54 protein-coding genes and 1 pseudogene (1 of these 55 running past the window's edge) are annotated in these 57,671 nt (G+C 70.7%); 44 read left to right on the top strand and 11 right to left on the bottom strand.

What is annotated here, in order from left to right:
- From J5X86_RS51145 to J5X86_RS34140, 13 genes and pseudogenes are all read left to right on the top strand, one after another.
- Nucleotides 1-127 (top strand): annotated as a pseudogene (locus J5X86_RS51145) (IS630 family transposase); the annotation flags it as partial.
- Between the two features lie 218 nt (nt 128-345).
- Nucleotides 346-903: a hypothetical protein gene (locus J5X86_RS34085; protein WP_208520564.1), complete on the top strand. Its 558-nt coding sequence runs from the start codon at nt 346-348 to the stop codon at nt 901-903.
- 262 nt (nt 904-1,165) lie between these two features.
- Nucleotides 1,166-2,086 (top strand): pyridoxal 5'-phosphate synthase lyase subunit PdxS, encoded by a 921-nt coding sequence (gene pdxS, locus J5X86_RS34090; RefSeq protein ID WP_208520565.1) that lies wholly within the window; start codon nt 1,166-1,168, stop codon nt 2,084-2,086.
- A 90-nt stretch (nt 2,087-2,176) separates the two neighbouring features.
- Nucleotides 2,177-2,809 (top strand): pyridoxal 5'-phosphate synthase glutaminase subunit PdxT, encoded by a 633-nt coding sequence (gene pdxT / locus J5X86_RS34095; RefSeq protein ID WP_308124806.1) that lies wholly within the window; start codon nt 2,177-2,179, stop codon nt 2,807-2,809.
- Between the two features lie 62 nt (nt 2,810-2,871).
- Nucleotides 2,872-3,624: a YebC/PmpR family DNA-binding transcriptional regulator gene (locus J5X86_RS34100; protein ID WP_208520566.1), complete on the top strand. Its 753-nt coding sequence runs from the start codon at nt 2,872-2,874 to the stop codon at nt 3,622-3,624.
- 159 nt (nt 3,625-3,783) lie between these two features.
- Nucleotides 3,784-4,380, top strand: coding sequence for a crossover junction endodeoxyribonuclease RuvC (ruvC, locus tag J5X86_RS34105; protein WP_208520567.1), 597 nt, complete (start codon nt 3,784-3,786; stop codon nt 4,378-4,380).
- Entirely contained in the window at nt 4,377-4,997 is a 621-nt protein-coding gene (ruvA, locus tag J5X86_RS34110) for a Holliday junction branch migration protein RuvA (protein WP_208520568.1), read from the top strand. The genes ruvC and ruvA overlap by 4 nt, the downstream gene beginning before the upstream one ends.
- Before the next feature lie 64 nt (nt 4,998-5,061).
- Entirely contained in the window at nt 5,062-6,150 is a 1,089-nt protein-coding gene (gene ruvB, locus J5X86_RS34115; protein WP_208520569.1) for a Holliday junction branch migration DNA helicase RuvB, read from the top strand.
- A gap of 223 nt (nt 6,151-6,373) precedes the next feature.
- Complete coding sequence (gene yajC / locus J5X86_RS34120; RefSeq protein WP_208520570.1) at nt 6,374-6,898, top strand: preprotein translocase subunit YajC; 525 nt, start codon at nt 6,374-6,376, stop codon at nt 6,896-6,898.
- A gap of 152 nt (nt 6,899-7,050) precedes the next feature.
- A complete protein-coding gene (gene secD, locus J5X86_RS34125; protein WP_208520571.1) occupies nt 7,051-8,832 on the top strand; it encodes a protein translocase subunit SecD in 1,782 nt (593 codons plus the stop codon).
- Nucleotide 8,833: 1 nt separating this feature from the next.
- Complete coding sequence (gene secF, locus J5X86_RS34130; protein ID WP_208520572.1) at nt 8,834-9,955, top strand: protein translocase subunit SecF; 1,122 nt, start codon at nt 8,834-8,836, stop codon at nt 9,953-9,955.
- Nucleotides 9,956-9,971: 16 nt separating this feature from the next.
- A complete protein-coding gene (locus tag J5X86_RS34135) occupies nt 9,972-10,580 on the top strand; it encodes an adenine phosphoribosyltransferase (RefSeq protein ID WP_243982173.1) in 609 nt (202 codons plus the stop codon).
- A 196-nt stretch (nt 10,581-10,776) separates the two neighbouring features.
- Complete coding sequence (locus J5X86_RS34140; protein WP_078639873.1) at nt 10,777-13,308, top strand: bifunctional (p)ppGpp synthetase/guanosine-3',5'-bis(diphosphate) 3'-pyrophosphohydrolase; 2,532 nt, start codon at nt 10,777-10,779, stop codon at nt 13,306-13,308.
- Nucleotides 13,309-13,420: 112 nt separating this feature from the next.
- On the opposite strand, the gene J5X86_RS34145 is transcribed toward J5X86_RS34140, so the two are convergent.
- Complete coding sequence (locus tag J5X86_RS34145; RefSeq protein WP_078639872.1) at nt 13,421-14,650, bottom strand: DUF349 domain-containing protein; 1,230 nt, start codon at nt 14,648-14,650, stop codon at nt 13,421-13,423.
- Between the two features lie 208 nt (nt 14,651-14,858).
- Nucleotides 14,859-15,725 (bottom strand): peptidylprolyl isomerase, encoded by an 867-nt coding sequence (locus J5X86_RS34150; protein ID WP_208520573.1) that lies wholly within the window; start codon nt 15,723-15,725, stop codon nt 14,859-14,861.
- A 152-nt stretch (nt 15,726-15,877) separates the two neighbouring features.
- Between J5X86_RS34150 and J5X86_RS34155 the strand changes: the two genes are divergently transcribed.
- Nucleotides 15,878-16,594 (top strand): MBL fold metallo-hydrolase, encoded by a 717-nt coding sequence (locus J5X86_RS34155; RefSeq protein WP_208520574.1) that lies wholly within the window; start codon nt 15,878-15,880, stop codon nt 16,592-16,594.
- 13 nt (nt 16,595-16,607) lie between these two features.
- Nucleotides 16,608-17,870, top strand: coding sequence for a histidine--tRNA ligase (hisS, locus tag J5X86_RS34160; RefSeq protein ID WP_208520575.1), 1,263 nt, complete (start codon nt 16,608-16,610; stop codon nt 17,868-17,870).
- A gap of 50 nt (nt 17,871-17,920) precedes the next feature.
- Here hisS and J5X86_RS34165 read toward each other — a convergent pair whose 3' ends face one another.
- From J5X86_RS34165 to J5X86_RS34180, 4 genes are read right to left on the bottom strand one after another with little or no spacing between them, the layout of a single operon-like run.
- Nucleotides 17,921-18,541 carry a response regulator transcription factor gene (locus J5X86_RS34165; RefSeq protein ID WP_208520705.1) on the bottom strand — a complete coding sequence of 207 codons (621 nt, stop codon included), beginning with the start codon at nt 18,539-18,541 and terminating at the stop codon, nt 17,921-17,923.
- A 29-nt stretch (nt 18,542-18,570) separates the two neighbouring features.
- A complete protein-coding gene (locus J5X86_RS34170; RefSeq protein WP_208520576.1) occupies nt 18,571-19,848 on the bottom strand; it encodes a sensor histidine kinase in 1,278 nt (425 codons plus the stop codon).
- The gene (locus J5X86_RS34175; RefSeq protein ID WP_208520577.1) at nt 19,806-20,666 is read right to left on the bottom strand and encodes an ABC transporter permease; all 861 of its coding nucleotides are present in this window, start codon (nt 20,664-20,666) and stop codon (nt 19,806-19,808) included. The genes J5X86_RS34170 and J5X86_RS34175 overlap by 43 nt, the downstream gene beginning before the upstream one ends.
- Nucleotides 20,663-21,541: an ABC transporter ATP-binding protein gene (locus tag J5X86_RS34180; protein ID WP_243982175.1), complete on the bottom strand. Its 879-nt coding sequence runs from the start codon at nt 21,539-21,541 to the stop codon at nt 20,663-20,665. The genes J5X86_RS34175 and J5X86_RS34180 overlap by 4 nt, the downstream gene beginning before the upstream one ends.
- 179 nt (nt 21,542-21,720) lie before the next feature.
- Here J5X86_RS34180 and J5X86_RS34185 point away from each other — a divergent pair, with 179 nt between their 5' ends.
- A complete protein-coding gene (locus J5X86_RS34185) occupies nt 21,721-22,377 on the top strand; it encodes a vitamin K epoxide reductase family protein (protein ID WP_208520578.1) in 657 nt (218 codons plus the stop codon).
- 96 nt (nt 22,378-22,473) lie between these two features.
- Nucleotides 22,474-23,862, top strand: a complete 1,389-nt coding sequence (locus tag J5X86_RS34190; RefSeq protein ID WP_208520579.1) for a replication-associated recombination protein A — start codon at nt 22,474-22,476, stop codon at nt 23,860-23,862.
- A gap of 50 nt (nt 23,863-23,912) precedes the next feature.
- On the opposite strand, the gene J5X86_RS34195 is transcribed toward J5X86_RS34190, so the two are convergent.
- Nucleotides 23,913-24,677 carry a DUF2470 domain-containing protein gene (locus J5X86_RS34195; protein ID WP_208520580.1) on the bottom strand — a complete coding sequence of 255 codons (765 nt, stop codon included), beginning with the start codon at nt 24,675-24,677 and terminating at the stop codon, nt 23,913-23,915.
- 193 nt (nt 24,678-24,870) lie between these two features.
- Here J5X86_RS34195 and rpsD point away from each other — a divergent pair, with 193 nt between their 5' ends.
- The 14 genes from rpsD (at nt 24,871) to nusB (ending at nt 38,959) form a co-directional block, all read left to right on the top strand.
- Complete coding sequence (gene rpsD / locus J5X86_RS34200; protein WP_014056245.1) at nt 24,871-25,482, top strand: 30S ribosomal protein S4; 612 nt, start codon at nt 24,871-24,873, stop codon at nt 25,480-25,482.
- A 279-nt stretch (nt 25,483-25,761) separates the two neighbouring features.
- Complete coding sequence (locus J5X86_RS34205; protein WP_078639863.1) at nt 25,762-26,208, top strand: DUF948 domain-containing protein; 447 nt, start codon at nt 25,762-25,764, stop codon at nt 26,206-26,208.
- Nucleotides 26,209-26,216: 8 nt separating this feature from the next.
- Entirely contained in the window at nt 26,217-26,546 is a 330-nt protein-coding gene (locus J5X86_RS34210; protein ID WP_093466156.1) for a DUF6167 family protein, read from the top strand.
- Complete coding sequence (gene alaS / locus J5X86_RS34215; protein WP_208520581.1) at nt 26,546-29,218, top strand: alanine--tRNA ligase; 2,673 nt, start codon at nt 26,546-26,548, stop codon at nt 29,216-29,218. Before J5X86_RS34210 ends, alaS begins: the two co-directional genes overlap by 1 nt.
- 2 nt (nt 29,219-29,220) lie before the next feature.
- Nucleotides 29,221-29,685 (top strand): Holliday junction resolvase RuvX, encoded by a 465-nt coding sequence (gene ruvX / locus J5X86_RS34220; protein WP_014056249.1) that lies wholly within the window; start codon nt 29,221-29,223, stop codon nt 29,683-29,685.
- 91 nt (nt 29,686-29,776) lie between these two features.
- Complete coding sequence (gene mltG, locus J5X86_RS34225) at nt 29,777-31,582, top strand: endolytic transglycosylase MltG (protein ID WP_208520582.1); 1,806 nt, start codon at nt 29,777-29,779, stop codon at nt 31,580-31,582.
- A gap of 6 nt (nt 31,583-31,588) precedes the next feature.
- A complete protein-coding gene (locus J5X86_RS34230; RefSeq protein ID WP_208520583.1) occupies nt 31,589-32,416 on the top strand; it encodes a shikimate dehydrogenase in 828 nt (275 codons plus the stop codon).
- Nucleotides 32,417-32,619: 203 nt separating this feature from the next.
- A complete protein-coding gene (aroC, locus tag J5X86_RS34235) occupies nt 32,620-33,804 on the top strand; it encodes a chorismate synthase (RefSeq protein ID WP_208520584.1) in 1,185 nt (394 codons plus the stop codon).
- Nucleotides 33,801-34,421 carry a shikimate kinase gene (locus J5X86_RS34240; RefSeq protein WP_208520585.1) on the top strand — a complete coding sequence of 207 codons (621 nt, stop codon included), beginning with the start codon at nt 33,801-33,803 and terminating at the stop codon, nt 34,419-34,421. The genes aroC and J5X86_RS34240 overlap by 4 nt, the downstream gene beginning before the upstream one ends.
- A complete protein-coding gene (gene aroB, locus J5X86_RS34245; RefSeq protein WP_208520586.1) occupies nt 34,418-35,518 on the top strand; it encodes a 3-dehydroquinate synthase in 1,101 nt (366 codons plus the stop codon). The genes J5X86_RS34240 and aroB overlap by 4 nt, the downstream gene beginning before the upstream one ends.
- Nucleotides 35,519-35,808: 290 nt before the next feature.
- Nucleotides 35,809-36,687 carry a Pro-rich N-terminal domain-containing protein gene (locus tag J5X86_RS34250; RefSeq protein ID WP_208520587.1) on the top strand — a complete coding sequence of 293 codons (879 nt, stop codon included), beginning with the start codon at nt 35,809-35,811 and terminating at the stop codon, nt 36,685-36,687.
- A 62-nt stretch (nt 36,688-36,749) separates the two neighbouring features.
- Entirely contained in the window at nt 36,750-37,874 is a 1,125-nt protein-coding gene (locus tag J5X86_RS34255) for an aminopeptidase P family protein (RefSeq protein ID WP_208520588.1), read from the top strand.
- A 63-nt stretch (nt 37,875-37,937) separates the two neighbouring features.
- Entirely contained in the window at nt 37,938-38,504 is a 567-nt protein-coding gene (gene efp / locus J5X86_RS34260) for an elongation factor P (protein WP_059146782.1), read from the top strand.
- Between the two features lie 2 nt (nt 38,505-38,506).
- Nucleotides 38,507-38,959: a transcription antitermination factor NusB gene (gene nusB, locus J5X86_RS34265; RefSeq protein ID WP_137968331.1), complete on the top strand. Its 453-nt coding sequence runs from the start codon at nt 38,507-38,509 to the stop codon at nt 38,957-38,959.
- Between the two features lie 179 nt (nt 38,960-39,138).
- Here the strand turns inward: nusB and bldD are convergent, their stop codons facing one another.
- Nucleotides 39,139-39,639: a transcriptional regulator BldD gene (gene bldD / locus J5X86_RS34270; protein ID WP_014056259.1), complete on the bottom strand. Its 501-nt coding sequence runs from the start codon at nt 39,637-39,639 to the stop codon at nt 39,139-39,141.
- Nucleotides 39,640-39,861: 222 nt separating this feature from the next.
- Between bldD and pyrR the strand changes: the two genes are divergently transcribed.
- The 13 genes from pyrR to metK all read left to right on the top strand — a co-directional run bounded on the left by pyrR (nt 39,862) and on the right by metK (nt 54,458).
- Nucleotides 39,862-40,443, top strand: a complete 582-nt coding sequence (gene pyrR, locus J5X86_RS34275) for a bifunctional pyr operon transcriptional regulator/uracil phosphoribosyltransferase PyrR (protein ID WP_037951650.1) — start codon at nt 39,862-39,864, stop codon at nt 40,441-40,443.
- 138 nt (nt 40,444-40,581) lie between these two features.
- Nucleotides 40,582-41,559 (top strand): aspartate carbamoyltransferase catalytic subunit, encoded by a 978-nt coding sequence (locus J5X86_RS34280; protein WP_208520589.1) that lies wholly within the window; start codon nt 40,582-40,584, stop codon nt 41,557-41,559.
- 2 nt (nt 41,560-41,561) lie between these two features.
- Entirely contained in the window at nt 41,562-42,857 is a 1,296-nt protein-coding gene (locus J5X86_RS34285) for a dihydroorotase (RefSeq protein WP_208520590.1), read from the top strand.
- Nucleotides 42,854-43,480: a hypothetical protein gene (locus J5X86_RS34290; RefSeq protein ID WP_208520591.1), complete on the top strand. Its 627-nt coding sequence runs from the start codon at nt 42,854-42,856 to the stop codon at nt 43,478-43,480. The genes J5X86_RS34285 and J5X86_RS34290 overlap by 4 nt, the downstream gene beginning before the upstream one ends.
- The gene (gene carA, locus J5X86_RS34295) at nt 43,477-44,616 is read left to right on the top strand and encodes a glutamine-hydrolyzing carbamoyl-phosphate synthase small subunit (protein WP_208520592.1); all 1,140 of its coding nucleotides are present in this window, start codon (nt 43,477-43,479) and stop codon (nt 44,614-44,616) included. The genes J5X86_RS34290 and carA overlap by 4 nt, the downstream gene beginning before the upstream one ends.
- On the top strand, nt 44,609-47,920 hold the full coding sequence (gene carB / locus J5X86_RS34300; protein ID WP_208520593.1) for a carbamoyl-phosphate synthase large subunit: 3,312 nt from the start codon (nt 44,609-44,611) through the stop codon (nt 47,918-47,920). The genes carA and carB overlap by 8 nt, the downstream gene beginning before the upstream one ends.
- A 76-nt stretch (nt 47,921-47,996) precedes the next feature.
- Entirely contained in the window at nt 47,997-49,100 is a 1,104-nt protein-coding gene (locus tag J5X86_RS34305; protein WP_208520594.1) for a quinone-dependent dihydroorotate dehydrogenase, read from the top strand.
- Between the two features lie 188 nt (nt 49,101-49,288).
- Nucleotides 49,289-50,152 (top strand): orotidine-5'-phosphate decarboxylase, encoded by an 864-nt coding sequence (gene pyrF, locus J5X86_RS34310; RefSeq protein WP_208520595.1) that lies wholly within the window; start codon nt 49,289-49,291, stop codon nt 50,150-50,152.
- 204 nt (nt 50,153-50,356) lie between these two features.
- Nucleotides 50,357-50,680, top strand: coding sequence for an integration host factor (locus J5X86_RS34315; RefSeq protein ID WP_009713618.1), 324 nt, complete (start codon nt 50,357-50,359; stop codon nt 50,678-50,680).
- Between the two features lie 48 nt (nt 50,681-50,728).
- A complete protein-coding gene (gene gmk, locus J5X86_RS34320) occupies nt 50,729-51,295 on the top strand; it encodes a guanylate kinase (protein WP_078639846.1) in 567 nt (188 codons plus the stop codon).
- 58 nt (nt 51,296-51,353) lie between these two features.
- Nucleotides 51,354-51,614: a DNA-directed RNA polymerase subunit omega gene (gene rpoZ, locus J5X86_RS34325; protein ID WP_020867048.1), complete on the top strand. Its 261-nt coding sequence runs from the start codon at nt 51,354-51,356 to the stop codon at nt 51,612-51,614.
- A gap of 128 nt (nt 51,615-51,742) precedes the next feature.
- Entirely contained in the window at nt 51,743-52,951 is a 1,209-nt protein-coding gene (coaBC, locus tag J5X86_RS34330) for a bifunctional phosphopantothenoylcysteine decarboxylase/phosphopantothenate--cysteine ligase CoaBC (protein WP_208520596.1), read from the top strand.
- Nucleotides 52,952-53,249: 298 nt separating this feature from the next.
- Nucleotides 53,250-54,458: a methionine adenosyltransferase gene (metK, locus tag J5X86_RS34335; RefSeq protein WP_014056270.1), complete on the top strand. Its 1,209-nt coding sequence runs from the start codon at nt 53,250-53,252 to the stop codon at nt 54,456-54,458.
- Between the two features lie 67 nt (nt 54,459-54,525).
- On the opposite strand, the gene J5X86_RS34340 is transcribed toward metK, so the two are convergent.
- The 3 genes in view from J5X86_RS34340 to J5X86_RS34350 are tightly spaced (each overlapping or abutting the next) and all read right to left on the bottom strand, a layout consistent with a single transcriptional unit that may run on beyond the window.
- Nucleotides 54,526-55,644 (bottom strand): hypothetical protein, encoded by a 1,119-nt coding sequence (locus J5X86_RS34340; RefSeq protein ID WP_208520597.1) that lies wholly within the window; start codon nt 55,642-55,644, stop codon nt 54,526-54,528.
- The gene (locus J5X86_RS34345; RefSeq protein ID WP_208520598.1) at nt 55,641-57,572 is read right to left on the bottom strand and encodes an ABC transporter substrate-binding protein; all 1,932 of its coding nucleotides are present in this window, start codon (nt 57,570-57,572) and stop codon (nt 55,641-55,643) included. The genes J5X86_RS34340 and J5X86_RS34345 overlap by 4 nt, the downstream gene beginning before the upstream one ends.
- Nucleotides 57,572-57,671, bottom strand: partial view of a toll/interleukin-1 receptor domain-containing protein gene (locus J5X86_RS34350; RefSeq protein ID WP_208520599.1) — the 3' portion only. 635 nt of this gene lie beyond the right edge of the window; the window shows 100 of its 735 coding nt (coding positions 636-735); the start codon falls outside the window, past its right edge; it ends in the stop codon at nt 57,572-57,574. Before J5X86_RS34350 ends, J5X86_RS34345 begins: the two co-directional genes overlap by 1 nt.

Consider the following 57,671-nt stretch of genomic DNA (forward strand, 5'->3'; position numbering starts at 1 on the left):
CGACATCCGCGCCTGGCTCACAGACTGGAACGAGCAACCCCGCCCGTTCGTGTGGACCAAGACCGCCGACGACATCCTCGACAAAGTCGCCGCATACTGCCAGAGAATCTCTGACTCAGGTCACTAGGGCCCTTCTGGCGGATCTCCGCGGCGTCGCGACGCCCGGCACGCCCTCTCGCCGCACCGGACACCGCTCCTTCGCCCACGGAGATCCGCCAGAGGGCCCAGCGACTCCGGGGTCGGCCCGGGAGGGGCGTACGGCGCCGTACACGGCCGATCCGAGCGGCCCCGGCGTGCGCGCTCCACCCCGGACTCCCGGGGCGGCAGGCGGTAGCGTGGCGGGCCGTGAGCACCTTGATCTGGATCGCCGTCGTGCTGGTCGTCATCGCCGTCTATCTGAGCTGGACCGCGGGACGCCTCGACCGGCTGCACAGCCGTCTGGACGCGGCGCGGGCCGCACTGGACGCGCAACTGCTGCGGCGAGCCTCCGTCGCGCAGGAGCTGGCCACCGCCGGAGTGCTCGACCCGGCCGCGTCGATCGTGCTGTACCAGGCCGCGCACGCCGCCCGGCAGTCCGAGGAGGAGCACCGGGAGGTCGCCGAGAGCGAGCTGAGCCAGGCGCTGCGGGCCGTCTTCCAGGACAGCGCGCAGGCCGAGGCGGTACGGCAGGCGCCGGGTGGCGAGGACGCGCTGGGGGAGCTCACGGAGACGGTAAGGCGGGTGCCGATGGCCCGGCGGTTCCACAACGACGCGGTGCGCGCGGCGCGGGCGCTGCGCCGCCATCGCACGGTGCGCTGGTTCCGGCTGGCGGGTCACGCCCCGTTTCCGCTCGCCTTCGAGATGGACGACGAGCCCCCGGCGGCCCTCGGGCGGGTGCCGGGCGCCGAGGAGGCCGAGCGCTGAAGAAAGCCCCGCGCTGAAGGAAGCCCTACGACGCGACGGCAGAAGAGCCCGCCCCCTGCCACCCTCCGCGCACTGAGGATTCACCGGCTGTTTCGAGCCACCGGCCTTCGATTGGCCCTTGCCGTGCCCCGCCCCGAGCCGCTTTTGTCATTCGTGTAGCACACACGCTCGTGACCTGGACCAGATGGCCGGGTCATGTTCCGGCATCGAACGGCCCTACGATGGGGTCATCGCACTTTTCATTATCGAGTGAGGTCAAACCGTGTCCATCACGCCCGCCAGCACGCCCAACTCCGACGCCCCCGCGACCGGCACCGCCCGCGTCAAGCGCGGTATGGCCGAGCAGCTCAAGGGTGGCGTGATCATGGACGTCGTCACCCCCGAGCAGGCCAAGGTCGCCGAGGACGCCGGTGCCGTCGCGGTCATGGCACTCGAGCGGGTGCCGGCCGACATCCGTAAGGACGGCGGCGTGGCCCGGATGTCCGACCCGGACATGATCGAGGGCATCATCAGCGCCGTCTCCATCCCGGTCATGGCCAAGTCGCGGATCGGCCACTTCGTCGAGGCGCAGGTGCTGCAGTCGCTCGGCGTCGACTACATCGACGAGTCCGAGGTCCTCACCCCGGCCGACGAGGTCAACCACAGCGACAAGTGGTCCTTCACCACCCCCTTCGTCTGCGGAGCCACCAACCTGGGCGAGGCGCTGCGCCGGATCGCCGAGGGTGCGGCCATGATCCGTTCCAAGGGCGAGGCCGGCACCGGCAACGTCGTCGAGGCGGTCCGCCACCTGCGCCAGATCAAGGGCGAGATCGCCCGCCTGCGCGGCCTGGACAACCACGAGCTCTACGCGGCCGCCAAGGAGATCCGCGCCCCGTACGAGCTGGTCGCCGAGATCGCGCAGACCGGCAAGCTGCCGGTCGTGCTGTTCTCCGCCGGCGGCGTCGCCACCCCGGCCGACGCCGCGCTGATGCGCCAGCTCGGCGCCGAGGGCGTCTTCGTGGGCTCCGGCATCTTCAAGTCGGGCGACCCGGCCAAGCGCGCCGCCGCGATCGTGAAGGCCACCACCTTCTACGACGACCCCAAGGTCATCGCGGACGCGTCCCGGGACCTCGGCGAGGCCATGGTCGGCATCAACTGCGACACCCTCCCCGAGTCCGAGCGCTACGCCAGCCGCGGCTGGTAAGCGCCGCCCGCACGGCACCACATGGCACCACGCGCCCGGCGTCCCGGCCCGGCGCGTGGTGCTCCTGACGTTCGAGAGGTCTTCGCTTCCGTGACTACGTCGTCCACTGCTTCCCTGCCGACCGCGTCCACGCCCGACGCGCCTGTGATCGGTGTGCTCGCCCTCCAGGGCGATGTCCGCGAGCATTTCGCCGCGCTCACCGCGGCCGGGGCCACGGCCCGGCAGATCCGTCGTCCCGAGGAGCTCGCCGAGGTCGCGGCCCTGGTGATCCCGGGGGGCGAGTCGACCACCATGTCCAAGCTGGCGGTCATCTTCGGGCTGCTGGAGCCGCTGCGCGAGCGGGTCCGGGCCGGAATGCCGGTGTACGGTACCTGCGCGGGCATGATCATGCTCGCGGACAAGATCCTCGACGGCCGGGACGACCAGGAGACCATCGGCGGCATCGACATGATCGTGCGCCGCAACGCCTTCGGCCGTCAGAACGAGTCCTTCGAGGCCCGGGTCGACATCGAGGGCATCGAGGGCGGCCCGGTTGAGGGGGTCTTCATCCGCGCGCCGTGGGTCGAGTCCGTGGGCGGCGGTGCCGAGGTGCTCGCGACGTTCGACGGGCACACCGTCGCCGTCCGGCAGGGCAATGTCCTGGCGACCTCGTTCCACCCCGAACTGACGGGTGACCACCGGGTGCACAAGCTTTTCGTCGATCTGGTCCGCGCCGCGGGCTGAGCCGATCCCGGTAGGATCTCAGGCGTTCGTACAGCAATGGGTTACGCGAAGGAGACAGGCGGATGTCCGGCCACTCTAAATGGGCTACGACGAAGCACAAGAAGGCCGTGATCGATGCCAAGCGCGGCAAGCTCTTCGCGAAGCTGATCAAGAACATCGAGGTCGCGGCCCGGATGGGCGGTTCCGACCCGGAGGGCAACCCGACGCTCTTCGACGCCATCCAGAAGGCGAAGAAGTCGTCGGTTCCGAACAAGAACATCGACAGCGCGGTCAAGCGTGGTGCCGGTCTCGAGGCCGGTGGCGCCGAGTACGAGACGATCATGTACGAGGGCTACGGCCCCAACGGCGTGGCCGTGCTCATCGAGTGCCTGACCGACAACCGCAACCGCGCGGCCTCCGATGTCCGCGTCGCGATGACGCGCAACGGCGGCTCGATGGCCGACCCGGGCTCCGTGTCGTATCTGTTCAACCGTAAGGGCGTCGTCATCGTCCCCAAGGGCGAGCTCGCCGAGGACGACGTGCTGGGCGCGGTCCTGGACGCGGGCGCCGAGGAGGTCAACGACCTCGGTGAGTCCTTCGAGGTGATCAGCGAGGCCACCGACCTGGTCGCGGTCCGTACCGCCCTGCAGGGGGCGGGTATCGACTACGACTCGGCCGACGCCAACTTCGTGCCCACGATGCAGGTCGAGCTCGAGGAAGACGCCGCGCGCAAGATCTTCAAGCTGATCGACGCTCTCGAGGACAGCGACGACGTGCAGAACGTCTTCGCCAACTTCGATGTCTCCGACGAGGTCATGGCCAAGGTGGACGCCTGACGGCGGATCGGCACGGCGGTCAACGCCTTCGGTCAACGCCGACGGGCCGGCGGGGCATCACCCCACCGGCCCGTCGGCGTTGTCCGCGCCGGTGTTGTCGGCGGCAGCCGCTAGCCTGCTGGAACAGGTGACCGAAGCAGCGGTGAGGGGAGGGGCGCGGTGCGGGTGCTGGGCGTGGACCCGGGGCTGACCCGGTGCGGCGTCGGCGTGGTCGAGGGGGTCGCGGGCCGCCCGCTGCGGATGCTCGGCGTGGGCGTCATCCGGACCGGGGCGGATCTCGCGATCGGCGACCGGCTCGTCCTCATCGAGCGAGGCATAGAGGAGTGGCTGGACGCCCACCGGCCCGAATTCGTCGCCGTGGAGCGGGTGTTCAGCCAGCACAATGTGCGCACCGTCATGGGCACCGCCCAGGCCAGCGCCGTCGCGATGCTGTGCGCGGCGCGCCGCGGGCTCCCGGTCGCGCTGCACACCCCCAGCGAGGTCAAGGCGGCCGTGACCGGATCCGGGCGCGCCGACAAGGCACAGGTCGGCTCGATGGTGACCCGGCTGCTGCGGCTGGACGCACCGCCCAAACCGGCCGACGCGGCGGACGCCCTGGCGCTCGCCATCTGCCATATCTGGCGGGCCCCCGCGACCAACCGCCTCCAGCAGGCCGTCGCCGCCCACCGCACCACGAATAGCGCCCGTACCACGAGCACCGCCGGCACCACGAGTACCGCCCGCCCCACGAGCACCACGAAAGGCCGTATCTCATGATCGCGTTCGTCTCCGGTCCGGTGGCGGCCGTCGCCCCGGACACCGCCGTGATCGAGGTCGGCGGGATCGGGATGGCGCTCCAGTGCGCCCCCGCTACCCTGGCCGGGCTGCGCGTCGGCCAGCAGGCCCGGCTGGCCACCTCCCTCGTCGTCCGTGAGGACTCGCTGACCCTCTACGGCTTCGCCGACGACGACGAACGCCAGGTCTTCGAGCTGCTCCAGACCGCCAGCGGGGTCGGCCCCCGGCTGGCCCAGGCCATGCTGGCGGTGCACTCCCCGGACGCGCTGCGGCTCGCGGTGTCCACCGGGGACGAGAAGGCGCTCACCGCCGTCCCCGGCATCGGCAAGAAGGGGGCGCAGCGGCTGCTGCTGGAGCTCAAGGATCGGCTCGGCGAGCCGCTCGGCTCCGCCGTCCCCAGCGCCCGCTCCGCGGCGGCCCCCGGCTGGAGCGACCAGCTGCACACCGCACTGGTCGGCCTCGGCTACGCCACCCGGGAGGCCGACGAGGCGGTGGCCGCCGTCACCCCGCAGGCCGAGGAGGCGGTGGCCGCGGGCGGCAAGCCCCAGGTGGCTCAGCTGCTGCGGGCCGCCCTGCAGACCCTGAACCGCACACGGTGAGCCACCGCGGCCGCGGGCCGCGACCGGCGGCACCACTCCAGACGACATCGCGAGGCGAAACGCAGTGAACTGGGACGAGACCCCATCGGCCACCGCCGACGACGCCCCGCTCGGCCCGGGCGGCAGGCTGGTGGGCGCCGACGCCGACGGCGACGACCAGGCGGTGGAGGCCGCGCTGCGCCCGAAGGACCTCGGCGAGTTCGTCGGGCAGGAGCGGGTGCGCGAGCAGCTGGACCTGGTGCTCAAGGCGGCCCGGCAGCGCGGCGGCACCGCCGATCACGTGCTGCTCTCCGGCGCGCCCGGGCTGGGCAAGACCACCCTCTCCATGATCATCGCCGCCGAGATGGCCGCCCCGATCCGGATCACCTCCGGCCCCGCCATCCAGCACGCCGGCGATCTGGCCGCGATCCTCTCCTCCCTCGCCGAGGGCGAGGTGCTCTTCCTGGACGAGATCCACCGGATGTCCCGGCCCGCCGAGGAAATGCTCTATATGGCGATGGAGGACTTCCGCGTCGACGTCATTGTCGGCAAGGGGCCCGGGGCCACCGCCATCCCGCTGGAGCTGCCGCCGTTCACGCTGGTCGGCGCCACCACCCGGGCCGGGCTGCTGCCACCCCCGCTGCGCGACCGCTTCGGCTTCACCGGCCATATGGAGTTCTACGCCCCGGCCGAGCTGGAGCGGGTCATCCACCGCTCCGCCGGGCTGCTCGACGTGACCATCGGGGCCGAGGGCGCCTCCGAGATCGCGGGCCGCTCCCGCGGCACCCCCCGGATCGCCAACCGTCTGCTGCGCCGGGTGCGCGACTACGCCCAGGTCAAGGCCGACGGCGTGATCACGCGCGAGATCGCCGCCAGCGCCCTCGCCGTGTACGACGTGGACGAGCGCGGTCTGGACCGGCTGGACCGGGCGGTGCTCAGCGCCCTGCTCAAGCTGTTCGGCGGCGGCCCGGTGGGTCTGTCGACCCTGGCGGTCGCCGTGGGGGAGGAGCGTGAGACGGTCGAGGAGGTCGCCGAGCCCTTCCTGGTCCGGGAGGGGCTGCTGGCCCGTACGCCCCGGGGGCGGATCGGCACCCCGGCTGCCTGGGCCCATCTGGGGCTGACCCCGCCGCCGCAGACCGCCGGCGGCGGCCAGGCGGGGCTCTTCGACGGATGAGGGGCCACGCCGAGGCATAAGCGCTCGCTTACCCGGCATCATGGCGTAGAGGACCAATAATGGCGGGGTCAGGAACCCCGGTACCGCGCCGGGCGTTGTTCCATTGGCGTGGGCTCGCTTAGACTCCGCCGATGCCGTCCGTATGCCGTCCGCTCACCGTGCGGTATACCCACCCCCGTAGACCAGGCCGCTCCCCGCGGTCGTGTGAAGGAATTTCCGTCCCGTGAATATCGTGACTCTCCTGCCGTTCATCGTGCTCATCGGGGCCATGTTCCTGATGACGCGTTCGGCCAAGAACAAGCAGCGCCAGGCCCAGCAGATGCGTAGTGACATGCACCCGGGCACGGGCGTGCGGACCATTGGCGGCATGTACGCGACGGTCAAGGAGGTCCACGACGACACGGTCCTCCTCGAGGTGGCCCCCGGCGTGCACGCGATCTACGCGAAGAACGCGGTGGGAGCCGTCCTGGCGGACGCCGAGTACAACCGCATCGTGCACGGCATCGACCCCGACGAGGACGCCGACGCCGCCGACACCCCTGTCGTTCCCGACGACGCCTCCTCGCTGACCGAGGCCGCCGACGCCGGTGATGGCGACTCCTCCGCCGACAAGGCCGACGCGGCCGACGAGACGGACGAGAAGGCCGGGAAGACGGACGTCAAGAAGATCGATCTCGGCAAGGACGACGCCGCGGCGGCGAGCACTTCCGAGGACGAGAAGCGGGACGGCGGCACCGACGCGAAGTAAGTCCGTCACCCGGGAAACCGCGGCGCGCCCCCGCTTGGTGCGCCGCGGTTCCCTGAACGGTCTAGGCTCCGGCGGGGGCTCGTCCCCACAAGACTTCGTGGCCGCTCCGCGCACACCCGATGCGGGGCGGTTGGACAGGGAGATACGAGAAGGTGGCAGCACCGAAGAAGGGCCGCAGGTCCTCCGGGTCACAGGGCAGGCCCGGGCGCGCCTTGGCCGTCATCCTGATCGCCATCGTGGCGCTGACCGGAGGCATGTTCGTCTCCGGTCACACCACGCCGCGACTGGGTATCGATCTCGCGGGCGGTACCAGCTTCACGCTGGAGGCCAAGAACCAACCGGGCAGGCCCAACGCGATCAACACGGACAATATGAACACCGCCGTGGGCATCATCGAGCGGCGGGTCAACGGTCTGGGTGTGTCCGAGGCCGAAGTCCAGACGCAGGGCGAGAAGCACATCATCGTGAACATCCCCAAGGGGACGAACGCGAAGCAGGCCCGGCAGCAGGTCGGCACCACCGCCCAGCTCTACTTCCGGCCGGTGACCACGACCACCAGCGGCCAGAAGACGCCCGACCCCAGCTCCACCCCCAGCCCGTCCGCCAGCGCCAGCGGCAAGGGCGATGACAAGGGCGACGACAAGGGCGGCAAGCCGTCCGGCACGCCGTCGGCTTCCTCGTCTTCCTCGGCCAGCCCCAGCACCCAGGGGCGGGCCCTCTCCGAGGGACTGAAGGCCGACAAGAAGCCCAGCGAGACCCCCTCGCCGTCGAACACCCCGAAGCCCGACCCGTCCAAGAGCCCGTCCGGTTCCGCCAGCCAGCAGGAGCTGGCCAAGCAGTTCGCGAACCTGGACTGCACCAAGCCGGCCGCACGCGCCGCGGCGGCCGAGAAGGCGGCCAACGCCAAGCCGAGCGAACCGGTGCTGGCCTGCAGCGAGAAGGGCGACGCCAAGTTCGTCCTCGGCCCCTCCGAGGTCGAGGGCACCGACGTGGACGACGCCTCAGCGGTCTTCGAGAGCCAGAACGGAGCGGGCTGGATCGTCCAGCTCGACTTCAACAGCAAGGGCTCCAAGAAGTTCGCCAAGACCACCGGCGAACTCACCACCAAGCAGTCCCCGCAGAACCGCTTCGCGATCGTCCTGGACGGCGAGGTCGTCTCCGACCCCGAGGTCACCCAGGGCGCCATCACCGGCGGCCGGGCCACCATCTCCGGCGGCTTCACCCAGCAGAGCTCCGAGGACCTGGCCAACGTGCTGTCCTACGGTGCGCTCCCGCTGTCCTTCGACATCGCCGACGAGACCACCGTCTCCGCCGCGCTCGGTGGTGAGCAGCTGAACGCCGGTCTGGTCGCCGGTGCCATCGGCCTCGCGCTCGTCGTGATCTACCTGGTCGTCTACTACCGAGGTCTCGCCCTCGTGGCCATGGCCAGCCTCGGCGTCTCCGCGATCCTGACGTACACGATCATGGTGCTGCTCGGCCCGGGCATCGGCTTCGCGCTGAACCTGCCGGCGGTCTGCGGTGCGATCGTGGCCATCGGTATCACCGCCGACTCGTTCATCGTCTACTTCGAACGGATCCGCGACGAGATCCGGGAGGGCCGCTCGCTGCGCCCCGCCGTCGAGCGCGGCTGGCCGCGGGCCCGGCGCACCATCCTGGTGTCGGACTTCGTGTCGTTCCTGGCCGCCGCGGTGCTCTACATCGTCACCGTCGGCAAGGTGCAGGGCTTCGCCTTCACCCTGGGGCTCACCACGCTGCTCGACGTCGCCGTGGTGTTCCTCTTCACCAAGCCGCTGATGACGATCCTCGCCCGCCGCCCGTTCTTCGGGAACGGCCATTCGTGGTCCGGACTGGACCCCAAGCGCCTCGGGGTCACGCCGCCGCTGCGCCGTCGCCGTCCCGCCGCCCCCGGCCCCGCCGACACGAAGGAGGCGTGAGATGTCGCGACTCGGCACTCTCGGCGCCAGGCTCTACCGAGGCGAGGTCGGCTACGACTTCGTCGGCAAGCGGAAGCTCTGGTACGGCATCTCGATACTGATCACCATCACGGCCATCGTGGGCCTGGCGGTGCGCGGCCTGAACATGGGCATCGAGTTCTCCGGCGGCGCGGTCTTCACCACCCCGAACACCAAGGTCTCGGCCTCCGACCTGCGTCAGACGGCGGAGGACGCGTCCGGCGGCCACACCGTCGTCGTCCAGGAGCTCGGCCGGGGCGGCCTGCGGATCCAGATCAGCGAGCTGGGCACCAAGGAGGCCCTGCCGGTCCAGGAGAACCTCGCCAAGGAGCTGGGCGTCCAGACCAGCAAGATCGACACTCAGCTGGTCGGCCCGAGCTGGGGCGAGCAGATCGCCAGCAAGGCCTGGCAGGGTCTGGCGATCTTCATGGTGCTGGTGGTGATCTATCTCGCCATCGCCTTCGAATGGCGGATGGCGCTGGCCGCCCTGATCGCCCTGATCCACGACCTCACCATCACCGTCGGTGTCTACGCACTGGTCGGCTTCGAGGTCACCCCGGGCACCGTGATCGGTCTGCTGACGATCCTCGGTTATTCGCTCTACGACACCGTCGTGGTCTTCGACGGTCTCAAGGAAGCGTCGAAGGACCTCACCAAGCAGACCCGCTTCACCTACAGCGAAATCGCCAACCGCAGCCTCAACTCGACCCTGGTGCGGTCCATCAACACCACGATCGTCGCGCTGCTGCCGGTCGGCGCGCTGCTGTTCATCGGTGGCGGTCTGCTCGGCGCGGGCATGCTCAACGACATCTCCCTGGCGCTCTTCGTCGGCCTCGCCGCCGGTGCGTACTCCTCGATCTTCATCGCGACCCCGCTGGTCGCCGATCTGAAGGAGCGCGACCCGAGGATGAAGGCGCTCGCCAAGCGGGTCAAGGCCAAGCGTGCCGCGTCCGCCAAGGCCGAGGCCGCCGACTCGTCGTCCGACGAGGAGGACGCCCCCGACCTGGAGGATGCCGCCGCGGCCCCCGCCGGGGTCGTCGGCCAGCGCCGCCAGCCCGCCGCCCGTAACCGGGGGCGCGGCCGGCCGTCGGGCAAGCGGCGATGAGCGGGGGAGCCCGACGATGACCGAGACGACGAAGACGACGGCTGATAGTCCCGACGGCAGGCCCGACGGATCCGGCGCGGCCGCCGCCGAGGAGCTGCGCACACTGCTCCTCAGCCGGATCCAGGACGTGCCGGACTACCCCAAGCCGGGCGTGATGTTCAAGGACATCACCCCGCTGCTCGCCGACGCCACCGCCTTCGGCGCGCTCACCGAAGCGCTCGCCGAGCTGTGCGTCCGGCACCGGGCGGACAAGGTGGTGGGCCTGGAGGCGCGCGGCTTCATCCTCGCCGCCCCGGCCGCCGTCCGCGCCGGAATCGGCTTCGTACCGGTCCGCAAGGCCGGCAAGCTCCCCGGGGCGACGCTCGGCCAGGCCTACGAGCTGGAGTACGGCACCGCCGAGATCGAGATCCACGCCGACGCGCTGGAGCCCGGCGACCGGGTCCTGGTGATCGACGACGTACTGGCCACCGGCGGCACCGCCGAGGCGTCCCTGCGGCTCATCCGGCGGGCCGGCGCCCAGATCGCCGGGGTCGCCGTGCTGCTGGAGCTCGGCTTCCTCGACGGCCGCGGCCGTCTGCTGGCCGCGCTGGACAGCGCCCCGCTGGAGGCCCTGATCACGGTCTGAGCCGGATCACGGGCCCGCACACCGGGCCGAGAAGACCGCCGGAGGGCGGGGACCGCGCACCGCCGGTCCCCGCCCTCCGCCATGCCGTCACATGCCCCCGTCATGCCCGGCTTGGCGGTCGGCAGGCAAGCGGAGTGGCGGGATCGATACCATGGCAGCCTGACCTTTCGAGGTCCGGACCGCTTGAGGAGTGCTCTTGCCAGACGAGGCCCAGCCGCTCTCGCCCAACGTCCGTCCGGGCGGAACCCCCTCCGCACAGCCGGACGCGCCCACCGCCGCCGAGCCGACGGCGGCCTCCGGCGTGCCCAAGAACAGCGGCGACAGCCCGGTCCGGCGCGGCCCAGAGCAGACGAGCCCGAAGCCCGCCACGGGCCGCTCCAGCAACCTGCCCGCCACCACGCCCCCCGCGCGCCCCGTACAGAGCCCCGCGCCCCGCTCCGGCTCCTCCAACCGCGTCCGGGCCCGCCTGGCGCGCCTCGGGGTCCAGCGCTCCAGCCCGTACAACCCGGTGCTGGAGCCGCTGCTGCGGATCGTGCGCGCCAACGACCCCAAGGCGGAAGCCTCGACGCTGCGCCAGATCGAGCGCGCGTACCAGGTGGCCGAGCGCTGGCACCGCGGCCAGAAGCGCAAGAGCGGCGATCCGTACATCACCCACCCCCTCGCGGTGACCACGATCCTGGCCGAGCTGGGTATGGATCCGGCCACTTTGATGGCCGGGCTGCTGCATGACACCGTCGAGGACACCGAGTACGGCCTGGACACCCTGCGCCGGGACTTCGGCGACCAGGTCGCCCTGCTCGTCGACGGCGTCACCAAGCTGGACAAGGTCAAGTTCGGCGAGGCGGCCCAGGCCGAGACCGTGCGCAAGATGGTCGTCGCCATGGCCCGGGACCCCCGGGTACTGGTCATCAAGCTGGCCGACCGGCTGCACAACATGCGCACCATGCGCTACCTCAAGCGGGAGAAGCAGGAGAAGAAGGCCCGCGAGACCCTCGAGATCTACGCCCCGCTCGCCCACCGCCTGGGCATGAACACCATCAAATGGGAGCTGGAGGACCTCGCCTTCGCGATCCTCTACCCCAAGATGTACGACGAGATCGTGCGGCTGGTCGCCGAGCGGGCCCCCAAGCGCGACGAGTACCTGGCCGTCGTCACCGACCAGGTCCAGGGCGATCTGCGGGCGGCGCGGATCAAGGCGACCGTCACCGGCCGACCGAAGCACTACTACTCCGTCTACCAGAAGATGATCGTGCGCGGCCGCGACTTCGCCGAGATCTACGACCTGGTGGGCATCCGGGTGCTCGTCGACACCGTCCGCGACTGCTACGCGGCGCTCGGGACCATCCACGCGCGGTGGAACCCGGTGCCCGGGCGGTTCAAGGACTACATCGCGATGCCCAAGTTCAACATGTACCAGTCGCTGCACACGACGGTCATCGGGCCCAGCGGCAAGCCGGTCGAGCTGCAGATCCGCACCTTCGACATGCACCGCCGCGCCGAGTACGGCATCGCCGCGCACTGGAAGTACAAGCAGGAGGCGGTGGCCGGTGCCTCCAAGGTGCGCACCGATGTGCCCCGTAAGGCGGGCAAGGACGACGCCGTCAACGACATGGCGTGGCTGCGGCAGCTCCTGGACTGGCAGAAGGAGACCGAGGACCCGGGCGAGTTCCTGGAGTCCCTGCGCTTCGACCTGTCCCGCAACGAGGTCTTCGTCTTCACGCCCAAGGGCGATGTCATAGCGCTTCCGGCCGGGGCCACCCCGGTCGACTTCGCGTACGCCGTGCACACCGAGGTCGGCCACCGCACCATCGGGGCGCGGGTCAACGGGCGGCTGGTGCCGCTGGAGTCGACCCTCGACAACGGCGATCTGGTGGAGGTCTTCACCTCCAAGGCGGCGGGCGCCGGGCCGTCCCGCGACTGGCTGGGCTTCGTCAAGTCGCCCCGCGCCCGTAACAAGATCCGCGCCTGGTTCTCCAAGGAGCGCCGCGACGAGGCCATCGAACAGGGCAAGGACGCGATCGTCCGGGCGATGCGCAAGCAGAACCTGCCCATCCAGCGGATCCTGACCGGGGACTCGCTGGTCACCCTCGCCCATGAGATGCGCTACCCCGACATCTCCGCGCTCTACGCCGCCATCGGCGAGGGCCATGTCTCCGCGCAGAGCGTGGTGCAAAAGCTCGTCCAGGCGCTCGGCGGCGAGGAGGCGGCCAACGAGGACATCGCCGAGACCGCCCCGCCCATCCGCCGCACCAAGCGCCGCTCCAGCGCCGATCCGGGCGTCGTGGTCAAGGGCGTCGAGGATGTGTGGGTCAAGCTGGCCCGCTGCTGTACGCCGGTCCCCGGCGACCCCATCATCGGCTTCGTCACCCGCGGCAGCGGCGTCTCCGTGCACCGCGCCGACTGTGTCAACGTGGACTCGCTCTCCCAGCAGCCCGAGCGCATCCTCGACGTCGAATGGGCACCCACCCAGTCGTCGGTCTTCCTGGTCGCCATCCAGGTCGAGGCGCTGGACCGGTCCCGGCTGCTGTCGGACGTCACCCGTGTGCTGTCCGACCAGCACGTCAACATCCTCTCGGCGGCCGTGCAGACCTCCCGCGACCGGGTGGCCACCTCGCGCTTCACCTTCGAGATGGGCGACCCCAAGCATCTGGGCCACGTCCTGAAGGCCGTACGGGGCGTCGAGGGCGTCTACGACGTCTACCGGGTCACCTCGGCCCGCGCCCGCTGAGAAAACGCGCCCGCTGAGCACACGCGCCCGCTGAGCACACGACGGCGGCGGCCCCCGGCGCTTTCGCACCGGGGGCCGCCGTCGTCGTATCGGCCGGATCAGCGGACCGACATCAGCCGCCGAACTCCTGCAGACCCTTCAGCGCCTGGTCCAGCAGCGCCTGCCGGCCCTCGAGCTCCTTGGAGAGCTTGTCGGCCTTCGCGTTGTTCCCCGCCGCGCGGGCCGCGTCGATCTGCCTGCGCAGCTTGTCGACGGCGTCCTGCAACTGGCCGGTGAGTCCCTGGGCGCGCGCCCGCGCCTCGGGGTTGGTCCGCCGCCACTCCGCCTCCTCGGCTTCCTGGATGGCGCGCTCCACCGCGTGGATCCGGCCCTCGATCCGGGCCCGGGCGTCCCTCGGCACATGGCCGACGGCCTCCCACCGCTCGTTGACCGACCGGAAGGCCGCGCGGGCCGCCTTCAGATCCGAGATCGGCAGCAGCTTCTCGGCCTCGACGACGAGCTCCTCCTTACGGGTGAGATTCTCCCGCTGCTCGGCGTCGCGCTCCGCGAAGACCTCACTGCGCCCCTGGAAGAAGATGTCCTGCGCACCGCGGAAGCGGTTCCACAGGTCCTCCTCGGCCTCGCGCTGCGCACGGCCCGCGGCCTTCCAGTCCGCCATCAGCTCCCGGTACCGGGCCGCGGTCGGACCCCAGTCGGTGGAGCCGGAGAGCGCCTCGGCCTCGGCGACCAGCTTCTCCTTGGTCTGACGGGCCTCCTCGCGCTGTGCGTCCAGGGCCGCGAAATGCGCCTTGCGGCGCTTGGAGAACGCCGAGCGGGCATGCGAGAAGCGATGCCACAGCTCGTCGTCCGTCTTGCGGTCCAGGCGCGGCAGGCCCTTCCAGGTGTCCACCAGGGCGCGCAGCCGCTCCCCGGCCGCCCGCCACTGCTCGCTGGCGGCCAGCTGCTCGGCCTCGGCGACCAGGTCCTCCTTGGCCCTGCGGGCCTCGTCGGCCTGGACCGCCTTGGCCGCCTTGCGCTGCTCGCGGCGGGCCTCGACGTCCCCGGCGAGCTTGTCGAGCCGCTTCCTCAGCGCGTCCAGATCGCCGACCACGTGATGCTCGTCGAGCTGGTGCCGGATGTGGTCGATGGCCGCCGTCGCGTCCTTGGCCGACAGATCGGTGGTCTTGACCCGGCGCTCGAGGAGACCGATCTCGACGACCAGACCGTCGTACTTGCGCTCGAAGTAGGCGAGGGCCTCTTCCGGCGATCCCGCCTGCCACGATCCGACGACCTGCTCACCGTCGGCCGTACGCACGTATACGGTCCCCGCCTCGTCGACGCGGCCCCAAGGCTCGCTGCTCACAGCGCCTCCTCCACATGATGCCGGGGCGGGCGCGCGGCCCGCCGGCATCGTCCACAGTTTCTTCCGGCCGGGATGCGCCCTGGCCGGTCTCACGGCAGGGTGGCGGCCTCCGGGGCAGGCACCCTACACAACGCCAACATAGGCGACCGGTGCCCCGGCTGTCCGTATCCTGCGCGACCGAAATTTCGCAGTACGCGCGTCGGCGACCTCAGGACTTGCCGACCGTCGCCTTGTTGATCACGACGCTGGCGTTGGGGGCGGTGTTCATCGTCTGGTCCGGGGCTCCCGCCCCGGCGTCGGCGATCTTCTTCAGGACCTTCATCCCGGCCTTGTCCACGGTGCCGAAGGGCGTGTAGTAGGGCGGGAGCTCGCTCTCCTTGTAGACCAGGAAGAACTGGCTGCCGCCGGTGTTCTTGCCCTGCTTGGTCTGCGGGTTGTACTGGTTGGCCATGGCGACGGTCCCGGCCGGGTACTTGCCGCTCTTGATCGAGGGGTCCTTCAGGTTCTCGTCCGGGAGGGTGTAGCCCGGGCCGCCCGCGCCGGTGCCCTGCGGATCACCGCACTGCAGCACGTAGATCCCCGAGTTCACCAGTCGGTGGCACTTGGTGTGGTCGAAGTAGCCCTCGCCCGCCAGGAAGCTGAAGGAGTTGACCGTGTGCGGCGCCTTGCCGGCGTCCATGGCCACGGAGATGTCCCCGCAGGTCGTCTCCAGCTTCATCGTGTAGGAGGCCGACTTGTCGACCGTGAGCGCCGGCTCCTTCTTCCACGACAGCTTCTTCGGCTTCTTGCCCGCGACCGCCTTCGCCTCCTTGGCACAGGGGTCCGGCGCCTTGCTGGTGGGGGCGGCCGAGGGGGTGCCGGACGCGGCGGCGTCGTCCTTCGTCTTGTCCTTGTCGCTTCCGGACAGCGCGCCCGTGGCCGCGATGGCACCGCCACCGGCCAGGACCACGGCCAGTACGGCGGCGATCACGACATTGCGCTGGCGCGTCTTGTGCCGGGCGGATTCGCGCCGCTGCTGCTGGCGAAGGTACTTCTCCCGGGCGAGTTGCCGCCGCCGCTGCTCGTTACTGACCACCGGGTCGTCTCCTCAAGGCGTGTGCCGTCAGTGTCCTGCTGTTGTGCGTGAGGGCTCGGCCGTACCGTATACGGGTTCGCTGTGGTGGGGGCGCCGCCGGTAGGCTCTGAAGCCGCCGACAATCTTCCACCGGACGACTTTTAAGGACGATCGTGCTCATTGCCGGGTTCCCCGCCGGGGCCTGGGGGACCAATTGCTATCTGGTCGCCCCCGCCGCCGGTGAGGAGTGCGTGATCATCGACCCGGGCCATCAGGCGGCCCAAGGCGTCGCGGAGGCGGTCGCCAAGCACCGGCTCAAGCCCGTCGCCGTCGTCCTCACCCACGGCCATATCGACCATGTCGCCTCGGTCGTCCCGGTCTGCGGCGCGCATGACGTACCGGCCTGGATCCACCCGTCCGACCGCTACATGATGAGCGACCCCGAGAAGGCCCTCGGGCGCTCCATCGGCATGCCGCTGATGGGCGAACTCACCGTGGGCGAGCCGGACGACGTCAAGGAGCTGGCCGACGGCGCCGAGCTGAAGCTGGCCGGTCTCGAGCTCACCGTCGCGCACACCCCGGGCCATACCAAGGGGTCGGTGACCTTCCGGATGCCCGAGCAGGCGGACGTCCCGTCCGTCTTCTTCGCGGGCGATCTGCTTTTCGCCGGCTCCATCGGACGCACCGATCTGCCCGGCGGCGATCACGCCGAGATACTCGAGTCGCTGGCCCGTGTGGTCCTGCCGCTCGACGACTCGACCGTGGTGCTGTCCGGCCATGGCCCCCAGACCAGCATCGGCCGTGAGCGCGCCACCAACCCGTATCTGCGCGAGGTGGCCGCCGGCCTGGGAGACGGCGCGCAGCGCCCGGCTCCGCGACGAGGAATGTGACGAGAGACTTCCGTTGAGCACCTTCAAAGCCCCCCGGGGCACGTATGACCTGATCCCGCCGGCCTCCGCGGCGTACCTGGCCGTGCGCGAGGCGATCGCCGCACCGCTCAAGCGCTCCGGCTACGGCTATATCGAGACCCCCGGTTTCGAGAACGTGGAGCTCTTCGCGCGCGGCGTCGGCGAGTCCACCGACATCGTGACCAAGGAGATGTACACCCTCACCACCAAGGGCGGCGACGAGCTCGCGCTGCGCCCCGAGGGCACCGCCTCGGTGCTGCGCGCCGCCCTGGAGGCCAATCTGCACAAGGCCGGATCGCTGCCGGTCAAGCTCTGGTACTCGGGCTCGTACTACCGCTACGAGCGGCCGCAGAAGGGCCGCTACCGCCACTTCTCGCAGGTCGGCGCGGAGGCGATCGGCGCCGAGGACCCGGCCCTGGACGCCGAGCTGATCATCCTGGCCCACGACGCGTACCGCTCGCTGGGGCTGCGCGACTTCCGCATCCTGCTGAACTCGCTGGGCGACGCCACCTGCCGCCCCGTCTACCGGGCCGCCCTCCAGGACTTCCTGCGCGGCCTCGACCTGGACGAGGACACCCGGGCGCGCGTCGAGATCAACCCGCTGCGGGTGCTGGACGACAAGCGTGAGGCGGTGCGCGAGCAACTGACCGGCGCCCCGCTGCTGCGCGACTACCTGTGCGAGGCGTGCAAGGCGTACCACGCGGAGGTCCGCGAGCTGATCACCGCGCGGGGCGTGGCCTTCGAGGACGACGCGAAGCTGGTGCGCGGCCTCGACTACTACACCCGCACGACCTTCGAGTTCGTCCACGACGGGCTGGGCTCGCAGTCCGCGGTCGGCGGCGGCGGCCGCTACGACGGGCTGTCCGAGATGATCGGCGGCCCGGCGCTGCCCTCGGTGGGCTGGGCGCTCGGCGTCGACCGTACGGTGCTGGCGCTGGAGGCCGAAGGCATCGAGCTGAACCTCCCCGATGCCGTCAGCGTCTTCGCGGTGCCGCTGGGGGAGGAGGCCAGGAAGGTCCTCTTCGGCGTGGTCGGCGAACTCCGCACGGCGGGTGTCGCCACGGACTTCGCCTACGGCGGCAAGGGCCTGAAGGCCGCGATGAAGGCGGCCAACCGCAGCGGTGCGCGCTACGCGATCGTGGCGGGCGAGCGCGACCTCGCCGAGGACGTGGTCCAGCTGAAGGACATGGAGTCCGGCGAGCAGGCGCCGGTGCCCCTGGCCGAGGTGGTCGAGGCGATCCACTCGCGCCTCGCCTGAGCGACGCTCGAAGGGGGCCCGGGGATTCCCCGGGCCCCCTTCGCTGCCCCCTACAGCAGGCCCAGCCGCATCGCGCTGGTGACCGCCGCGGTGCGGTCGTCCACGCCCAACTTGCCGAAGGCCCGGAGCAGATGGGTCTTCACCGTCGATTCGCCGATGAACAGACGTCGTCCGATCTCCGCGTTGGTGCACCCCTCTGCGACCAGCCGCAGCACGGCCGTCTCCCGCTCGGAGAGGCGGGGGCGCTGGGGCCGGTCGCGCAACTGGTCCATGAGGCGGGCGGCGACGGACGGGGCCAGGACCGTCTCGCCGCGAGCGGCGGAGCGTACGGCCTCGGCCAGTTCGGCGCGGGCCATGTCCTTGAGCAGATAGCCCGCCGCGCCCGCCTCCACCGCGCGCAGGATGTCCCCGTCCGTCTCGTACGTGGTCAGCACGATCACGCGGGACGGCAGCCCGGCGGCGGTCATCCGCGCGATCGACTCCACCCCGCCACCGTCCGGCATCCGCAGGTCCATCAGCACCACATCGGGCCGCAGCGAGGCGCACAGCGCCTCCGCCCGCGGCCCGCTGTCCGCCTCGCCGACGACCGTCAGATCGGGTTCGGCGCCGAGCATGCCGCGCAGCCCCTCCCGCACCACCGGGTGGTCGTCCGCGATCAGGATCCGGATCACCGTGCGCTCCTCGTTCATGCCGTCGGCGTTCATGGCGTCGGCCGGGTGGGATGGGGGGACGGGGCGGTCGGCTGGACGGGCAGTTCGAACGCGACCGTCGTGCCCTCGCCCGGGGCGGCGGCCACCTCCGCCGTGCCGCCCACCTCGCCTGCCCGTGCGCGCAGCCCGGCCAGGCCGTAGCCCTCGCGCGGGGAGCGCGGGTCGAAGCCACGGCCGGTGTCCCGGACCCGAAGCCGCAGCGCGTCCTCGCCGTAGCCGAGCGCGATGGTGACGGCGGCGCCCGGCCCCGCGTGCCGACGGGCGTTGGACAGCGCCTCCTGGCAGCCGCGCAGCGCCACCACCTCCACGGCGGCGGGCAGCGGCCGGACCGCCCCCGAGACCTCGACGCGGGCGGAGGAGCCGGTCTGCTCCCCGTGCCGCACGGCCAGCCGCCGCAGCGCGTCCGGAAGTGAACTGCCGTCCAGGTCGGCCGGGCCCGCCCCGGCGACCAGGGCGCGGGCCTCCGCGAGGTTCTCCCGGGCCGTACGGGCCATGAGGCCCAAGTGGCGGCGGGCCAGCGGCATATCGTGGTCCAGCTCCGACTCCACGGCCTGAACGAGCATCAGCAGACTGGCGAAGCCCTGGGCGAGGGTGTCGTGGATCTCCCGGGTCAGCCGCTCCCGCTCCGCGAGGGCGCCGTGCGCGGCCGACAGCCGGGCCACCTCCTCGCGGCTGGCGTCCAGTTCGGCGATCAGCCGGGCGCGCTCGGCGCTCTGCTGGAGCACCATGATGATCCAGCTTCCGATGATCAGCGAGAAGGCCCATGAGACGGCCGCGGAGAGGGAGTTGAAGAACAGATTCCCGGAACCCGGCCGCTCCACAAGCGCCCAGACCACCACCGGGACGACGTTGATCACGGTGACGGCGATCAGCGCCCTGCGCATCCGCAGCAGCATGAAGCACTGGGGCGTCAGCGCGAAGATGGCGATCCGGGTCTCCCCGACCAGCGCCGCGGGCACCACGAACAGCAGGAACAGCCCCACCAGATAGACCAGCGCGCGGGACTGGTCCTCGCCTTCCGTCAGCAGCACCGGCCGGCCCACCAGCACGTACCACGGCGCGGTCGCGGCGAAGAAGGCCGCCGCGACCGCGCGCGGTCCGGTCCCGGGGTCCGATCCGCTCAGAACGAACAGGAAGGTGGCCGCGAACACGATCGCGAAATAGACGTCCCAGCGGCGGTAGGTGTGGTTGTACACGTCCGGATCGCGAGGGCCGGCCGGTTCGCTCAGCCGTCCCGGTGGCTCTTCCAACGGAAGGTCAGCAGACACAGCACCAATCCTCCGACGCACCACGCGCCCAGCACCAGGGCGATCCGCCCGTACTCCCAGGAGCCCGCCTGCTCCAGCACGGCCGCCGACTCCGGCAGGAACACTCCGCGGAAGCCCTGGCACATCCACTTCAGCGGAAAGATGGCGGCCACGTTCAGCATCCAGTCCGGCAGCGTGTCGATCGAGATGAAGACGCCGGAGATGAACTGCAGCACCAGGAACGGCAGGACCACCACCGAAGTGGCGCTCTTACCGGAGCGCGGAACACTGCTGATCGCGATGCCCAGCAGCGCACAGCCGGTCAGCCCGAGGGCGAAGACCCAGGCGAAGGTGAACCACGTGGCCGCGCCCGTGGGCAGATCGAGGTCGAAGAGCGCGGCGCCGACGGCCAGCAGCAGCACCGTCTCGGCGATCCCGGAGACCAGGACCAGCCACAGCTTGCCGAGGAAGTACGCGGCCAGGGGCATCGGCGTACCGCGCAGTCGCCGCAGCACCTTCTCGTCCCGTTCGAGCGCGATGGAGACGCCCAGCGACTGGAAGCTGGTCGACATCACCCCCGACGCGATCATCGCCGCGGCGTAGAGCTGAGAGGCGGTCACGCCCGCGCCCCGCACATCGTTCCGGAAGATCGAGGCGAACAGGGCCAGGAAGACGACGGGGAAGGCGAAGGTGAAGACCACCTGTTCGCGCTGGCGGAAGAACTGCCTGAGCTCGAGGGCGCCCCGGTGCAGCCCGAGGGTCCAGGCGCCGGGCAGCCGCGCGGGGGCGGCCGCGGCGGTGCGCCGGGCACCGGAGGAGGTGGTGCTCGTGGTGGTCATCGCGTGCCCTCCCCGGGCCGCTCGTCGAGTTGTCCGGTGAGCCGCAGATAGACGTCCTCCAGGGTCGGCCGGGAGATCCGCAGCCCCGCAATCTCCCCGTCGAAGCGGCGCATCAGCTCCGCGACGGTACGGGTCGGGGTCTCCGTCTCCTCCTGGCGCGCCCCGTCGCCGGGCTCGATCCAGTGGACCGTCGCCCGGCTGCCGTGCCGCTCGCGCAGTTCGGCGGGTGCGCCCTCGGCGACGACCTTGCCCGCGGCGATGACCGCGAGCCGGTCGGACAGCGCCTCCGCCTCGTCGAGATAGTGCGTGGTGAGCACGATCGTGGTGCCCTCGTCCGCCAACCGCCTGATCAGCTCCCAGAACCGCCGCCGCGCCGCCGGGTCGAAGCCCGTCGTCGGCTCGTCCAGCAGCAACAGCTCCGGATCACCGATCACCCCGAGGGCCACGTCCAGCCGGCGCCGCTGGCCGCCCGACAGCGCCTTGATCCGGCTGCCCGTCTTGGCCTCCAGGCCGACCAGGCCGATGACCTCGTCGGGGTCGCGCGGGCGCGGGTAGTAGCGGGCGAAATGCCGCACGGTCTCCCGCACCGTCAACTCGGCCGGGGCGGATTCATCCTGCCAAACGATGCCGATCCGGGAACGCCATTCCCGTCCCCCGGAGGCGGGATCCCGGCCGAGCACCGTGACCTCCCCCGCGTCCCGGCTCCGATGGCCCTGGAGGATCTCCACCGTGGTGCTCTTGCCCGCCCCGTTGGGCCCCAGGACGCCGAACACCTCACCCTGCCGGATGCCCAGGTCAACGCCGTCCAACGCGGTCACCGCGCCATAGCGCTTGCGCAGCCCGCGCACCCGTATCGCTTCGTCTGCCATAGCCATGAGCGTGAGGGTGCCGCGCTCGTCCCGGGGACGACCGGGAAGCCCGTCTTATGTCCTCCGAACGGGGGACAGGGCACCATGGCATGGCCTGGATGAGCGGGCCGTACGGCGGGGGTGGGTGCGGCACAATGGCCGTGCCCGACGGGGCTGAACACGGTGGAGAGCGACGGACGGCGAGTATGGCGACGACAGTGATGGACGACGTGGAGTCCGGCGAGGCGCGGGAGGGCGTGCGGACCGGGACGGGGGGCAGTCGCGCCTTCGCCCTTCTGCTCGTGATCACCGGTGCGCTGGGGCTCCTCGCGGCCTGGGTCATCACGATCGACAAGAACAAGATCCTCGAGTACAAGGCCGACGGTAAGGTCTTCACGCCCGGCTGCAGCCTCAACCCCGTCGTCTCCTGCGGCAACATCATGGAGAGCGACCAGGCGCAGGCGTTCGGCTTCCCGAACCCGATGCTCGGCCTGGTCGCCTACGCCATCGTGATCTGCGTGGGCATCACCCTGCTGACCGGGGCGCGCTTCCCGCGCTGGTACTGGCTGACCTTCAACGCGGGCACGCTCTTCGGCGTCGGCTTCGTGACCTGGCTCCAGTACGAGTCGCTGTACGTCATCGGCTCGCTGTGCCTGTGGTGCTGCCTCGCCTGGGTCGCCACCATCGTGATGTTCTGCTACGTCACCGGCCACAACCTCAAGCACGGATACCTTCCCGCGCCGGACGGCCTGCGGCGCGGGCTCATGGAGTTCCACTGGGTGGTCCCGGTGATGTGGATCGGCGTCATCGGAATGCTGATCCTCACCCGCTGGTGGGACTTCTGGACGGGCGCTCAGGGCTGAAGCCCGCACTTTCCGAACCTTGGGCCCGGCGGCTGAACCCCCGAGCCCGGCGGCGGTCCGACGGCGTTGTCACAGGGTTGGCATAGGCTTCCCGTCGTGGAGCCAGACCTGTTCACCGCCGCCGCAGAGGACCGCCAGGAGAAGGATCCGGCCAGCAGCCCGCTGGCCGTGCGGATGCGTCCGCGCACTCTCGACGAGGTCGTGGGCCAGCAGCATCTGCTGCGCCCCGGATCGCCGCTGCGCCGGCTCGTGGGCGAGGGGGGCGGCGGTCCGGCCGGGCCGTCGTCGGTGATCCTGTGGGGCCCGCCGGGTATCGGCAAGACGACGCTGGCGTATGTGGTCAGCCAGGCCACCCAGAAGCGCTTCGTCGAGCTGTCGGCCATCACCGCGGGGGTCAAGGAGGTCCGGGCCGTCATCGACGGCGCGCGCCGCTCCTCCGGGGCGTACGGGCGGGACACCGTCCTCTTCCTTGACGAGATCCACCGCTTCAGCAAGGCCCAGCAGGACTCACTGCTGCCCGCCGTGGAAAACCGCTGGGTGACGCTGATCGCGGCCACCACCGAGAATCCGTACTTCTCCGTGATCTCCCCGCTGCTCTCCCGCTCGCTGCTGCTCACCCTGGAGCCGCTGACCGACGACGATCTGCGCGGGCTGCTGCGGCGCGCGCTCACCGACGAGCGCGGGCTCGGCGGAGCGGTCACCCTCCCCGAGGACGCCGAGGCGCATCTGCTGCGCATAGCGGGCGGCGACGCCCGGCGGGCGCTCACCGCGCTGGAGGCGGGCGCCGGGGCGGCCCTGGACAAGGGCGAGGCCGAGGTCACGCTCACCTCGCTGGAGGAGGCGGTCGACCGGGCCGCGGTGAAGTACGACCGCGCGGGCGACCAGCACTACGACGTGGCCAGCGCCCTCATCAAGTCCATCCGCGGCTCGGATGTGGACGCGGCGCTGCACTATCTGGCCCGGATGATCGAGGCGGGGGAGGACCCGCGGTTCATCGCCCGCCGGCTGATGATCTCGGCGAGCGAGGACATCGGCCTCGCCGATCCGACCGCCCTGCCCACCGCAGTGGCCGCGGCGCAGGCGGTCGCCCTGATCGGCTTCCCGGAGGCCGCGCTCACCCTGAGCCATGCCACGATCGCCCTGGCGCTCGCGCCCAAGTCCAACGCCGCGACCACGGCGATCGGCGCGGCGCTGGCGGATGTGCGGGCGGGCCTGGCCGGGCCGGTGCCGCCGCATCTGCGCGACGGCCACTACCAGGGCGCCAAGAAGCTCGGCCACGCACAGGGCTATCTCTACCCGCACGATCTGCCCGGCGGGATCGCGGCGCAGCAGTACGCACCGGACAAGATCCACGGCAAGCGGTACTACGAGCCCACGCGGTACGGCGCCGAGGCGCGGTACGCGGATGTGGTGGAGCGGGTGCGGGCGCGGCTGCGGGGCGACCCGCCGCCGTCCGCCGACGGTCCGGCCCCGGCCTCGTCGTAGCGACCCGGCCCGCGGCCGCCGCACCCGCGCCGATCACCCCACTCGCAGGCTCAGCTCGTCGCCGCGTCGAACAGGGCGTGCATCGCGTACCGCAGCTCGGTCACGTTCCGCACCGGCTCGGGGAAGTCGAAGCGCGCGTCGAACGGCCGGTCCGCCTCGTCCGTGAAGCGCACCCGCAGACCGAAGCGGTCCAGCGCCACCGGGGTGGCCGCGCCGCGGGTGCAGACCACGTCGGAGCGGTCGCCGAGCAGTGCGCACAGCCCGCGCACCTGCTCGCTGTGGGCGGCGTGCAGATGCTGGAGCAGATCGGCCTCATGCCGCACGAGCGGATCGGGGTCGGCGGTCGTGAAGTCGTCCGGCTCGATGCCGTCCGCGCCCCACAGGTCGTCCACGCACGCCTCGCCGACCTCCAGCCGCAGCAGCGTCCAGGCGGCTCTCCCGGCGGGCCCCACGCCGGCGGCCGGCCCACCGGACCGCCGGGGCCGCGGCGGCTGGTCGAGGCCGAGCAGTTCGCCCACCGGATGCCGCTCGGCCAGCAGCGCCGCCGCGGCGCGCGTGCGCTCACCGCAGGGGATGGGGGTGAGCCAGCCGGCCACCCAGGCGCGGCCGCGGATCCGCTGGGGCATCGCGACGGGGGCGACGTCGGTGATCTCCATCACGCAGGTCAGCTCGTCGTCCTGGGCGTGTGCGGCGGCCCGGGCGGCGGGGGAGCCGCTGGGGACCAGCAGCAGCACATCTCCGTCCGGGGCGACCGTCCGGGCGGCCGGACAGTCGGCCCCCAGGTCATCCAGGGCCTCGATTCCGGGAATCGTCAACGAAGCCGTAGCCTTGGATTCAACGAGAGTACGTACGCGCTCTGCCGGCGACGGCCGCAGGGCGTCTTCCATGGGACGCGGCTGACCCTCCTCGGGGCTCTGACCAGTGCTGGGCAGGGGGATCCCAGGTCGAAACATGCGTTCTCCTCGGCTAAGGTAAGGCTCACCTAACTTACATGGAGGTTCGTTCCCCGTGAACCAGTCGCGTCCCAAGGTCAAGAAGTCGCGGGCGCTGGGCATTGCTCTGACCCCGAAGGCCGTCAAGTACTTCGAGGCTCGCCCGTACCCGCCGGGTGAGCACGGTCGTGGCCGCAAGCAGACCAGTGACTACAAGGTCCGGCTGCTGGAGAAGCAGCGCCTGCGCGCCCAGTACGACATCAGCGAGCGCCAGATGGCCCGCGCCTACGACCGTGCTCGGAAGGCCGGAGGCAAGACGGGCGAGGCTCTGGTCATCGAGCTCGAGCGCCGTCTGGACGCGCTCGTCCTGCGGTCGGGCATCGCCCGCACCATCTACCAGTCCCGCCAGATGGTCACCCACGGCCACATCGAGGTCAACGGCCGTAAGGTCGACAAGCCGTCCTTCCGGGTCCGCCCGGACGACGTGGTGATGGTCCGCGAGCGCAGCCGCGACAAGCACCCCTTCCAGGTGGCGCGCGAGGGTGGTTACGCCCCCGACGGCGAGACCCCGCGCTACCTCCAGGTCAACCTGATGGCGCTCGCCTTCCGCCTCGACCGGGACCCCAACCGCAAGGAGATTCCGGTCATCTGCGACGAGCAGCTCGTCGTCGAGTACTACGCCCGCTGATCCAGCGGAGCGCACAGTACCCAGCCAAGCCCGCGGGTTCCCCTCGACGCCGGTCGACGGGGAACCCGCGGGCTTGTCCGATGGCGGACCCGGGAGCGCGCCCGGCGGCCGTTATCCGTTTCGGGTGCGCGTCCGTGGCGCGATAAGGTCGATACCTGCCGCCCGCGCCCGGATACCGCCCGAGAGCGGCGGGCGACGAACGACCCGAACGACGAGCGATCACGACAAGCACGACCAACACGACCAACGACGACGAGCGGCGACAGGGAGCGGTGCGACGTGTCCGGTGGAGAGGTGGCCGGGATCCTCGTGGCCGTCTTCTGGGCGATCCTGGTGTCCTTCCTCGCCCTGGCGCTGGTGAGGCTGGCCCAGACGCTCAAGGCGGCCACCAGGCTGCTGGCGGAGGTCACCGATCAGGCGGTTCCGCTGCTCAGCGAGGCGTCCGCGACCGTGCGCGAGGCCAACACCCAGCTCGCCCGGGTGGATTCCATCGCCTCCGACGTCCAGGAGGTCACCTCCAACGCCTCCGCGCTCTCCTCGACCGTCTCCACCGCCTTCGGCGGTCCGCTGGTCAAGGTGGCCGCGTTCGGCTACGGCGTCCGGCGGGCGATCGGCCGCAAGGGGCGAGCGGAGGACGAGCCCGCGCCCGCGCGCACCGTCGTCATCGGCAAGACCCTGCCGTCCGCCCGCTGGGGCGGCCGTCGCAACCGTGGATCGAAGGGCTGACAGACCGGATGTTCCGCCGCACATTCTGGTTCACCACCGGCGTCGCCGCCGGAGTGTGGGCCACCACCAAGGTCAACCGCAAGCTCAACCAGCTCACCCCGGAGAGTCTGGCGGCGCAGGCCGCCGACCGCGCGGTGCTGGCGGGCCGGCGGATCAAGGTCTTCGCCCTCGACGTACGGGACGGCATGGCCGACCGCGAGGCCGCGCTCAAGGACGCGCTCGGGCTCTCGGCGCCACCGCCGGACGACCGCAAGCAGCTCCCGGCCCAGCGGGGCCGGGCCCAGCTCACCCACACCACTCCCCACAAGCTCCACAAAGCCGGAAATGAGGACCACTGATGGAGTCGGCTGAAATCCGCCGCCGCTGGCTGCGCTTCTTCGAGGAGCGCGGGCACACCGTCGTGCCGTCGGCGTCGCTCATCGCGGACGACCCGACGCTGCTGCTGGTCCCCGCGGGCATGGTCCCCTTCAAGCCGTACTTCCTCGGCGAGGTCAAGCCGCCCTTCGACCGCGCCGTCAGCGTGCAGAAGTGCGTGCGCACCCCGGACATCGAAGAGGTCGGCAAGACCACCCGCCACGGCACCTTCTTCCAGATGTGCGGGAACTTCTCGTTCGGCGACTACTTCAAGGAAGGCGCCATCACGTACGCCTGGGAGCTGCTGACCAGCTCCCAGGAGGAGGGCGGCTACGGCCTCGACCCCGAGCGGCTGTGGATCACCGTCTACGAGCAGGACGACGAGGCCGAGCGCATCTGGCGCGAGGTGATCGGCGTCCCCGCCGAGCGCATCCAGCGCCTGGGCATGGGCCCGAACTACTGGTCCATGGGCGTTCCCGGCCCCTGCGGCCCCTGCTCCGAGATCAACTACGACCGTGGTCCGGAGTTCGGCGAGGAGGGCGGCCCGGCCGTCAACGACGAGCGCTACGTGGAGATCTGGAACCTGGTCTTCATGCAGTACGAGCGCGGTGCGGGCGAGGGCAAGGAGAACTTCCCGATCCTCGGCGAGCTGCCCAGCAAGAACATCGACACCGGCCTCGGCCTCGAACGCCTCGCGATGATCCTCCAGGGCGTGCGGAACATGTACGAGACCGACACCCTGCGCGTCGTCATGGACAAGGCCACCGAGCTGACCGGGGTCGCCTACGGCGCCGCCCATGACTCCGACGTCTCGCTGCGCGTGGTCGCCGACCATATGCGCACCTCCGTCATGCTCATCGGCGACGGCGTCACCCCCGGCAACGAGGGCCGCGGCTATGTGCTGCGCCGCATCATGCGCCGCGCCATCCGCAACATGCGCATCCTCGGCGCCACCGAGCCGGTCGTCGGCGAGCTGGTCGACGTCGTCCTCAAGACGATGGGCCAGCAGTACCCGGAGCTGCTGACCGACCGCAAGCGCATCGAGACCGTCGCCCTCGCCGAGGAGTCGGCCTTCCTCAAGACGCTCAAGGCCGGCACCAACATCCTCGACACCGCCGTCACCGACACCAAGGCCGCCGGTGGCAGCGTGCTCGCCGGTGACAAGGCGTTCCTGCTCCACGACACCTGGGGCTTCCCGATCGACCTCACCCTCGAAATGGCCGCCGAACAGGGCCTCTCGGTGGACGAGGCGGGCTTCCGCCGGCTGATGAAGGAGCAGCGGGAGCGCGCCAAGGCCGACGCCAAGGCCAAGAAGACCGGCCACGCCGACCTGTCCGCCTACCGTCAGGTGGCCGACAGCTCCGGTCTGACCGAGTTCACCGGCTACAGCCACACCGAGGGCGAGTCCACCATCGTGGGCCTGCTGGTCGACGGGGTGTCCTCGCCCGCCGCCACCGAGGGCGACGAGGTCGAGGTCGTCCTGGACCGCACCCCGTTCTACGCCGAGGGCGGCGGCCAGCTCGCCGACACCGGCCGGATCAAGCTGGACACCGGCGCCGTGGTGGAGGTCCGGGACGTCCAGCAGCCGGTGCCCGGCGTCAGCGTGCACAAGGGCGTCGTCCAGGTCGGCGAGGTGACGGTCGGCGCCGGTGTCCACGCCCGGATCGACATCACGCGCCGCCGCGCCATCGCCCGCGCCCACAGCGCCACCCACCTCACCCACCAGGCGCTGCGCGACGCCCTGGGCCCGACCGCCGCCCAGGCCGGTTCGGAGAACTCGCCCGGCCGCTTCCGCTTCGACTTCGGCTCGCCGGCCGCCGTGCCCGGCGGGGTGCTCATGGACGTCGAGCAGAAGATCAACGAAGTGCTCTCGCGTGAACTCGACGTCTCCGCCGAGGTGATGAGCATGGACGAGGCCAAGAAGCAGGGCGCCATCGCCGAGTTCGGCGAGAAGTACGGCGACCGGGTGCGCGTGGTGACCATCGGCGACTTCTCCAAGGAGCTGTGCGGTGGCACGCATGTGCACAATACCGCCCAGCTGGGTCTGGTGAAGCTGCTCGGCGAATCCTCCATCGGCTCCGGTGTGCGCCGGGTCGAGGCCCTGGTGGGCGTGGACGCCTACAACTTCCTCGCCCGTGAACACACGGTCGTCTCCCAGCTCACCGACCTGGTCAAGGGCCGCCCCGAGGAGCTCCCGGAGAAGATCTCCGGCATGCTGAGCAAGCTCAAGGAGGCCGAGAAGGAGATCGAGCGGTTCCGCGCCGAGAAGGTGCTGCAGGCCGCCGCCGGTCTCGCCCAGGGCGCCAAGGACGTCCGGGGCACGGCCCTGGTCGCCGCCAAGGTGCCGGACGGCACCTCCGCCGACGATCTGCGCAAGCTGGTCCTGGACGTGCGCGGCCGCATCCCGGGCGACCGCCCGGCCGTCGTCGCCCTCTTCACCGTGGCGGGCGGCCGTCCGCTGACTGTGATCGCCACCAATGAGGCCGCCCGTGAGCGCGGTCTCAAGGCTGGTGACCTGGTCCGCACCGCCGCCAAGACGCTCGGCGGCGGAGGCGGCGGCAAGCCGGACGTGGCCCAGGGCGGCGGCCAGAACCCGGATGCCGTCGGCGAGGCCATCGGGGCCGTCGAGCGGCTTGTCGCGGAATCGGACCGGTAGTCGTGCGACGCGGCAGGCGGATTGCCATCGACGTCGGGGACGCCCGGATCGGGGTCGCCTCGTGCGACCCCGACGGGATCCTCGCCACCCCTGTGGAGACCGTGCCGGGGCGCGACATCCCGGCCGCCCACAAGCGGCTCGCGGCGCTCGTCGAGGAGTACGAACCACTCGAAGTGGTGGTCGGCCTGCCGCGCTCGCTCAGCGGGCGCGAGGGGCCGGCCGCGGCCAAAGTGCGCACCTTCGCCCGCGAGTTGGCGCGGCGGGTCGCCCCGGTGCCGGTACGGCTCGTCGACGAACGTATGACCACTGTCACAGCGTCCCAGGGGCTGCGCGCCTCCGGGGTGACGTCGAAGAAGGGCCGCTCCGTGGTTGACCAGGCAGCCGCCGTGGTGATCCTGCAGAGCGCGCTGGAGACCGAGCGGGTCTCGGGCAGGGCCCCCGGAGAAGCCGTCGAAGTGGTCATCTGATCGCGATACGGTAACGTTCCGCGCGACATGGCCGCCGCCACCCGTGCCACGAACACGCCGAGCGGTGACCACCTCCGTCGCTAGGGGATCGATGACTGAGTACGGCCGGGGACCCGGCTCCCAACCGTGGCATCCAGAGGATCCGCTGTACGGGGACCGAGAGTGGAGCGGCCAGCCCGCGGCGGCCGGTCAGGATCCCTATGCGCAGGCCCCCTACGCTCAGGAGTCGTACGCGCAGGACCCCTACGCGCAGGAGGCCTACGGCCAGGATCCGTACGGTCAGGGCTCCTACGCGCAGGACACGTACGCCCAGGACCCCTACGGGCACCAGCAGTATCCGCACGGATATCAGCAGGATCCCCAGCACCAGCAGCACCAGCAGCCCCAGTGGGACGGCCAAGACGCCGGCTACCCGCATCACGGACACCCGCAGGAGTACCCCGGCCAGGGTGTTCCCTACCCGCCCCAGGACGGCTCGTACGGGGGTATGGACCCGCACGATCCCTACGGGAGCCAGAGCGGTTCCTACCCGACGCAGGACCCCTACCAGGGACAACAGCAGTCACCGCAGGCCCCCTCGGGACCTCAGGGCGCCCATGTGCCCCCGCAGACACAGCAGATGCCCACGGTGTCCGCGGAGCACCAGGTGCCGCGCCAGCGTGAGGCCCCCGAGGAGCCGCCCGCCCGGGCGGACGGCGAGGAAGACCACCCGTTCTTCACGGACGGCGGCGGCCGGGGCCTGGACGACGCGGCGGACGATGACGATGACGACGACGAGCCCGGCGCGCGCGGCGGCAAGAAGGGCAAGGGCAAGAAGCCCAAGAAGCGCCGCAGCGGCGTGGCGTGCCTCTTCGTCACCGTCGTCCTGGTGGGCGCCGTCGGCGGAGGCGGCTACTACGCCTACGACTTCTGGCAGACCCGCTTCGGCCCCGCACCCGACTACTCAGGCGACGGCACCGGGCAGATCGAGGTGGAGGTTCCCTCCGGCTCCGGCAATGCCGAGATCGGCTCGATCCTCGCCGACAAGGGCGTGGTCAAGAGCAGCGGCGCCTTCGTCGAGGCCGTGGAGGACAGCGGCAAGTTCGTCCAGCCGGGCACCTACAGCCTGCGCAAGGAGATGTCCGGCGCGGCGGCGGTCAAGCTGATGCTCGACCCCACCAGCAGCAACGCCCTGATCGTCACCGAGGGCATGCGCGACGCCGCGATCTACGCGGCGATCGACAAGAAGATCGGCGTCAAGGCGGGAACCACCGCGGACATCGCCAAGAAAGAGGCGAAGAACCTCGGGCTGCCCTCCTGGGCCGACGACAACAGCAAGATCAAGGATCCGCTGGAAGGGTTCCTCTACCCGTCCCGCTACAGCGTGGGCAAGGGCGCCAAGCCCGCGGACGTGCTGCGGAAGATGGTCGCCGAGGCCAACCGTAACTACGGCAGCCAGGATCTGGAGGGCAAGGCGAAGGAGCTGGGCCTCAAGTCCCCGCTCCAGCTGATCAGCGTGGCCAGCCTGGTCCAGGCGGAGGGCGTCACCCACGACGACTTCCGGAAGATGGCCGAGGTCATCTACAACCGGCTCAAGCCCGCTAATCCCGAGACCTACGGCAAGCTGGAATTCGACTCCACGTACAACTACATCAAAAACCAGAGCAAGATCGATATCCCGATCAATGAGATCAAGCAGTACAACAACCCGTACAACACGTACTTCTACAAGGGACTGCCGCCCGGTCCGATCGGAAACCCGGGCCATGACGCGCTGAAGGCGGCGATGAACCCGACCAGCGACGGCTGGTATTACTTCATCTCGCTCGACGGCAAGACGAGCCAGTTCTCCAAGACCTACGCGGATCACCAGAAGTGGGTCGACAAGTTCAATAAGCAGCGCACGAACAACGGCTGAGGAAAGATGTCGGAAAACCGCAGGGCAGCGGTGCTCGGTTCGCCGATCGCCCACTCCCTGTCACCGGTGCTGCACCGCGCGGCGTACCGGGAGCTGGGCCTGAGCGGCTGGACGTACGACCGCTTCGAGGTGGACGAGACCGCACTGCCGGACTTCTTCAAGCACCTCGGCGAGGACGGGGGACCGGCCTGGGCCGGGCTGTCCCTGACCATGCCGCTCAAGCGCGCCGTCATCCCGCTGCTGGACGAGATCACCGACACCGCGGCATCGGTGGAGGCCGTCAACACGGTCGTCTTCACCGACGACGGCCGCAGGCACGGGGACAACACCGATATCCCGGGCATGCTGGCGGCGCTGCGCGAGCGCGGTGTCGGACGCGTGGCGCGCGCCGCCGTGCTGGGCGCAGGCGCTACGGCCTCCTCGGCACTGGCCGCGCTCTCCCGGATCTGCGACGGCGAGGTAACCGCGTACGTCCGCAGCGAGGCCCGCGCCGCCGAGATGCGGCAGTGGGGCGAGCGGCTGGGCGTCGCGGTGCGCACGGCGGACTGGGGCGACGCGGCCGAGGCGCTCGGCGCGCCCCTGGTGATCGCCACCACCCCCGCGGGCACCACCGACGCGCTCGCCGCGTCCGTACCGGACCGCCCCGGCGCGCTCTTCGACGTCCTCTACGAGCCCTGGCCGACCCCGCTCGCCGCCGCCTGGGCGGCGCGCGGCGGCTCGGTCGTCGGCGGCCTGGACCTTCTGGTCCACCAGGCGGTGCTCCAGGTCGAGCAGATGACGGGCCGCGCCCCCGCGCCCCTGGCCGCGATGCGCGAGGCGCTGGCGGCCCGCTGACCCGCCTCACGGGCCCCTCGTCGGCCCCTGCCCGACCGTCCGCGACCGTCCACCGGCCCGTCCCCGGCCGTCCGCGACCGTCCACCTCATGGACCATGCACCGATGAGACTCCCGGGTCGTGGGAGGATCGGAGGTGCGGGCCGGAGTCGCGCGGACCGGGTCGCGCCGCAAGACGTCGAGGCACGCGCATGAGGGAGCACCGTTGAGCAGGTTGCGCTGGCTGACCGCGGGGGAGTCGCACGGCCCCGCACTCGTGGCGACGCTGGAGGGGCTGCCCGCCGGGGTGCCGATCACCACCGACATGGTGGCGGACGCCCTGGCCCGACGGCGGCTCGGCTATGGCCGCGGTGCCCGGATGAAGTTCGAGCGCGACGAGGTCACCTTCCTCGGCGGCGTACGGCACGGACTGACCCTCGGCTCCCCGGTCGCGATCATGGTCGGCAACACGGAGTGGCCGAAGTGGGAGCAGGTCATGGCCGCCGACCCGGTGGACCCCGAGATCCTCGAGGGACTCGCCCGTAACGCCCCGCTCACCCGCCCCCGCCCCGGCCACGCGGACCTGGCCGGTATGCAGAAGTACGGCTTCGACGAGGCACGGCCGATCCTGGAGCGCGCCAGCGCCCGCGAGACCGCCGCCCGGGTGGCACTGGGCACCGTCGCCCGCTCCTACCTCAAGGAGACGGCCGGGATCGAGATCGTCTCGCATGTCGTGGAGCTGGCCGCCGCGAGGGCGCCGTACGGCGTCTACCCCAAGCCCTCCGACGTCGAGAAGCTGGACGCCGACCCGGTGCGCTGCCTGGACGCCGACGCGAGCAAGGCGATGGTGGCCGAGATCGACCAGGCCCACAAGGACGGCGACACCCTCGGCGGCGTCGTCGAGGTACTCGCGTACGGCGTGCCGGTGGGCCTCGGCTCCCATGTGCACTGGGACCGCCGGCTCGACGCACGGCTGGCCGGTGCGCTGATGGGCATCCAGGCCATCAAGGGCGTCGAGGTCGGCGACGGCTTCGACCTCGCGCGGGTGCCCGGCTCCAAGGCCCATGACGAGATCGTCTCCACGGACGAGGGCATCCGGCGCTCTTCGGGCCGCTCCGGCGGCACCGAGGGCGGGCTGACCACCGGCGAGCTGTTGCGCGTCCGGGCCGCGATGAAGCCGATCGCGACCGTGCCGAAGGCGCTGGCCACGATCGATGTGACCACCGGCGAGCCGACCAAGGCCCACCACCAGCGCTCCGACGTCTGCGCCGTCCCGGCGGCCGGGATCGTCGCCGAGGCGATGGTGGCGCTGGTCCTGGCGGACGCGGTCGCCGAGAAGTTCGGCGGCGACTCGGTCGCCGAGACGCACCGCAATGTGCAGGGCTTCCTCGAGAACCTGGCCATTCGGTGAGCGACGCACGCGAGGCCGCCGAGCGGCAGACGGACGACGACGCGCGCCTTCGCCGAGCGGGCGGAGAAGCGAACGATTCGGCGGGGCTGAGCGGGCAGGTTGGCTCGGGCCCAGTCGTCGTGCTGGTCGGGCCCATGGGTGTCGGGAAGACCACCGTCGGGCAGGTGCTCGCGCAGCGGCTCGGCACCACCTTCCGCGACAGCGACACCGACATCGTCGCGACGGCGGGCAAGGAGATCTCGGAGATCTTCATCGACGAGGGCGAGCCGCACTTCCGTGAGCTGGAACGGCAGGCCGTACGGACCGCCGTCGCCGAGCACCGGGGCGTGCTCGCGCTGGGCGGCGGCGCCGTCCTCGACGAGGGCACCCGTGAGCTGCTCGTCGGCCTCCCCGTCGTCTTCCTGGAGATGGGCGTCGCCGAGGCCGTCAAGCGCACCGGTCTTGACGCCCCGCGCCCGCTGCTCACGGTCAATCCGCGCCAGCGCTGGCGTGAGCTGATGGAGCAGCGCCGCCCGCTGTACACCGAGGTCGCCCGCGCCGTCGTGTCGACCGAGGACCGCACCCCCGAGGACGTCGCCGAGGCCGTCCTGGACGTACTGGAGCTGAAGAACGCATGACACCCCCTGTGGCCGAGACCCCTACGCGCATCCAGGTCGGAGGCACCGCGGGCACCGCGCCGTACGAGGTGCTGATCGGCCGGCAGCTCCTCGGCGAGCTCCCCGGGCTGATCGGCGCGGCCAAGCGTGTCGCCGTCCTGCACCCCGAAGCGCTGGCCGAGACCGGTGAGGCCATCCGCCAGGACCTCGCCGAGCAGGGGTACGACGCCGTCGCGATCCAGCTGCCCAACGGCGAGGAGGCCAAGACCGCCGAGGTCGCCGCGTACTGCTGGAAGGCGCTCGGGCAGACCGGCTTCACCCGCACCGATGTGATCGTCGGCGTCGGCGGAGGCGCGACCACCGACCTCGCCGGATTCGTCGCCGCGACCTGGCTGCGCGGCGTGCGCTGGATCGCCGTCCCCACGACCGTGCTCGCCATGGTCGACGCCGCCGTCGGCGGCAAGACCGGGATCAACACCGCCGAGGGCAAGAACCTCGTCGGTGCCTTCCACCCCCCGGCCGGGGTGCTGTGCGATCTGGCCGCGCTGGACTCGCTGCCGGTCAACGACTACATCAGCGGGCTCGCCGAGATCATCAAGGCGGGCTTCATCGCCGACCCGGAGATCCTGGAGCTGATCGAGCGGGACCCGGCCGCCGCCCGCACCCCCGCCGGTCCGCACACCGCCGAGCTCATCGAGCGCTCCATCCGGGTCAAGGCCGAGGTCGTCTCCAGCGACCTCAAGGAGTCCGGGCTGCGGGAGATCCTCAACTACGGGCATACGCTCGCCCACGCCATCGAGAAGAACGAGCGCTACAACTGGCGCCATGGCGCGGCCGTTTCCGTGGGCATGGTCTTCGCCGCCGAGCTGGGGCGGCTGGCGGGCCGTCTGGACGACGCCACGGCCGATCGCCACCGCGCCGTCCTGGAGTCCGTGGGCCTGCCGCTCACCTACCGTGGCGACCAGTGGCCCAAGCTGCTGGAGACCATGAGGGTCGACAAGAAGTCCCGCGGTGACCTGCTGCGCTTCATCGTCCTGGACGGTCTCGCCAAGCCCACCGTCCTGGAGGGCCCGGACCCGGCGGTGCTGCTCGCCGCGTACGCCGAGATCTCCCGCTGACGCGGAAGGTATCCGTCGTCGCCGTTGTCGTCGCGTCACAACTCTGTCATCGCCTTCGAAGCCCGCGGCACCGCCGCGGGCTTTCGAACAGTTCCCCAGTCCCTCGCAGTTGCGGCCCTTGCCGGACGAATTGCCTGGCCGGCAAGGGGTAGCGGGCACACAACGGGTTTGCGGGGCGTTCACACAGCGGCGCTCTGGGCAGGTACCGTTCGGTAGGAGCGGCCTCACCGCCGTATCACCGTTGACAGTTGTCGGATGAGAACTGCCTGTACGAGACGGAGTGCCACCGGATGCAGCATGCAGTGGGAGCTCCGCTGCCACCGCCCCACCAGCCGGGGCCGGTGCCCGGTCCGCAGGGTGCGGGCTGGGCCCAGGGCGCGAGTGCGAACCATCACCCGGGACCTCACCCCAATCCCCCCGCCCCGCCCGCGCCCGGGCACCCCGCACCGCCCGCGCAACATCCGGTATCGCCTCCGCCGGCCCCGCCCCCGCCCGCGCACCCCGGGGCGCCGCTGGAGACGGTGAACACCACCGGCCATATCCAGCTACCGCCCGGCGGTCCGGTGCCGCTGCCGCACCCCCCGGCGGACCCGTCGGTCGCCGATGTCTCGCAGGCGGCGGTGGCGGTACTGCTGATCGGACCGGCCGGGGCGGGCAAGACGACGGTCGCGCGCCACTGGGCCGACCGCCGCCGGGTGCCGACCGCGCACATCAGCCTGGACGATGTGCGGGAGTGGGTCCGGTCCGGTTTCGCCAACCCCCAGTCGGGGTGGAACGAGAACTCCGAGGCGCAGTATCGTCTCGCCCGCCGCACCTGCGGCTTCGCCGCCCGTAACTTCCTGGCCAACGGGATCTCCTGCATCCTCGACGACGCCGTCTTCCCCGACCGCCCGGTCGTCGGCCTCGGCGGCTGGAAGCGCCATGTGGGCCCCGGTCTGCTGCCGGTGGTGGTCCTTCCGGGCCTGGAGATCGTCCTGGAGCGGAACGCGGCCCGCACCGGCAACCGCCGCCTCAGCGACGAGGAGGTGGCGCGGATCCACGGCCGGATGGCCGGGTGGTACGGCTCCGGCCTGCCGATCATCGACAACTCCACGTATGACGTGGAGACCACGGCCCGCATGCTCGACGAGGTGGTCACCCGCTCCATCGCGAGCCCGCCCAGCTGGTAGCACGCCCCCATCCGGACCCGTTCGACCGGCCGTCCTCCCTGAGCGTGCGTACGCTCGGGGACATGTCCGAGGTGTACGCGGTCCGACGTGCCCGTCTGCACGATCAGTGCACCGCGGCCGGGAGCGCGGCGGCGCTGGTGTCCCGGCCCGCCAATGTGCGCTATCTGTGCGGCGCCGTGCCGCCCGGGGCCGTGCTGCTGCTCGGCCCCGTCCAGGATGTGCTGGTGGCCACCGAGGTCCCGTCCGCGCCACCGCTCTCCCCGTCCCTCTCCTCGGGCCCGACGCGTTCGGACGAGCCCCGGCTGCTCGTCATGCCGGGCGCGGACGGCGATCCGGTGGTGGCCGCCGCCGATCTGGCCGCGGCGGCCGGCGCCGACTCGCTGGCCGTCGAGGAGCACGATCTGACCGTCGCCCGGCATCGGGCGCTGGGTGCCGCCGCCCCCCGGCTCCGGCTGGCCGATCTGGACCGCGCCGTGGAGCAGTTGCGGCTCGTCAAGGACGACGAGGAGATCTCCTGTATGCGGATCGCCGGGGAGCTGGCCGACCAGGCGCTCGGCGAGCTGCTGGAGTCGATCCTGGTGGGCCGCACCGAGCGTCATCTGGCGCTGGAGCTGGAGCGCCGGCTGGTGGACCACGGCGCGGACGGCCCGGCCTTCCCCACCGTCGTCGCGGCGGGGCCCAACGCGGGGCGCCCCGGCCATCTGCCCACCGACCGCCGGGTCGAGGAGGGCGACTTCCTCACCATCTGCCTGGGCGCCGACTACCGCGGCTACCGCTGCCAGGTGGGCCGTACCTTCGTCATCGGACCCTCGCCCGCGGACTGGCAGGTCGAGCTGTACGACGCCGTCTTCGCCGCCCAGCGGGCCGGGCGGGAGGCGCTGTTGCCGGGCCGGGCCTACTGCGATGTGGACCGGGTGACCCGCCAGGTGCTGACCGCGGCGGGATACGGAGACGCCCTCGAACCGTGCACCGGACACGGTGTGGGCCTGGAAATCGACGAGGACCCTCGGCTCACACCGTCCGCCATGGGTAAACTGGACGCTTGTGTGCCGGTCACCGTCGAGCCGGGGGTCCACCTCCCGGGACGGGGCGGTGTCCGGATCAATGACACGCTCGTCGTTCGCCCCGAGGCGGACGGCGGACCCGAGCTACTCACCATCACGACCAAAGAGCTGCTCGCACTCTGAAGAACAGGGCGCGCCGGCGGCTTTCTGGTCTCCGCCAGCTGTAGTCCAGGAGAACCCGCAACCGTGGCATCCACGAACGACCTCAAGAACGGCTTGGTGCTCAAGCTCGAAGGCGGCCAGCTGTGGTCCGTCGTCGAGTTCCAGCACGTCAAGCCCGGCAAGGGCCCCGCCTTCGTGCGCACCAAGCTCAAGAACGTGCTGTCCGGCAAGGTGGTCGACAAGACCTTCAACGCCGGCGTGAAGGTCGAGACGGCCAATGTCGACAAGCGCGGCATGCAGTTCTCGTACAAGGACGGCGAGAGCTTTGTGTTCATGGACATGGACACTTTCGACCAGATCTACATCACCCCCGAGGTCGTGGGCGACAACGCCCGCTATCTGCTGGAGGGCTTCGAGGCCGTCGTGGCGATGTACGAGGGCAACCCGCTGTACGTCGAGCTCCCCGCCGCCGTCGAGCTGGTGATCGAGTACACCGAGCCGGGCGTCCAGGGCGACCGCTCCACCGGTGGCACCAAGCCCGCCAAGCTGGAGACCGGCTACGAGATCGGCGTGCCGCTGTTCATCACCACCGGTGAGAAGATCAAGGTCGACACCCGCTCCGGCGAGTACCTCGGTCGGGTGAACAACTAACCGTGGCTGCCCGCAACAAGGCCCGCAAGCGTGCCTTTCAGATCCTCTTCGAGGCCGATCAGCGCGGCACCACCGTGCAGATCGTGCTCGCGGACTGGATCCGGCTCGCCCGGACCGACGACCGGCAGCCGCCGGTCAGCGAATACACGATGCAGCTCGTCGAGGGATATGCGCAGCACATCGACCGGATCGACGAGCTGATCGCCACCTATGCGGTGGGCTGGACGCTGGACCGGATGCCGGTCGTCGACCGGAATATCCTGCGGCTGGGCGCGTATGAGCTGGTGTGGGAGGACGAGACCCCGGACGCGGTGGTGATCGACGAGGCGGTGCAACTCGCCAAGGAGTTCTCCACCGACGACTCGCCGGCCTTTGTCAACGGTCTGCTGGGCCGTATCAAGGAGCTGAAGCCGAGTCTGCGTCGCGATCAGGAGCACCCGGAGCACCGGGCATAACCGCGACGGGGCCGTCACGCCGGACTACGAGCCGGACCGCCCGGACCGCCGGGCCATACGACGGACGCCGCACAGGCGCGTCATACGACAAAGCCGCCGGGGGCGGTGGAGGACCCAGAAGGGCCCCACCGCCCCCGGCGGCACGTTTCTGCTGGTGAAGAGGGAAAGGGGACTCGGACTCAGACGTCTTCGTGCTGGACCGCGCGGCGGGCGTCGGCGCCCAGCACGCCCCAGCTGATCAGCTGTTCGGTCAGCACGGACGGCGACTGGTCGTAGATAACGGCGAGGGTGCGCAGGTCGTCCTGGCGGATCGAGAGCACCTTGCCGTTGTAATCGCCACGCTGGCTCTGGATCGTCGCGGCATACCGCTGCAGCGGGCCTGCCTTCTCGACCGGCACATGGGCCAGTCGCTCAAGGTCCAGTACCAGCTTCGGCGGCGGCTCGGCGGCCCCGGCCGGGCTCGTGCCCGGAAGCAGCTCCTGCACCGGGACGCCGTAGAAGTCGGCCAGCTCGGCGAGACGCTGCACGGTCACGGCGCGGTCGCCGCGCTCGTACGATCCCACCACCACGGCCTTCCAGCGGCCCTGGGACTTCTCCTCGACACCGTGGAGGGAGAGGCCCTGCTGGGTGCGGATGGCGCGGAGCTTGGCCCCGAGCTGTTTGGCGTATTCGCTGGACATAAAGCTCCCCGGACGCTGTATCGACGTGCGGCTGTGCCGCGCGGCTGGTCACTCACTGTGAGGTTACGCAGCGTAATTTCCATTCGTCAAGCCGAACGGAGCGGAGGGGCTCCTGCCAGGGGTGATGGTGGGAGTGCACCGGACCCCTGCTAGTGTGAATGGCGCAAATCCGACCGTCCTTTAAGGTCCGTCCCGTGAGGCGGAGAAGGAGGTCCGTTTCTTATGGACGCCCGTACCTCGGACGCCGCGCGCTCCGTGCTGGAAGCACCGGATATCGCGCGCGTTCTCACCCGCATCGCCCACGAGATCGTCGAGCGCGCCAAAGGCGCCGATGACGTGGTGCTGCTCGGCATTCCCACCCGTGGTGTCTTTCTCGCCCGGCGGCTGGCCGCCCGGCTCGAAGAGATCACCGGCAAACCCGGCCGGATCCCGGTCGGCTCGCTCGACATCACGATGTACCGCGACGACCTGAGGCTGCGCCCGGCCCGCGCACTCGCCCGTACCGAGATCCCCGACGACGGCATCGACGGCCGTCTGGTGGTCCTCGTCGACGATGTGCTCTTCTCCGGCCGCACCATCCGCGCCGCGCTCGACGCCCTCGGTGACATCGGGCGCCCGCGCGCGGTCCAGCTCGCGGTCCTCGTCGACCGTGGTCACCGTGAACTGCCGATCCGCGCCGACTATGTCGGTAAAAACCTCCCCACGTCGCTGCGGGAGACGGTCAAGGTCCAGCTCACCGAGGAAGACGGCCGCGACAGCGTGCTCCTCGGGCTGCGCGAGACCACCCCCGCGGACGGGAAGTAGCGCCCCTCACCGACGGCGAGTGCCGCCCCGGCGACCCCGGGGGACCCGCCCGACGGACCACCGGTGCCGCCATGACACCGGTCCCCGCGCCTGCCCGCCCGCACGCCCGCACACCTCCTTCACCCACGGAGCAACCGGATGAAGCGCCACCTCATCTCGGCCGCCGACCTCTCGCGCGACGACGCCGTCCTGATCCTCGACACCGCCGAGGAACTGGCCCGGCTCGCCGACCGGCCGATCAAGAAACTGCCGACCCTGCGCGGCCGTACCGTCGTCAACCTCTTCTTCGAGGACTCCACCCGCACCCGCATCTCCTTCGAGGCGGCCGCCAAGCGGCTGTCCGCCGACGTCATCAACTTCTCCGCCAAGGGCTCCTCGGTCTCCAAGGGCGAGTCCCTGAAGGACACCGCGCTCACCCTGGAGGCGATGGGCGCCGACGCCGTGGTGATCCGCCACCACGCCTCCGGCGCCCCGCACCGGCTCGCCACCTCCGACTGGATCAACGGCGCCGTGGTGAACGCGGGCGACGGCACCCATGAGCACCCCACCCAGGCGCTGCTCGACGCCTTCACCATGCGCCGCCATCTGATCCCGGACGCCTCCGGCGTCGGACAGGACCTGGCCGGCCGCCGGGTCACGATCGTCGGCGACATCCTGCACAGCCGGGTGGCCCGCTCCAACGTCCATCTGCTGGCCACCCTGGGCGCCGAGGTCACGCTGGTCGCCCCGCCGACGCTGGTCCCCTTCGGCGTGGAGAGCTGGCCCTGCGAGGTCTCCTACGACCTGGACGCGGTGGTCGGCAAGACCGACGCCGTGATGATGCTGCGCGTCCAGCGCGAGCGGATGAACGCCGCGTTCTTCCCCACCGAGCGGGAGTACGCCCGCCGCTACGGCCTGAACGGCGACCGCATGGCGCGGATGCCGGAGCACGCCATCGTGATGCACCCCGGCCCCATGAACCGCGGTATGGAGATCACCGCGCAGGTCGCGGACTCCGACCGCTGCACCGCCGTCGAGCAGGTCGCCAACGGCGTCTCGATCCGCATGGCCGTCCTGTATCTGCTGCTCGGCGGGAACGAGTCCGCCGCCACCGCCCGCACCGAGGAGAGCAAGTGACCATGAGCGACACCCACAAGACGCTGCTTCGCGGGGCGAAGGTGCTCGGCGGCGAGCCGCGGGACGTGCTGATCGAGGGGGAGCGCATCGCCGCGGTCGGCACCGGGCTGGACGCGGACGGCGCCACCGTGATCGACGTCGCCGGGCAGATCCTGCTGCCGGGCCTGGTCGATCTCCACACCCATCTGCGCGAGCCCGGCCGGGAGGACTCCGAGACGGTCCTCACCGGCACCCGGGCCGCCGCGGTCGGCGGTTTCACCGCGGTCCACGCCATGGCCAACACCTTCCCGGTCGCGGACACCGCGGGCGTCGTGGAGCAGGTGTGGCGGCTGGGCAGGGAGTCCGGCTACTGCGACGTCCAGCCGGTGGGCGCGGTGACCGTGGGCCTGGAGGGCAAGAAGCTCGCCGAGCTGGGCGCGATGCGCGACTCCGCCGCCGGGGTGCGGGTCTTCTCCGACGACGGCAAGTGCGTGGACGACGCGGTGATCATGCGCCGCGCGCTGGAGTATGTGAAGGCGTTCGACGGCGTCATCGCCCAGCACGCCCAGGAGCCCCGGCTCACCGAGGGCGCCCAGATGAACGAGGGCATCGTCTCCGCCGAGCTGGGCCTGGGCGGCTGGCCGGCCGTCGCCGAGGAGTCGATCATCGCCCGCGATGTGCTGCTCGCCGCGCACGTCGGCTCCCGGGTGCACATCTGCCATCTGTCCACCGCGGGCTCGGTCGAGATCGTCCGCTGGGCCAAGTCCAAGGGCTGGAACGTCACCGCCGAGGTCACCCCGCACCATCTGCTGCTCACCGACGAGCTCGTACGCTCCTACGACCCCGTCTACAAGGTGAACCCGCCGCTGCGCACCGAGGCCGATGTGATGGCGCTGCGCGAGGCGCTCGCCGACGGCACCATCGACTGCGTGGCCACCGACCACGCCCCGCATCCGCGCGAGGACAAGGACTGCGAGTGGGGCGCCGCGGCCATGGGCATGGTGGGTCTGGAGACGGCGCTGTCCGTGGTCCAGCACACCATGGTCGACACCGGGCTGCTGGACTGGACGGGCGTCGCCGACCGGATGTCGGTGCGGCCCTCGGCCATCGGTCGCCTGACCGGCCATGGCCGCCCGATCGCCGCCGGGGAGCCCGCGAACCTCACCCTGCTCGACTCCGCTTACCGTGGTGTGGTGAACCCCGCGGGCTTCGCCTCCCGCAGCCGCAACACCCCCTACGAGGGCCGCGAACTGCCGGGCCGCGTGACGTACACCTTCCTGCGGGGCCGGGCGACGGTTGTGGACGGGAAGCTGGCGTGACATCTCTGAACCATCCGGTGGCGGGCCTCGCGGGATTCGCGGGCCTCGCCGCCGAGCAGAAATCGCAGGACGTGACGGACTGGGCCGCCCGGATCGGCTGGGTCGTCGGGCTGCTGCTGGTCATCGCGCTGGTCTACTGGCTGATGCGCGAGGGCTGGAAGTGGCGCGGCACCCTCCAGGGCGACCTCCCCGAGCTGCCCCAGGCCCCGTCCGACCCCGGTGACCCCAAGCTCAGGATGAGCGGCCGGTACCACGGCTCCACCACCGCCGGGCAGTGGCTGGACCGGATCGTCGCCCATGGGCTGGGCACCCGCAGCCGGGTCGAGCTCACCCTCACCGATCAGGGCGTGAGCGTCGTACGGCCGGGCGCCCAGGACTTCTTCATCCCCGCCGCCGAGCTGCGCGGCGCCCGGCTCGACAAGGGCATCGCGGGCAAGGTCCTCGCCGAGGGCGGGCTGCTGGTGATCACCTGGCAGCTCGGCGAGAAGCTGATCGACTCGGGCTTCCGCTCCGACCACGCCGCCGAGCACCCCGCCTGGGTCGATGCCCTCACCCCCCTGAACCACACAGACCAGAGCGACCAGAACAACCTCAGCAACCAGACGGAAGGCGCCGAACGATGACGACCTCCACCCGGGGCGCCAGCGCCCCTGCCGTACTCGTCCTGGAGGACGGCCGCACCTTCCGCGGCCGGGCCTACGGGGCCGTGGGGGAGACCTTCGGCGAGGCCGTGTTCTCCACCGGAATGACCGGCTACCAGGAGACCCTGACCGACCCCTCCTACCACCGCCAGGTCGTCGTGATGACCGCCCCGCACATCGGGAACACCGGCGTCAACGACGAGGACCCGGAGTCCCAGCGCATCTGGGTCTCCGGCTATGTGGTGCGCGACCCGGCCCGTACGCCCTCCAACTGGCGCTCCCGCCGCTCGCTCGACGAGGAGCTCACCGCCCAGGGCGTCGTCGGCATCAGCGGGATCGACACCCGCGCCCTCACCCGCCATCTGCGCGAGCGCGGCGCCATGCGCGTGGGCATCTTCTCCGGCGAGGCCATCGCCGAGGACGCCACGCTGCTCGCGAAGGTGCAGGCCGCCCCGCAGATGAAGGGCGCCGACCTCAGCGGCGAGGTCGCCACCGCCGAGACCTACGTCGTCCCGGCGATCGGCACCAAGAAATTCACCGTCGCCGCGATCGACCTGGGCATCAAGGGCATGACCCCGCACCGGATGGCCGAACGCGGCATCGAGGTGCACGTCCTGCCCGCGACCGCCACCGCCGAGGACATCTACGCGGTGGGCCCGGACGGGGTCTTCTTCTCCAACGGCCCGGGCGATCCGGCCACCGCCGACCACCCCGTCTCCCTGATGCGGGCCGTGCTGGAGCGCTCCACGCCGCTGTTCGGCATCTGCTTCGGCAACCAGATCCTCGGCCGCGCGCTCGGCTTCGGCACCTTCAAGCTGAAGTACGGCCACCGCGGGATCAACCAGCCGGTGCAGGACCGCAGCACCGGCAAGGTGGAGGTCACCGCCCACAACCACGGCTTCGCCGTGGACGCCCCGCTCGACGCGCCGTCCGACACCCCCTTCGGCCGCGCCGAGGTCTCCCATGTCTGCCTCAACGACAACGTGGTCGAGGGGCTGCGGCTGCTCGACCGCCCCGCGTTCAGCGTCCAGTACCACCCCGAAGCCGCCGCAGGTCCGCATGACGCCGCGTACCTTTTCGACCGCTTCGTGTCCCTGATGGAGGGCCAGCGTGCCTAAGCGCACCGACATCCAGTCCGTCCTGGTCATCGGCTCCGGCCCGATCGTCATCGGCCAGGCCGCCGAGTTCGACTACTCCGGCACCCAGGCGTGCCGGGTGCTGAAGTCCGAGGGCCTGCGGGTCATCCTGGTCAACTCCAACCCGGCCACGATCATGACCGACCCGGAGATCGCCGACGCCACCTATGTCGAGCCGATCACCCCGGAGTACGTCGAGAAGATCATCGCCAAGGAGCGCCCCGACGCGCTGCTGCCCACCCTCGGCGGCCAGACCGCGCTCAACACCGCCATCTCCCTCCACCAGGCGGGCACCCTCGACGAGTACGGTGTCGAGCTGATCGGCGCCAATGTCGAGGCGATCCACAAGGGCGAGGACCGCGACCAGTTCAAGACGGTCGTCGAGGCCGTCCACGCCAAGATCGGCCACGGAGAGTCCGCCCGCTCGGTCATCTGCCACTCCATGGACGACATCCTCGCGGGCGTCGAGCAGCTCGGCGGCTACCCCGTCGTGGTCCGCCCCTCCTTCACCATGGGCGGCGCGGGCTCCGGCTTCGCCCACGACGAGGACGAGCTGCGCCGTATCGCCGGCCAGGGCCTGGCCCTCTCGCCGACCACCGAGGTGCTCCTGGAGGAGTCCATCCTCGGCTGGAAGGAGTACGAGCTGGAGCTGATGCGCGACCGCAACGACAACGTCGTGGTCGTCTGCTCCATCGAGAACTTCGACCCCATGGGCGTGCACACCGGTGACTCGATCACCGTGGCCCCGGCGATGACGCTCACCGACCGCGAGTACCAGATCCTGCGGGACATCGGCATCGCCGTCATCCGCGAGGTCGGCGTCGACACCGGCGGCTGCAACATCCAGTTCGCGGTCAACCCCGAGGACGGCCGGGTCATCGTCATCGAGATGAACCCGCGCGTCTCCCGCTCCTCGGCGCTCGCCTCCAAGGCCACCGGCTTCCCCATCGCCAAGATCGCCGCCCGGCTGGCCGTCGGCTACACCCTCGACGAGATCCCCAACGACATCACCGAGCAGACCCCGGCATCCTTCGAGCCCACGCTCGACTACGTCGTGGTCAAGGTGCCGCGCTTCGCCTTCGAGAAGTTCCCGGTCGCCGACGCCCGGCTCACCACCACCATGAAGTCGGTCGGCGAGGCCATGGCCATCGGCCGCAACTTCACCGAGGCGCTGCAGAAGGCGCTGCGCTCGCTGGAGAAGAAGGGCAGCCAGTTCGACTTCACCGGGGAGCCCGGGAACAAGTCCGAGCTGCTGACCAAGGCCGCCGTCCCGACCGACGGGCGGATCAACACCGTGATGGGGGCGATCCGCGCCGGGGCCACCCAGCAGGAGGTCTTCGACGCCACCCGGATCGACCCGTGGTTCGTGGACCAGCTCTTCCTGATCAACGAGATCGCGGACGAGGTCGCCGCCGCCGACAAGCTCGGCCCCGAGCTGCTCGCCGAGGCCAAGCGGCACGGCTTCTCCGACGCCCAGATCGCGGGGATCCGCTCGCTGCGCGAGGACGTGGTCCGCGAGGTGCGGCACGCGCTGGGCATCCGGCCCGTCTACAAGACGGTCGACACCTGCGCCGCCGAGTTCGCCGCCAGGACCCCGTACTTCTACTCCTCCTACGACGAGGAGTCCGAGGTCGCCCCGCGCGAGACCCCCGCGGTGATCATCCTCGGCTCGGGCCCCAACCGCATCGGCCAGGGCATCGAGTTCGACTACTCCTGCGTCCACGCCTCCTTCGCGCTGCACGACGCGGGCTATGAGACCGTCATGGTCAACTGCAACCCGGAGACCGTCTCCACCGACTACGACACCTCCGACCGGCTCTACTTCGAGCCGCTCACCCTGGAGGACGTGCTGGAGATCGTCCACGCGGAGCAGCAGGCGGGCCCGGTCGCCGGTGTGATCGTCCAGCTCGGCGGCCAGACCCCGCTGGGCCTCGCCCAGGCGCTCAAGGACAACGGCGTGCCGATCGTCGGCACCTCGCCCGAGGCGATCAACCTCGCCGAGGAGCGCGGCGCCTTCGGCCGGGTGCTCACCGAGGCCGGGCTGCCCGCGCCCAAGTACGGCACCGCCTTCTCCTTCGGGCAGGCCAAGGGCATCGCCGCCGAGATCGGCTACCCGGTCATGGTCCGCCCCTCCTACGTCCTCGGCGGCCGCGGCATGGAGATCGTCTACGACGAGCCCTCGCTCGCCGCGTACCTGGAGCGGCACGCCGGGCTGATCTCCGAGCACCCCGTGCTCATCGACCGCTTCCTCGACGACGCCATAGAGATCGACGTGGACGCGCTCTACGACGGCGAGGAGCTCTACCTCGGCGGCGTCATGGAGCACATCGAGGAGGCCGGGATCCACTCCGGCGACTCGGCCTGCGCCCTGCCCCCGATCACCCTCGGCGGCTTCGACATCAAGCGGCTGCGCGCCTCGACCGAGGCCATCGCGCGCGGTGTGGGCGTCCGCGGGCTGATCAACATCCAGTTCGCGCTGGCCGGGGACATTCTGTACGTATTGGAGGCGAACCCGCGCGCCTCCCGTACCGTCCCCTTCACCTCCAAGGCCACCGCCGTACCGCTGGCCAAGGCCGCCGCCCGGATCTCGCTGGGCGCCACCGTCGCCGAGCTGCGCGCCGAGGGACTGCTGCCCTCCAGCGGCGACGGCGGCACGCTGCCGCTGGACGCGCCGATCTCCGTCAAGGAGGCCGTGATGCCGTGGTCGCGGTTCCGGGACGCCTCCGGGCGCGGGGTGGACACCATCCTCGGCCCGGAGATGCGCTCGACCGGTGAGGTCATGGGCATCGACTCGGTCTTCGGCGCGGCCTACGCCAAGTCGCAGGCCGGGGCGTACGGCGCGCTGCCGACCAAGGGGCGCGCGTTCGTCTCCGTCGCCAACCGCGACAAGCGTTCGATGATCTTCCCGGCCCGGGAGTTGGTCGGCCTCGGCTTCGAGCTGCTGGCCACCTCGGGCACGGCGGAGGTGCTCAAGCGCAACGGAATCAACGCGACCGTGGTGCGCAAGCACAGCGAGGGCGAGGGCCCGAACGGCGAGAAGACCATCGTCCAGCTCATCCACGAGGGCGAGGTCGACCTGATCGTCAACACCCCGTACGGCACCGGGGGGCGGCTCGACGGCTATGACATCCGTACGGCGTCCGTCGCCCGCGGGGTGCCCTGCCTGACCACCGTCCAGGCGCTCGCGGCCGCCGTCCAGGGCATCGAGGCACTGGGCCGGGGAGCGGTCGGCGTCCGATCGCTCCAGGAACACGCGGAACATCTGACCGCCGCCCGCGAGGAGTGAGGCGAGGGAGGGGGACACCGGCCGGTGTCCCCCTCTTCATGAGCCCACCCCTTCGCTTCCGCTCAGAAAGCCCCTCATGTACGCGCTCCTGTTCAACCTGATCTTCCGGCGTATGGACCCCGAGAAGGCCCATCACCTGGCCTTCTCCTGGATCCGGCTGGCCGCCCGCGTCCCCGTTCTGCGGACGTTCGCCGCCGCCGTCCTCGCCCCCCGCCACCCGGCGCTGCGCACCGAGGCGCTGGGCCTGCGGATGCACGGGCCCTTCGGGCTCGCCGCCGGATTCGACAAGAACGCCGCCGGAATCGACGGCATGGCCATGCTGGGCTTCGACCATGTCGAGATCGGCACGGTCACCGCCCAGCCGCAGCCCGGCAACCCCAAGCGGCGGCTCTTCCGGCTGGTCGCCGACCGGGCCCTGATCAACCGGATGGGCTTCAACAACGAGGGCTCGGCGGCGGTCGCGGCCCGCCTCGCCTCCCGGCGCCCGGCCTTCGTCACGACGCTCGGCGTCAACATCGGCAAGACCAAGGTCGTCCCGGAGGCGGAGGCCGTCGCCGACTATGTGACCTCCACCGAGCGGCTCGCCGCCCACGCCGACTACCTCGTCGTCAACGTCTCTTCGCCCAATACCCCCGGACTGCGGAATCTCCAGGCCGTGGACCATCTGCGGCCGCTGCTGACCGCGGTCCGCGAGGCCGCGGACCGTACGGTCACCGATCGCCGGGTGCCACTTCTGGTCAAAATCGCGCCGGATCTCGCCGACGAGGACGTGGACGCGGTCGCCGATCTGGCGGTCGAGCTCGGCCTGGACGGCATCATCGCCACGAACACGACCATCGCGCGCGACGGCCTCGGCCTCACGTCCGACTCGCGGCTCACCGCCGAGACCGGCGGCCTGTCCGGCGCCCCCCTCAAGGCGCGCTCCCTGGAGGTGCTGAGCCGTCTGTACGCCCGTGTGGGGGACCGGCTGACCCTCGTCGGGGTCGGCGGGATCGAAACCGCGGAGGACGCCTGGGAGCGGATTCTGGCCGGTGCCACGCTGGTGCAGGGCTACAGCGCCTTCATCTACCGCGGGCCGTTCTGGGCCCGCGAGATCCACAGCGGTCTCGCCGCGCGGCTCGCCGCGTCCAAGTTCGACACTTTGGCCGACGCGGTCGGCGCCGATGCCGCCTCCGCGTAACGCCTCCGGCGGTGTTGTTCCCCACCCCGCCCCTTCCCGAACCGGGGGCGAGCCCCCGGGCCCCCGCCGGGCCCCCGCCGGGGCTCCGCCCCGGACCCCGCTCCTCAAACTCCCCCAGCTACCGCTGGGAGGTGCCCCCTGAGGGGCTGGGAGGTGCCGGAGGGGCTGAATTTCCTGAGGAGAGACTCATGACGACCCCCGCCCCCACCCCCTTCGGCGCGCGTCTGCGCCAGGCCATGGACGCCCGTGGCCCGCTGTGCGTCGGCATCGACCCGCACGCCTCCCTGCTCGCCGACTGGGGCCTGGGGGACGATGTCGCGGGGCTCGAGCGGTTCACGAGGACCGTCGTGGAGGCCCTCGCCGAGCGGGTCGCCGTCCTCAAGCCGCAGTCGGCCTTCTTCGAGCGGTTCGGCTCCCGCGGCATCGCGGTGCTGGAGCGGGCCGTCGCCGACGCCCGGGCCGCCGGGGCGCTGGTGCTGATGGACGCCAAGCGCGGCGATATCGGGTCGACCATGGCCGCGTACGCCTCCGCCTATCTGGATCCGGCCGGCCCGCTGTTCTCGGACGCGGTCACCGTCAGCCCCTACCTCGGCTTCGGCTCGCTGCGCCCGGCGCTGGACGCGGCGCGGGCGTCGGGGGCGGGCGTCTTCGTGCTGGCGCTGACCTCCAACCCGGAGGGCACCGAGGTGCAGCACGCGGTACGGCCCGACGGTTCGACCGTCGCGGCCACCGTGCTGAGGGCGCTCAAGGCCGAGAACGCGGCCGAGGCCGCCGAGGGCCGCCTCGGCTCGTACGGGGCGGTCGTCGGCGCGACGCTGGGCAGGGCGCCGGAGGAGGCGTGCGTCGATCTGACGATCGACGGGCCGCTGCTGGCCCCCGGCATCGGCGCCCAGGGCGCGACCCCCGCCGATCTTCCGGCGGTCTTCGGCCCGGCGATCAAAAATGTCGTTCCGAGCGTCAGCAGAGGGGTGCTCCGGCACGGTCCGGACGCCGCGTCGCTGGTCGCGGCGGCCTCCCGAATGGCTGAGGAAGTGCGTGCCGTGGCCGAATAACCCGGCTACTTTGTCTGTAAATGTCCGAGTCGAGCGAGTCTGACCAGGACTTTTCGTCTGTTCTCGCTGACTGGAGCGGGATCGGCCGCTAGTCTCCGACGAGAGCGAACGCGCTGCTGCGTTGCGCGTTGCTCCCCAGGTGAGGGGCGACTAGGTTCCTCACCGGTCCATATCCGACAGTTCGACATCCGAGGTGACGTAGGCGTGGCTCTTCCGCCCCTTACCCCTGAACAGCGCGCAGCCGCGCTCGAAAAGGCCGCCGCGGCTCGCCGGGAGCGCGCCGAGGTCAAGAATCGACTCAAGCACTCCGGCGCATCCCTGCACGAGGTCATCAAGCAGGGCCAGGAGAACGACGTCATCGGCAAGATGAAGGTGTCCGCTCTCCTCGAGTCCCTGCCCGGCGTCGGCAAGGTCCGCGCCAAGCAGATCATGGAGCGGCTCGGCATCTCCGAGAGCCGTCGTGTGCGGGGTCTGGGTTCCAACCAGATCGCGTCACTCGAGCGTGAGTTCGGCGGCGCCGCCGGCTGACGCGGCCCGGCGTTTCCAGGCACTCCCGGGAACCTGGATAATCGCTCCATGGCAGCACACTCCGCACGACCGCGACTGACCGTGCTCTCCGGCCCCTCAGGGGTCGGTAAGAGCACGGTCGTCGCTCATATGCGCAAAGAACATCCCGAGGTCTGGCTCTCGGTCTCCGCCACGACCCGCCGACCGCGCCCCGGCGAGCGGGACGGCGTCCACTATTTCTTCGTGGACGACGGGGAGTTCGACAAGCTCATAGCCAATGGTGAGCTGCTGGAGTGGGCCGAATTCGCGGGCAACCGCTACGGCACCCCGCGCGAGGCGGTCATGGACCGGCTCGGTGCGGGCGAGCCGGTGCTGCTGGAGATCGATCTGCAGGGCGCACGGCAGATCCGCGAGTCCATGCCGGAGGCGCAGCTGGTCTTCCTCGCGCCGCCGAGCTGGGAGGAGCTGGTGCGCCGGCTCACCGGCCGGGGCACCGAGGCGCCCGAGGTCATCGAGCGGCGCCTGGAGGCCGCCCGGACCGAGCTGGCTGCCGAGTCCGAGTTCGATACGACCTTGGTCAATACCTCCGTCGAGGACGTGGCAAATGAGCTGCTAGCCTTGATGCGAGTGGCTTGATCTTCGATTCACTCTTGCCGTGAGGCGTAATAAGGAAGGCTAGAGAGTGTCCTCTCCCATGACCGCGCCCGAGGGGATCATCAACCCTCCGATTGATGAGCTGCTCGAGGCCACCGACTCCAAGTACAGCCTGGTGATCTACGCGGCCAAGCGCGCGCGGCAGATCAACGCGTACTACTCCCAGCTTGGCGAGGGCCTGCTCGAGTACGTCGGTCCCCTCGTGGACACCCACGTCCACGAGAAGCCCCTCTCGATCGCACTCCGCGAGATCAACGCGGGCCTGCTGACCTCCGAGGCCATCGAGGGCCCGGCCCAGTAGGTTTCGATCGCTTCACCCACGGCCCGGCAGTGACTGCCGGGCTCGTGGTGTGTCATGGGTACGTGGCGCGACCCGGCGTACCGTGATTGGACGTACGACGGACGACGTACCCGGTGGGGAGCCGAGCGATGGACAAGCCCAAAGTGGTCCTGGGCGTCAGTGGCGGGATCGCCGCCTACAAGGCGTGCGAGCTGCTGCGCCGCCTCACCGAGTCCGGCCATGACGTACGCGTCGTGCCGACCGCCTCGGCGCTGCACTTCGTCGGCGAGGCGACCTGGTCGGCGCTGTCCGGGCATCCGGCGGCGACCGAGGTGTGGGACTCCGTCCACGAGGTGCCGCACGTCCGCATCGGCCAGTCCGCCGATCTGGTCGTGATCGCCCCCGCCACCACCGATCTGCTCGCCAAGGCCGCCCATGGCCTGGCGGACGATCTGCTCACCAATACGCTGCTCACCGCGCGCTGCCCGGTCGTCTTCGCGCCCGCGATGCACACCGAGATGTGGGAGCACCCCGCCACCCGGGAAAACGTGGCGACCCTGCGCCGCCGCGGCGCGGTCGTCATCGAACCCGCCGTGGGGCGGCTCACCGGTGTGGACACCGGCAAGGGGCGGCTGCCGGACCCCGGGGAGATCTTCGAGGTCTGCCGCCGGGTGCTGGCCCGTGGCGCCGAGGCGCACACCACCGATCTGGCCGGCCGCCATGTCGTGGTGAGCGCCGGGGGCACCCGCGAGCCGCTGGACCCGGTGCGCTTCCTCGGCAACCGCTCCACCGGCCGGCAGGGGTACGCCCTGGCCCGTGCCGCCGTCGCCCGGGGCGCGCGCGTGACTCTTGTCTCGGCCAACAGCGAGCTGCCCGACCCGGCCGGTGCCGATGTGGTGCGCGCGGGCACCGCCGCGCAGCTACGGGAGGCCGTGCTCAAGGCCGCCGCGGACGCCGACGCCGTGGTGATGGCCGCCGCCGTCGCCGACTTCCGCCCCGCGCACTACGCCGAGGGAAAGATCAAGAAGCGCGACGGCCAGGAGCCCGAGCCGATCGCCCTGGTACGGAATCCGGACATCCTCGCGGAGATTTCCGCGGAGCGCGCCCGCCCCGGCCAGATCGTGGTCGGCTTCGCCGCCGAAACCGACGAGGTGCTCGCCAACGGCCGCGCCAAGCTCGCCCGCAAGGGCTGCGATCTGCTGGTGGTGAACGAAGTCGGCGAGCACAAGACCTTCGGCGCCGAGACCAACGAGGCCGTGGTGCTCGGCGCCGACGGCACCGAGACGCCCGTGCCGTACGGCCCCAAGGGCGCGCTCGCCGACACCGTCTGGGACCTGGTGGCCGGCCGCCTGGGATGAGCCCGGCCCGGGCGTCCGCCGGGGCCCGGCGGGCCTCATGCAGAGCCCGGCGGACGCCCTCGGCGGGGTCCGTACTGCGGCCGATCGGGCTCATGACACGTGCCTGCCACGGCGGGGTGGGGCTGTATTTCGGCTTGAGGCAAGGTATGTTCCCGGTCACGGGCCTGCCCGTTCTGTGGGACGGGGATGCTTGACCGGTGGACGTGCCGGATAAACTGGCCCAGGAACCGCACCGGGCGCAGCTCCCGAGCGGTCCGACCATGATCAGCCAGCAGCCGCTGCAACCCCAGGGAGCGATGTGTCCCGCCGCCTGTTCACCTCGGAATCCGTGACCGAGGGTCACCCCGACAAGATCGCTGACCAGATCAGCGACACCATCCTCGATGCCCTTCTCAAGGAGGACCCGACCTCCCGGGTCGCCGTCGAGACGTTGATCACCACCGGCCTGGTGCATGTGGCCGGCGAGGTGACCACCAAGGCGTACGCCCCGATCGCGGCGCTGGTGCGGAACAAGATCCTCGACATCGGCTACGACTCGTCGAAGAAGGGCTTCGACGGCGCCTCCTGCGGCGTCTCGGTGTCGATCGGCTCACAGTCCCCCGACATCGCCCAGGGTGTGGACTCCGCCTACGAGCTCCGGGTCGAGGGCGATGAGGACGAGCTGGACAAGCAGGGCGCGGGCGACCAGGGCCTGATGTTCGGGTACGCCTGCGACGAGACGCCCGAGCTGATGCCGCTGCCGATCAACCTGGCACACCGGCTCTCCCGCCGACTGTCCGACGTCCGCAAGAACGGGACCATCCCCTACCTGCGCCCCGACGGCAAGACCCAGGTCACCATCGAGTACGACGGCCACAAGGCGGTCCGCCTGGACACCGTCGTCGTCTCCTCGCAGCACGCCTCCGACATCGACCTGGACTCGCTGCTGGCGCCCGACATCCGCGAATTCGTGGTCGAGCACGTGCTGAACGAGCTGGTCGAGGACGGCATCAAGCTCGACACCGAGGGCTACCGCCTGCTGGTCAACCCGACCGGGCGCTTCGAGATCGGCGGCCCGATGGGCGACGCCGGCCTCACCGGCCGCAAGATCATCATCGACACCTACGGCGGCATGTCCCGCCACGGCGGCGGCGCCTTCTCCGGCAAGGACCCCTCCAAGGTCGACCGCTCCGCCGCCTACGCCATGCGCTGGGTCGCCAAGAACGTGGTGGCCGCCGGCCTCGCGCAGCGTTGCGAGGTGCAGGTCGCGTACGCCATCGGCAAGGCCGAGCCGGTCGGCCTCTTCGTCGAGACCTTCGGCACCGCCGCGGTCGACGCCGAGAAGATCGAGAAGGCCATCTCCGAGGTCTTCGACCTCCGCCCGGCCGCGATCATCCGCGACCTCGACCTGCTGCGCCCGATCTACGCCCAGACCGCGGCGTACGGCCACTTCGGCCGTGAGATCCCCGACTTCACCTGGGAGCGCACCGACCGCGTCGACGCCCTCCGCGCGGCGGCGGGCCTGTAGGACCCCCGCTCGGCCACGGTTTCGGCGAAGGCCCGGACGCCCCTCGGCGTCCGGGCCTTCGCATGCCTCAGATGGCTTCGCCGTCAGGGTCGGGACTGTCGGCGTCGATATCCGTGTCCGGGTCAGGCGGAGGCAGGGGTTCGTCGAAGCGCTGCCTGACCTCCTCCGCGATGTCCGCATGGCCTTGTGCGTGCAGTGCGTCGGCGATCCGCCGCCCGAGCATCGCGCGACCGTCGGAGTCCTCTTCCAGCCTCAGCAGGTCCATCGCCCGCTCCAAGAGGTCCGTCACGCTCGCTTCTTCGAATGCACGTTCGGTTCGGAAGGGTCCGTCGTAGAACAGGTTGTGGGGCGAGAGCCGGCTGGCTGCCCATTCCGGCTCTCGTTCCGGCGGGAGATCGCCCAGGAGGTGTCGGTATCGTTCGGGGATCTCCGTGTTGTTCGCGGCGGATGACAGCTGCGCAAGGGGACCGATGAGGTTGACGGCCTTCTCGACATGGTCGTCGTTCTTCGCCATCCACCACACGACGGCGCTGCCGGGGTCCTTGAGTACGTCCTCACCGAGGTACGCGCGCTTATTGCGCTCGTAATTGCGCTCGTGCTCCCAGACCTCCTCGTCCTTGCGCACGGTCGAGAGCTTGTGCAGCCGCTCGATGTCCGCCTCGCTGAGCCTGAGCGTGACGTCCTCCGCCAGTGCCTTCACCCTCCCGGTCGAGTCGGCGGCCATTGTGCCGAGCGCTCCGTTGAGCTGGTGCTGAGCGAGCGAGCTCCGATGCGGAGGCTGCGTTGCGGTGATCCGCCGTGCCCGGTCGAGCACGGCGTCGACCGCGAGCGCGCTCGGGTTGACGTATGGAGCGTCGGGTGAGGAGCCACCCGGGCACCAGCGGACCGTGGCGGAGAACAGAAAGTCGTAGTCGGGCACGGCGCTGGGCAGCGCCACCTCGCTCACGACGCATTCCCAACGTTCCGGCTCAGGGATGGGCAGATCGGGCTCCAGCGTGCGGTCCGGGGGAATCGGCCCATGGGACGGGCCCGCCGCTCTGGCGGCCAGTGCCGAGGCTGTCAGGAGCAGAATGGCGACGATGGCCCAGATCCATAGGGGCCAGTTCATCAGCAGGCCGATGATGGCGAGGGCCAGCCCGCAGATGACGGTCAGGAAAGCCGTCATGGTCTTGTGGCCAGAGCTCATGGAACGCGCTCCTGGGTCTGGATGCCCTGGGCGGCATCGATCTTCTGTGCGAAGCGATGGGCGAGCTGGCGGTGCTCGGTCCCAACGGGGGGTGAGGCCGAGGCCCAGTTTCGTGAGATGACGTAGAGCCCGTTGAACGCATCGGTGCGCTGTTCGCAGGCGTCGACCAGCACGTCCAGCAGTGCCTCACGGTGTGTGGCTGTCGCACCCGCGGCGTCCAGCCACGCCTCCACAGGCGCCCGCCACACCTCACGCGGGTGTGCCCGGAGCGTGGCGGCCCAGCTCTTGGCGAGCAAGCTTCGTACCGCCACGCTGACGTAGAGAGCGCGCGTGCGGGATGCGGAGTCGGCGAGGGCCCTGAAGATCTCGGCGTCGATTGGATATCGCTCGATGTCGATGCGTTCCAGCAGCAGGCGGAACAGGCGCCCGTCACTCCGCGCGAGGGTGAGCAGTTCGTCTTTGGCTTGAGACTTGGCGGCTTCTCCCTCCCGCCGGGCCAAGTGATGCAGGCGTACCAAGGCCTGGTCGGGGTGACGCACGGACATCACCTTGGAGCAGACAGTAATGAGGGCGTGTCTCCGCCACTTGGGCAGATTGGCGATGAGCGACGAATCGTAGATCTTTCGACGGAAGACATGGCCGTACCGGTCGTGTCGGAGTCCTTCAGCCAGAGCCTGGGTCGCGTCCGCCAGGACATCACCCGTGGAGTTCGGCCTGGTCCATTGCTCGGCCAACCACCACAGATCCTCTGGACGGTCCGTCTGCAGGGCCTGCTCCGCGAATCGCTTGATCAGCGCGGCGCGGGAGTCCTGGCCGAGCCAGTACACGCAGTCCCTTACCCACTGGCGGAAGCCGTCCCGTAAGTCCGGGAAGTACGTCCAGAAGTGGGCGCGGACGGCCGGGTCGTAGGCCCAGGTCCTGAAATGCACCCGACCATCCGGATCGGTGGTGGCTCCGATCTCGGTGAACTGTCGGGTCAGATCGGTGTGATTCAGCCGGGGGTCCTCGGGGGCCGGGTGGCCCACCACCCTGAGCAGAGAGGTGGCGCCACGGAGGACGGCGTCGGGTGTTGCCTCGTGGAACATGGCCACGGACAGGAGCAGGGCTCGTTGCCGCCCGTCCTCGTGGGAAGCCAAGAATGCCGCAACTTCGTCGCCGCGATTGTTGAGTGCGGCGAGGGCTTCCTTGGCCCACTGAACGAAGGTGTCGCCGGGATCACCGTCGTCCCTGGCGCGGCGTATGAGGTCGGCCAGTCTCGCGAGTTCCCCCGCTCCCGCCTTCGCCGTGTAGCGCTCCAGGCCCGGCGATGCCAGATCAGCGAGAGCGGGGTGGATGCCATCGACCCGCAGATGCCGCATGAGCAGATCATTTGCTTCTGGCCGCTCGATGTCGGCGGTGAACGCCAGGAAGTCGGTCCGTCGACTCTGCTCCGCCTGCTGGGGCAGCACGGTCACAAGTCGCGCGCCGCGCCGCTGTACCTGCGACCGGAAGCCGGAGAGTTCGTTCTGCACCGCGCTGTAGCGGATCTCATCGGTTTCGCAGAGGTCCAGCAGTATGCGGTCCCCCTCGCCGACAGCGTCGGGTCTCAGGAAGGGTGCCTCGTCCTCGCTATCGAGCTCATGGATCCCACCAGAGTCCTCGGTCAGCTGGTGCAGCAGCATGAGCGCCGCCGTCCGTCGGCCGCTGCCCGGTGGGCCGGAAAGCAGTACGGTGCCGTGCCGGAGCAGAAGGTCGCGAGCATGGGCGAACCCTTTCGGGGCGACGAAGCGCCGGGAGAGGCTGTCGAGCTGGTCCTGGGCGATGGTGTGTGGATCCTTGCCGCGGGCTCCCACCCGTGCCGAGGCGGCATAGATGATGTACTGATCGCCGTCGCCTGTGTGGGTGGGTGCATGGGATTCACGGACGTGTGTGCGCGTGGCCTCACGCATCACTCGTCGTCCTCGCGGCGACGCCTCGGCGAGTCGAATTCCTGATGGGTGTCCCCGTGATTGCCGAAGTTGTAGCCGTCACCGTGGAACTGCGACCCG

This window comes from Streptomyces sp. NEAU-YJ-81, from assembly GCF_017592595.1.
GTDB classification, from domain to species: Bacteria; Actinomycetota; Actinomycetes; order Streptomycetales; family Streptomycetaceae; genus Streptomyces; species Streptomyces hygroscopicus_B.

What these genes read in the sequence shown, in the direction of transcription:
- J5X86_RS34100 (WP_208520566.1), top strand. Translation starts at nt 2,872, where the DNA reads ATGTCCGGCCACTCTAAATGGGCTACGACGAAGCACAAGAAGGCCGTG.
- ruvA (WP_208520568.1), top strand. Translation starts at nt 4,377, where the DNA reads ATGATCGCGTTCGTCTCCGGTCCGGTGGCGGCCGTCGCCCCGGACACC.
- secF (WP_208520572.1), top strand. Translation starts at nt 8,834, where the DNA reads ATGTCGCGACTCGGCACTCTCGGCGCCAGGCTCTACCGAGGCGAGGTC.
- J5X86_RS34135 (WP_243982173.1), top strand. Translation starts at nt 9,972, where the DNA reads ATGACCGAGACGACGAAGACGACGGCTGATAGTCCCGACGGCAGGCCC.
- J5X86_RS34175 (WP_208520577.1), bottom strand. Translation starts at nt 20,666, where the DNA reads ATGACCACCACGAGCACCACCTCCTCCGGTGCCCGGCGCACCGCCGCG.
- J5X86_RS34180 (WP_243982175.1), bottom strand. Translation starts at nt 21,541, where the DNA reads ATGGCTATGGCAGACGAAGCGATACGGGTGCGCGGGCTGCGCAAGCGC.
- J5X86_RS34185 (WP_208520578.1), top strand. Translation starts at nt 21,721, where the DNA reads ATGGCGACGACAGTGATGGACGACGTGGAGTCCGGCGAGGCGCGGGAG.
- J5X86_RS34210 (WP_093466156.1), top strand. Translation starts at nt 26,217, where the DNA reads ATGTTCCGCCGCACATTCTGGTTCACCACCGGCGTCGCCGCCGGAGTG.
- alaS (WP_208520581.1), top strand. Translation starts at nt 26,546, where the DNA reads ATGGAGTCGGCTGAAATCCGCCGCCGCTGGCTGCGCTTCTTCGAGGAG.
- mltG (WP_208520582.1), top strand. Translation starts at nt 29,777, where the DNA reads ATGACTGAGTACGGCCGGGGACCCGGCTCCCAACCGTGGCATCCAGAG.
- J5X86_RS34230 (WP_208520583.1), top strand. Translation starts at nt 31,589, where the DNA reads ATGTCGGAAAACCGCAGGGCAGCGGTGCTCGGTTCGCCGATCGCCCAC.
- aroB (WP_208520586.1), top strand. Translation starts at nt 34,418, where the DNA reads ATGACACCCCCTGTGGCCGAGACCCCTACGCGCATCCAGGTCGGAGGC.
- J5X86_RS34250 (WP_208520587.1), top strand. Translation starts at nt 35,809, where the DNA reads ATGCAGCATGCAGTGGGAGCTCCGCTGCCACCGCCCCACCAGCCGGGG.
- J5X86_RS34255 (WP_208520588.1), top strand. Translation starts at nt 36,750, where the DNA reads ATGTCCGAGGTGTACGCGGTCCGACGTGCCCGTCTGCACGATCAGTGC.
- bldD (WP_014056259.1), bottom strand. Translation starts at nt 39,639, where the DNA reads ATGTCCAGCGAATACGCCAAACAGCTCGGGGCCAAGCTCCGCGCCATC.
- pyrR (WP_037951650.1), top strand. Translation starts at nt 39,862, where the DNA reads ATGGACGCCCGTACCTCGGACGCCGCGCGCTCCGTGCTGGAAGCACCG.
- J5X86_RS34280 (WP_208520589.1), top strand. Translation starts at nt 40,582, where the DNA reads ATGAAGCGCCACCTCATCTCGGCCGCCGACCTCTCGCGCGACGACGCC.
- J5X86_RS34285 (WP_208520590.1), top strand. Translation starts at nt 41,562, where the DNA reads ATGAGCGACACCCACAAGACGCTGCTTCGCGGGGCGAAGGTGCTCGGC.
- carA (WP_208520592.1), top strand. Translation starts at nt 43,477, where the DNA reads ATGACGACCTCCACCCGGGGCGCCAGCGCCCCTGCCGTACTCGTCCTG.
- J5X86_RS34305 (WP_208520594.1), top strand. Translation starts at nt 47,997, where the DNA reads ATGTACGCGCTCCTGTTCAACCTGATCTTCCGGCGTATGGACCCCGAG.
- pyrF (WP_208520595.1), top strand. Translation starts at nt 49,289, where the DNA reads ATGACGACCCCCGCCCCCACCCCCTTCGGCGCGCGTCTGCGCCAGGCC.
- gmk (WP_078639846.1), top strand. Translation starts at nt 50,729, where the DNA reads ATGGCAGCACACTCCGCACGACCGCGACTGACCGTGCTCTCCGGCCCC.
- rpoZ (WP_020867048.1), top strand. Translation starts at nt 51,354, where the DNA reads ATGACCGCGCCCGAGGGGATCATCAACCCTCCGATTGATGAGCTGCTC.
- coaBC (WP_208520596.1), top strand. Translation starts at nt 51,743, where the DNA reads ATGGACAAGCCCAAAGTGGTCCTGGGCGTCAGTGGCGGGATCGCCGCC.
- J5X86_RS34340 (WP_208520597.1), bottom strand. Translation starts at nt 55,644, where the DNA reads ATGAGCTCTGGCCACAAGACCATGACGGCTTTCCTGACCGTCATCTGC.
- J5X86_RS34345 (WP_208520598.1), bottom strand. Translation starts at nt 57,572, where the DNA reads ATGCGTGAGGCCACGCGCACACACGTCCGTGAATCCCATGCACCCACC.